General features: G+C 33.0%; 50 protein-coding genes and 2 tRNA genes (2 of these 52 cut by a window edge). 26 read left to right on the forward strand and 26 right to left on the reverse strand.

From position 1 onward, the window contains the following. The 5 genes from VOI25_RS07405 to VOI25_RS07425 all read right to left on the reverse strand — a co-directional run. Window positions 1–88 carry the beginning of a GLPGLI family protein gene (locus tag VOI25_RS07405; protein ID WP_323788420.1) on the reverse strand. Its footprint begins 746 nt before the window's first position, so the window shows 88 of its 834 coding nt (coding positions 1–88); its start codon is at window positions 86–88; the stop codon falls past the left edge of the window. A 290-nt stretch (window positions 89–378) separates the two neighbouring features. Then, window positions 379–3147, reverse strand: a complete 2769-nt coding sequence (locus VOI25_RS07410) for a carboxypeptidase regulatory-like domain-containing protein (protein ID WP_323788421.1) — start codon at window positions 3145–3147, stop codon at window positions 379–381. 68 nt (window positions 3148–3215) lie between these two features. Then, window positions 3216–4115, reverse strand: coding sequence for a GLPGLI family protein (locus VOI25_RS07415; RefSeq protein ID WP_323788422.1), 900 nt, complete (start codon window positions 4113–4115; stop codon window positions 3216–3218). A 117-nt stretch (window positions 4116–4232) separates the two neighbouring features. Further along, on the reverse strand, window positions 4233–5084 hold the full coding sequence (locus VOI25_RS07420; RefSeq protein WP_323788423.1) for a GLPGLI family protein: 852 nt from the start codon (window positions 5082–5084) through the stop codon (window positions 4233–4235). Between the two features lie 2 nt (window positions 5085–5086). Then, window positions 5087–5458: a hypothetical protein gene (locus VOI25_RS07425; RefSeq protein ID WP_323788424.1), complete on the reverse strand. Its 372-nt coding sequence runs from the start codon at window positions 5456–5458 to the stop codon at window positions 5087–5089. 122 nt (window positions 5459–5580) lie between these two features. Here VOI25_RS07425 and VOI25_RS07430 point away from each other — a divergent pair, with 122 nt between their 5' ends. The 4 genes from VOI25_RS07430 to VOI25_RS07445 are packed head-to-tail and all read left to right on the forward strand — an operon-like array spanning window position 5581 to window position 9222. Then, window positions 5581–7116 carry a sensor histidine kinase gene (locus VOI25_RS07430; RefSeq protein ID WP_323788425.1) on the forward strand — a complete coding sequence of 512 codons (1536 nt, stop codon included), beginning with the start codon at window positions 5581–5583 and terminating at the stop codon, window positions 7114–7116. Continuing rightward, window positions 7109–7789, forward strand: a complete 681-nt coding sequence (locus VOI25_RS07435) for a response regulator transcription factor (protein WP_323788426.1) — start codon at window positions 7109–7111, stop codon at window positions 7787–7789. The genes VOI25_RS07430 and VOI25_RS07435 overlap by 8 nt, the downstream gene beginning before the upstream one ends. 33 nt (window positions 7790–7822) lie before the next feature. Beyond that, window positions 7823–8605, forward strand: a complete 783-nt coding sequence (locus VOI25_RS07440; RefSeq protein WP_323788427.1) for a hypothetical protein — start codon at window positions 7823–7825, stop codon at window positions 8603–8605. 2 nt (window positions 8606–8607) lie between these two features. Next, the gene (locus VOI25_RS07445) at window positions 8608–9222 is read left to right on the forward strand and encodes a deoxynucleoside kinase (RefSeq protein ID WP_323788428.1); all 615 of its coding nucleotides are present in this window, start codon (window positions 8608–8610) and stop codon (window positions 9220–9222) included. A gap of 185 nt (window positions 9223–9407) precedes the next feature. Here VOI25_RS07445 and VOI25_RS07450 read toward each other — a convergent pair whose 3' ends face one another. From VOI25_RS07450 to VOI25_RS07460, 3 genes are all read right to left on the reverse strand, one after another. After that, entirely contained in the window at window positions 9408–10409 is a 1002-nt protein-coding gene (locus VOI25_RS07450; protein ID WP_323788429.1) for an App1 family protein, read from the reverse strand. Window positions 10410–10489: 80 nt separating this feature from the next. Then, window positions 10490–12916: a sodium-translocating pyrophosphatase gene (locus tag VOI25_RS07455; RefSeq protein WP_323788430.1), complete on the reverse strand. Its 2427-nt coding sequence runs from the start codon at window positions 12914–12916 to the stop codon at window positions 10490–10492. Window positions 12917–13031: 115 nt separating this feature from the next. Next, window positions 13032–13559, reverse strand: coding sequence for an inorganic diphosphatase (locus tag VOI25_RS07460; protein ID WP_323788431.1), 528 nt, complete (start codon window positions 13557–13559; stop codon window positions 13032–13034). Window positions 13560–13796: 237 nt separating this feature from the next. Here VOI25_RS07460 and VOI25_RS07465 point away from each other — a divergent pair, with 237 nt between their 5' ends. After that, on the forward strand, window positions 13797–14321 hold the full coding sequence (locus VOI25_RS07465; protein ID WP_323788432.1) for a GNAT family protein: 525 nt from the start codon (window positions 13797–13799) through the stop codon (window positions 14319–14321). A gap of 25 nt (window positions 14322–14346) precedes the next feature. Here VOI25_RS07465 and VOI25_RS07470 read toward each other — a convergent pair whose 3' ends face one another. Together VOI25_RS07470 and VOI25_RS07475 are read right to left on the reverse strand one after the other, a co-directional pair. Next, the gene (locus tag VOI25_RS07470; RefSeq protein WP_323788433.1) at window positions 14347–16857 is read right to left on the reverse strand and encodes a DUF5686 and carboxypeptidase-like regulatory domain-containing protein; all 2511 of its coding nucleotides are present in this window, start codon (window positions 16855–16857) and stop codon (window positions 14347–14349) included. Window positions 16858–16949: 92 nt separating this feature from the next. After that, window positions 16950–17933: a pyruvate dehydrogenase complex E1 component subunit beta gene (locus tag VOI25_RS07475; RefSeq protein ID WP_323788434.1), complete on the reverse strand. Its 984-nt coding sequence runs from the start codon at window positions 17931–17933 to the stop codon at window positions 16950–16952. Window positions 17934–18266: 333 nt separating this feature from the next. Here VOI25_RS07475 and VOI25_RS07480 point away from each other — a divergent pair, with 333 nt between their 5' ends. From VOI25_RS07480 to VOI25_RS07505, 6 genes are all read left to right on the forward strand, one after another. Next, window positions 18267–19013, forward strand: coding sequence for an electron transfer flavoprotein subunit beta/FixA family protein (locus VOI25_RS07480; protein ID WP_323788435.1), 747 nt, complete (start codon window positions 18267–18269; stop codon window positions 19011–19013). A gap of 103 nt (window positions 19014–19116) precedes the next feature. Then, window positions 19117–20079 (forward strand): electron transfer flavoprotein subunit alpha/FixB family protein, encoded by a 963-nt coding sequence (locus tag VOI25_RS07485; protein ID WP_323788436.1) that lies wholly within the window; start codon window positions 19117–19119, stop codon window positions 20077–20079. 116 nt (window positions 20080–20195) lie between these two features. After that, a complete protein-coding gene (locus tag VOI25_RS07490; protein ID WP_323788437.1) occupies window positions 20196–20804 on the forward strand; it encodes a bifunctional nuclease family protein in 609 nt (202 codons plus the stop codon). 11 nt (window positions 20805–20815) lie between these two features. Then, window positions 20816–22522 (forward strand): NupC/NupG family nucleoside CNT transporter, encoded by a 1707-nt coding sequence (locus VOI25_RS07495; protein ID WP_323788438.1) that lies wholly within the window; start codon window positions 20816–20818, stop codon window positions 22520–22522. Window positions 22523–22691: 169 nt separating this feature from the next. Continuing rightward, complete coding sequence (locus VOI25_RS07500; protein WP_323788486.1) at window positions 22692–23516, forward strand: thymidylate synthase; 825 nt, start codon at window positions 22692–22694, stop codon at window positions 23514–23516. An 8-nt stretch (window positions 23517–23524) separates the two neighbouring features. After that, a complete protein-coding gene (locus VOI25_RS07505; RefSeq protein WP_323788439.1) occupies window positions 23525–24352 on the forward strand; it encodes an energy transducer TonB in 828 nt (275 codons plus the stop codon). A 69-nt stretch (window positions 24353–24421) separates the two neighbouring features. Here VOI25_RS07505 and VOI25_RS07510 read toward each other — a convergent pair whose 3' ends face one another. After that, window positions 24422–24721 carry an isoamylase early set domain-containing protein gene (locus VOI25_RS07510; protein ID WP_323788440.1) on the reverse strand — a complete coding sequence of 100 codons (300 nt, stop codon included), beginning with the start codon at window positions 24719–24721 and terminating at the stop codon, window positions 24422–24424. Between the two features lie 298 nt (window positions 24722–25019). On the opposite strand from VOI25_RS07510, the gene VOI25_RS07515 reads away from it, so the two are divergent. The 3 genes from VOI25_RS07515 to VOI25_RS07525 all read left to right on the forward strand — a co-directional run bounded on the left by VOI25_RS07515 (window position 25020) and on the right by VOI25_RS07525 (window position 30630). After that, window positions 25020–25949: a dihydrofolate reductase gene (locus VOI25_RS07515; protein ID WP_323788441.1), complete on the forward strand. Its 930-nt coding sequence runs from the start codon at window positions 25020–25022 to the stop codon at window positions 25947–25949. A 193-nt stretch (window positions 25950–26142) separates the two neighbouring features. Further along, a complete protein-coding gene (locus VOI25_RS07520) occupies window positions 26143–27027 on the forward strand; it encodes an ABC transporter ATP-binding protein (protein ID WP_323788442.1) in 885 nt (294 codons plus the stop codon). Window positions 27028–27048: 21 nt separating this feature from the next. Beyond that, a complete protein-coding gene (locus VOI25_RS07525) occupies window positions 27049–30630 on the forward strand; it encodes an ABC transporter permease/M1 family aminopeptidase (protein WP_323788443.1) in 3582 nt (1193 codons plus the stop codon). A gap of 74 nt (window positions 30631–30704) precedes the next feature. Here the strand turns inward: VOI25_RS07525 and VOI25_RS07530 are convergent, their stop codons facing one another. Continuing rightward, a complete protein-coding gene (locus tag VOI25_RS07530) occupies window positions 30705–31100 on the reverse strand; it encodes an SRPBCC domain-containing protein (RefSeq protein WP_323788444.1) in 396 nt (131 codons plus the stop codon). A 64-nt stretch (window positions 31101–31164) separates the two neighbouring features. Here VOI25_RS07530 and VOI25_RS07535 point away from each other — a divergent pair, with 64 nt between their 5' ends. The 3 genes from VOI25_RS07535 to lspA are packed head-to-tail and all read left to right on the forward strand — an operon-like array spanning window position 31165 to window position 34165. Further along, a complete protein-coding gene (locus VOI25_RS07535; protein WP_323788445.1) occupies window positions 31165–32724 on the forward strand; it encodes an NAD(P)/FAD-dependent oxidoreductase in 1560 nt (519 codons plus the stop codon). A gap of 43 nt (window positions 32725–32767) precedes the next feature. Further along, window positions 32768–33661, forward strand: coding sequence for an ACP S-malonyltransferase (fabD, locus tag VOI25_RS07540; protein WP_323788446.1), 894 nt, complete (start codon window positions 32768–32770; stop codon window positions 33659–33661). A 6-nt stretch (window positions 33662–33667) separates the two neighbouring features. Beyond that, the gene (lspA, locus tag VOI25_RS07545) at window positions 33668–34165 is read left to right on the forward strand and encodes a signal peptidase II (RefSeq protein WP_323788447.1); all 498 of its coding nucleotides are present in this window, start codon (window positions 33668–33670) and stop codon (window positions 34163–34165) included. A 57-nt stretch (window positions 34166–34222) separates the two neighbouring features. On the opposite strand, the gene galE is transcribed toward lspA, so the two are convergent. Then, window positions 34223–35251, reverse strand: a complete 1029-nt coding sequence (galE, locus tag VOI25_RS07550; RefSeq protein WP_323788448.1) for a UDP-glucose 4-epimerase GalE — start codon at window positions 35249–35251, stop codon at window positions 34223–34225. 5 nt (window positions 35252–35256) lie between these two features. Continuing rightward, entirely contained in the window at window positions 35257–36411 is a 1155-nt protein-coding gene (locus VOI25_RS07555) for a DegT/DnrJ/EryC1/StrS family aminotransferase (RefSeq protein ID WP_323788449.1), read from the reverse strand. A gap of 88 nt (window positions 36412–36499) precedes the next feature. On the opposite strand from VOI25_RS07555, the gene VOI25_RS07560 reads away from it, so the two are divergent. Both VOI25_RS07560 and VOI25_RS07565 read left to right on the forward strand, forming a co-directional pair. After that, window positions 36500–37726 carry a 3-deoxy-D-manno-octulosonic acid transferase gene (locus tag VOI25_RS07560; RefSeq protein ID WP_323788450.1) on the forward strand — a complete coding sequence of 409 codons (1227 nt, stop codon included), beginning with the start codon at window positions 36500–36502 and terminating at the stop codon, window positions 37724–37726. Between the two features lie 115 nt (window positions 37727–37841). Then, a complete protein-coding gene (locus VOI25_RS07565) occupies window positions 37842–38288 on the forward strand; it encodes a hypothetical protein (protein ID WP_323788451.1) in 447 nt (148 codons plus the stop codon). Window positions 38289–38372: 84 nt separating this feature from the next. Here VOI25_RS07565 and VOI25_RS07570 read toward each other — a convergent pair whose 3' ends face one another. From VOI25_RS07570 to mutS, 6 genes are all read right to left on the reverse strand, one after another. Beyond that, window positions 38373–39035 carry a phosphatase PAP2 family protein gene (locus tag VOI25_RS07570; RefSeq protein WP_323788452.1) on the reverse strand — a complete coding sequence of 221 codons (663 nt, stop codon included), beginning with the start codon at window positions 39033–39035 and terminating at the stop codon, window positions 38373–38375. Between the two features lie 125 nt (window positions 39036–39160). Beyond that, window positions 39161–40456 (reverse strand): alkaline phosphatase PhoX, encoded by a 1296-nt coding sequence (locus VOI25_RS07575; protein ID WP_323788453.1) that lies wholly within the window; start codon window positions 40454–40456, stop codon window positions 39161–39163. 186 nt (window positions 40457–40642) lie between these two features. After that, a complete protein-coding gene (locus VOI25_RS07580; protein WP_323788454.1) occupies window positions 40643–41362 on the reverse strand; it encodes a glycosyltransferase family 2 protein in 720 nt (239 codons plus the stop codon). Window positions 41363–41512: 150 nt separating this feature from the next. Further along, window positions 41513–41596: transfer RNA gene (locus VOI25_RS07585), tRNA-Leu, on the reverse strand. A gap of 43 nt (window positions 41597–41639) precedes the next feature. Continuing rightward, window positions 41640–41711 (reverse strand) — tRNA-Gly (locus VOI25_RS07590). A 97-nt stretch (window positions 41712–41808) separates the two neighbouring features. Next, entirely contained in the window at window positions 41809–44421 is a 2613-nt protein-coding gene (mutS, locus tag VOI25_RS07595; RefSeq protein ID WP_323788455.1) for a DNA mismatch repair protein MutS, read from the reverse strand. 110 nt (window positions 44422–44531) lie between these two features. Here mutS and VOI25_RS07600 point away from each other — a divergent pair, with 110 nt between their 5' ends. Then, the gene (locus VOI25_RS07600; RefSeq protein ID WP_323788456.1) at window positions 44532–45071 is read left to right on the forward strand and encodes an RNA methyltransferase; all 540 of its coding nucleotides are present in this window, start codon (window positions 44532–44534) and stop codon (window positions 45069–45071) included. Here VOI25_RS07600 and VOI25_RS07605 read toward each other — a convergent pair. Next, complete coding sequence (locus VOI25_RS07605) at window positions 45061–45540, reverse strand: GyrI-like domain-containing protein (RefSeq protein ID WP_323788457.1); 480 nt, start codon at window positions 45538–45540, stop codon at window positions 45061–45063. The two genes, VOI25_RS07600 and VOI25_RS07605, sit on opposite strands and share 11 nt — an antisense overlap. Continuing rightward, on the reverse strand, window positions 45540–46670 hold the full coding sequence (gene folK, locus VOI25_RS07610) for a 2-amino-4-hydroxy-6-hydroxymethyldihydropteridine diphosphokinase (protein WP_323788458.1): 1131 nt from the start codon (window positions 46668–46670) through the stop codon (window positions 45540–45542). Before folK ends, VOI25_RS07605 begins: the two co-directional genes overlap by 1 nt. A 70-nt stretch (window positions 46671–46740) precedes the next feature. Between folK and VOI25_RS07615 the strand changes: the two genes are divergently transcribed. From VOI25_RS07615 to rpsU, 4 genes are all read left to right on the forward strand, one after another. Next, a complete protein-coding gene (locus tag VOI25_RS07615; protein WP_323788487.1) occupies window positions 46741–47445 on the forward strand; it encodes a queuosine precursor transporter in 705 nt (234 codons plus the stop codon). Between the two features lie 115 nt (window positions 47446–47560). Continuing rightward, window positions 47561–50197 (forward strand): AsmA-like C-terminal region-containing protein, encoded by a 2637-nt coding sequence (locus VOI25_RS07620; protein ID WP_323788459.1) that lies wholly within the window; start codon window positions 47561–47563, stop codon window positions 50195–50197. 143 nt (window positions 50198–50340) lie between these two features. Further along, window positions 50341–51204: an RNA polymerase sigma factor RpoD/SigA gene (locus tag VOI25_RS07625; RefSeq protein ID WP_323788460.1), complete on the forward strand. Its 864-nt coding sequence runs from the start codon at window positions 50341–50343 to the stop codon at window positions 51202–51204. Window positions 51205–51227: 23 nt separating this feature from the next. Further along, the gene (rpsU, locus tag VOI25_RS07630; protein ID WP_040281277.1) at window positions 51228–51422 is read left to right on the forward strand and encodes a 30S ribosomal protein S21; all 195 of its coding nucleotides are present in this window, start codon (window positions 51228–51230) and stop codon (window positions 51420–51422) included. Between the two features lie 127 nt (window positions 51423–51549). Here rpsU and VOI25_RS07635 read toward each other — a convergent pair whose 3' ends face one another. Next, the gene (locus VOI25_RS07635) at window positions 51550–52344 is read right to left on the reverse strand and encodes a DUF2797 domain-containing protein (RefSeq protein WP_323788461.1); all 795 of its coding nucleotides are present in this window, start codon (window positions 52342–52344) and stop codon (window positions 51550–51552) included. Between the two features lie 42 nt (window positions 52345–52386). Here VOI25_RS07635 and VOI25_RS07640 point away from each other — a divergent pair, with 42 nt between their 5' ends. Both VOI25_RS07640 and VOI25_RS07645 read left to right on the forward strand, forming a co-directional pair. Further along, entirely contained in the window at window positions 52387–53922 is a 1536-nt protein-coding gene (locus VOI25_RS07640; RefSeq protein WP_323788462.1) for a GH3 auxin-responsive promoter family protein, read from the forward strand. Between the two features lie 122 nt (window positions 53923–54044). Further along, complete coding sequence (locus VOI25_RS07645; RefSeq protein ID WP_323788463.1) at window positions 54045–55274, forward strand: hypothetical protein; 1230 nt, start codon at window positions 54045–54047, stop codon at window positions 55272–55274. A 284-nt stretch (window positions 55275–55558) separates the two neighbouring features. On the opposite strand, the gene clpX is transcribed toward VOI25_RS07645, so the two are convergent. The 3 genes from clpX to tig all read right to left on the reverse strand — a co-directional run. After that, window positions 55559–56791 (reverse strand): ATP-dependent Clp protease ATP-binding subunit ClpX, encoded by a 1233-nt coding sequence (gene clpX, locus VOI25_RS07650; protein ID WP_323788464.1) that lies wholly within the window; start codon window positions 56789–56791, stop codon window positions 55559–55561. Window positions 56792–56865: 74 nt separating this feature from the next. Next, the gene (gene clpP / locus VOI25_RS07655) at window positions 56866–57540 is read right to left on the reverse strand and encodes an ATP-dependent Clp endopeptidase proteolytic subunit ClpP (protein WP_323788465.1); all 675 of its coding nucleotides are present in this window, start codon (window positions 57538–57540) and stop codon (window positions 56866–56868) included. A gap of 88 nt (window positions 57541–57628) precedes the next feature. After that, on the reverse strand, window positions 57629–57671 hold the final stretch of the coding sequence (tig, locus tag VOI25_RS07660) for a trigger factor (protein ID WP_323788466.1). 1280 nt of this gene lie beyond the right edge of the window; 43 of the gene's 1323 nt are visible here — the last part of the coding sequence; its start codon lies beyond the right edge, outside the window; its stop codon occupies window positions 57629–57631.

Genomic DNA, 57671 nt, shown 5'->3' on the forward strand with positions numbered 1-57671 from the left:
CTTGTCCTTGAAAGTCTTGTGCATTAAGATTTATACTCATCAAAAGCACCAATGTTAAAAGACCCAATTTTATGGTTAGTGTTCTCATAATATGATAATTGTCTATTTTTTGTTTAACAAATTTAATAAATAGTTAAACAATACTTGTGTCTTTATCATAAAATTAACACGAACGATAATCTAAGGGTTGGTTAGAAAGCGAAAAATCTTCATTATGAGAAGACTTTTTGTAATGCGTTAAGGATGGAGGCTTTGTTGGAGCTCTTTATATTTTAGATAAGATTCCGCATCGCAGTGCGTAATCTTATCTAAAATATACAAGCGACTGCCGAGAGCCTGCAGTTTTGACTTTTTCGGTTAAAACTGAACGCCCAAATTCTACAAGGTATAAATCACTCTAAAGGTGACAAATCTTGGCTGAATAAAGGTTGCAGAATTAAATACTGAAATATTTCCAGCACTATTGTTTACTCTAGAATCGATATCTAATAAGTTAGTGGCTTTCACTTCATATTCCCATTTTGCATCTTTATCTTTCCTGTACGCTAAACTCGCATCCCAAGTTTGAAATGATTGTGAAGGTCTAATACCATCATCTTGCGTAGTATAGGCATAATCTGTTCTAAAGGTGAACGATTTCGCGATGTAAGCATCTATCTCTATGGATGGCGAATTTGTAATAAACTTAGTTGACGTTGATCCTTGATCATTATTAGTAATAGAATAGTCATATTTAAGTCGCACATTTGGTGCTTCTCTAAAGTTGGTACGCAACTCAGGTGAATAGGTTTGGGAAAAACTTTCACTTACGGTTTGACGGCCTTGCACAAATTGATTTCGTTTAGAATAAGAGAAACGTGCTCCCATTCGTGCTCTAATCTTTTTAAAAGTACGCTCAAATCGACCAAATACATTGGCAGATTCGTCTGCAAAGTTTGAGTTAAAATATGAGTTCGTTCTAATCACGTTGTCAAAATCTGTTGTACTTCTAATTTGATCAATATTCTTACTGTAATTAGCAAATGCAAATACATTGGTATAGTTAAATAAATTAAAACTGAAATATCTCAAACTCAAATTATGTGACAGTGAATTTTGCAGTTCAGGATTACCATAACTAATATTACTAAAGCTGTTTAAAACCAATCCTTCGGCCAGACTTGTGACATCTGTAAATGAATTGCTCATCGTATAACTAAACGTTAAACTTTCACTCTTTTTAAATTGAATGAGTGTTTCAAATTCTGGTAATACTCTAAAGAAATTATCTTTGTATTCTGTACCAAATTGTGTGTTTTTGTTCCCATAAGAATGTACAGAAAATCCTGGAGTAATGGTGAATTTTCCAGTTTTCACTCTATAACGAAACCCTAAATACACATCACTAAAATTGTATTCTGTTTCATTTTCGTTTCTCAATAGATTGCCTTCATCATCTGTTAAAGTAGCAACTGGATTAAAAGGCGAACCGTTATCTAAAAATTGAAAAATATTAGAATTGAATTTTTGATTGCTTAAAATTGTCCCTAACGTTAGATTGATATTACTCTTGTTATTTAAGATATAATAATAATCTAACTTCGCATCTAGCTGATTAGATTTGATACGTCTTTCTTGGTTTAAGTTATATCCAAATTGATCTCTATTAAATCCTAAGGCCTCCGCAGTACTATCAAAAGCATCTTCGTCTGGCAACATATCTTGTGGATCAAAACCATTGTCATTATTGGTTGGATCATTTACCAACATAGCATTGTAAAACGGATCTTCGTCTTTAATTAAATGCTGTGCTTCGAGCGCAAATATATTCTTCTCGTCTAATGTGTAGTAATAATTTAAATTTTGATTGATACTAAATGGAGTTACGTCTTCTAACTGATTTGTAGAACCAATTACAGATGAAAATTGATTTTGTCGTTCTGAGTCACTAGAAAGTCGTCCTAAAAGATCATAATCTAATTGATTATTAAAATTAGGCTTGTACGATGCACTTAACTTTGCAATACCTTGATTAGATGCTTCTCTTCCGGTTTGAACTGTTTCTTCGTTTGGAATTCCTAAATCAGCATCTATATATCTCACAAAACTTTCTTCACGAGTTCGTAAACGACTGCTATTGTAGATTAAAAATCCGCTCAGGTCTAAGGCTTTATTTGGAGAGTAACTAAAATTTCCTGCTCCTAATTTTGTTTCAATCTCTTGCGCGTTACCAAGATTAGTTAATCCTCCAAGTCCGTTATCTCCTAAATTAATACTTGTTCCACTACTTTGACTAGGACGTCTAAATCCGCCACCAAAATTTCTTATGTCGCGATTAGTAAGAGCAACTTCGCCAATATTATTCATATCACCTATGACATTGACACTGTATTTCGGACTATAATAAAAGAGTTTGGGTTGCACTAAATATAATTCTTTATCTGGAGCAGTTCCAACTCCAACGGTCACATCACCAAACCAGAAATTTTCCTTTCCTTCTTTAAGTTTGATGTTTATAGCAACATTATCTTGGTTATTTTGAACACCTCTCAATTGACCAACTTCTGAATAATTACGTAAGACCTGAATTTTATCGACTGCATTTGACGGAATATTTTTAGTTGCTAATTTTGAATCACCATCAAAAAAATCTTTTCCATTAACCATTAATTTATTGACGACTTTACCTTCAACTTCTATTTGTCCGTCGTCATTAATCTCAACACCAGGTAATTTCTTGAGAACGTCTTCAAGTTTTCGTTCGGAACCATCTTTAAAAGAATCGGCGTTATAGACCAAGGTATCTCCTTTTATAGTGACTGGCATTTCGTAAGTTAATTCTACTGCATCAAGAGCGTTATCAAATTCAAGTATATAATCTTTAGTAATGTTATCTTCTTTAGTCGAAATCTCTTCAGAAAGTGACTTCATACCAATATAACTCACTTGTACAGTGTACGTTGTGTTCTTTTCTAGATCAAGCTTAAATCGTCCTTTATCATTTGAAATGGCATATGAAGCCATCGCTTTAGTTTCTTTATTAATAGCTATGATATTTGCTAATTCAAGAGGTGTTCCAATACTATCTTTAACGACACCTTGAATTGTAATTTGTGCACTAGTTATGCTCGTCACAAAAAGTAACGTTAGAAGGAAAACATTTTTCATTTGATTGATTTTTGTTTCATTAGTGTTTTTCATTTTGAAAAACTGAAACTTTAATTATTGATTATTTTTTAATTTCGACGACCTCTTCCTCGTCCGCCATACATTTGCCTCATCTCTTCAATCTTCTTTTTCATAATCGCATTGTAAGCTTCACGCGTTACAATCTCGCCTTTATCAGGTCTACTGATAGCTTCTTTTTCTTGAGGATTCATGACAATTTTAGTACACAACATAACGGTTCTATCTGCTTGAACTTCTAAAATCAAACCTGGAAGTCCATGATATTCTCCTGGACCATTACTTACAGGAATTTGTGGTGTATACCAAGCTGTTACTATGACAAACTTAGGTACTTCAAGTTCATCTAAAGGATTGTCTAATTCCGTTTTCGTGGTATCTGCTGTTTCTTCGCCTTCTTTCTTTTCATCATCCTTTTTGTCATCATTATTTCTACCACGTCTTCGCATGCTCATAAAATCCATCTCATCAACAGATTTGGTTGTAGTTGCTTTAAAGCAGGTATATTGACCTATTTTTTTTGTTTCGCTACCTAATTTCCATTCTAATTTTGGCAGAGAATCTTGAACTAAAAACTGCTTCCCAAAAAATTCTTGCTCTTGCAAAATAACATCCTCTTTTATGCTTTTAAATTGAGGACCTCCAGTAAAACTACTCATCATACCTCTCCAAGGACTACTTCCAGAGCCAGGAGCATCTAATTTTTCTTCTTCTTTGTAGGTAGACTCACTGCGATTAAAATTGAGTACGTACGTTTTTTCTAACATACTTTTCATACGTTCAGCAATTTGTTTTTTTTGCTGATCACTCATTTGACCACCACCAAAACTACTCATATCTACTGTAGTTTTTGTTTGATAAATGGCTTGTCCTTGAAAGTCTTGTGCTGATCCTTTTAGGCTTAATAAAAGTATAAATGCGATGCAAAATGTAATGGTTAACTGTTTCATTATTTTGTAGTCTTTGTCTTAAAAAAGTAAAATTAACTCTTTCTATTCTAAGTTAGACTTCAAAAACAATAAATAGTTGTATTCCAAAAGGTTAAACTTTTATTAAATTAAAACAGATTAACCTCCAATTCTAATTTCTACGCTTTCACCATCTCTGCCTCTATTGTTAGATCTAAAACGTTCTTCCATTTCTTTCATCTTTTTTTCCATGATTTTGTCATAAGCCTCTTGAGATATTTCTTTCCCATTATCTGGCTCTACAATTTTAGAAGCACTTTTAGGATTGAGCACAATTTTACTACAAATCACGGTTTCTGTACCATCGTTAACTTCTAAAATTAATCCAGGCAATCCATGATAATTTCCTGGCCCAACACTTACTGGAATTTGAGGTGTATACCAGGCAGTAATTGTAATTTCCTTCATTTTTGGTTCCTGATCAGCAGTGCTTAAATCTTTATCGTCATTAAAACTAATTGCACTTTCAACATCTTCTACTTCGCGAGTTGTTGTTGCTTTAAAGCAGGTATAATCTCCTATGTTTTTGGTTTCCGATCCTAAGGTCCATTCGATGTCATTTAAATCATCTTTTATTAAAAATAGCTTACTAAACGATTCATTTTGGTTGACGAACCGTTTCTCTTTTATGTTTTTATAAAGCACATCCGAACCACCAGACATTACCATGACCACATTCATTCCTTGTGGCTGTGGTGCTGCCAAAGCTTCTTCTTCTTTATAAATTGATTCCTCCTTATTGAAATTTAAAATATAGGTTTTCTCAAATTGCTTTTTAAGCATTTCCATCATTTGGTCTGCCATTCCAGAAGCCATTTGGGTACTATCTAATTTAATATCGATTTTACGTTTTGATTTGTAAGTTGCTTCACCTTGAAAATCTTGTGAAGAAACTTGCATCGCAATTAATAAGGTAATACTTACGGCTATAATTTTTATTAGTGAATTCATAGTTATTGATTGTTTTTATAATATTTAATTGCTGCTTTTCTCATTTTCTTAATATGTTTTAAAAACCCATTGACATCCTTAGAGTTACCATTAACTTTATATGACAATTTGCTTTTTTCTCCATTAGACATTAAATCACCATTACATATAATTTCAAAAGACATATTTTCGACATTTATAGATTCGTTTAACAACGCTTTAATGTCCTTAATTTTAAATGTAGATTCAAGGTCTTGAGCTGAATCGACCGTTACAGAAACACTAAGATCACTTACTTTTAAATTGCTCTCTGTGGTTTTTGACTCATTAATTTCAGTTTGACCAAAACTAATTGTTACTAAAAGTAGCATTACGATTTTAAATCCTGTTTTCATATAAATTGGTTTTTAATTATTACATCACAAATATAAAACTCTCCATAAGCACATTTAGTTAACCAGTGTTAACGTGTGTTAACCGATTAGCTTTTATGTGTTTTAACATTTACATTTGAATTATGAATGATTCTAAATTCAGATACATATTATATATAATCATCATTGTAATTTTATCTACAATAGCAATTCAAGCGTATTGGAATTATAAAAATTACCTATCTCACAAGCAACAACTTATTAATGAAGTACAAATAAGTTTAGACAAAGCTGTTGACGATTATTATGCTAATTTGGCAGAACGTACAACCCTAGGTATATTTCTTGAAGGTGATCAACGAAAGGATGCTTTTTCGGAAGGCAGCGAACTTGATAAGTTATTAAAAAGTATAGATGAATCTGAACAAGAATTTAAGAATCTTGATTCTTTAGAGATCAGTTCAATTGAAGGTGTAACGATATTAAAAGGTTTTAAAGCAGATTCTATGATGGAGATTCAAAATGAATTAATCCATAAATCGATGAGTTCAGATTCTTTTAAAATTAAGGCGGAACACCTAAAACAAAAGCATGATAGCATTAAATTTACCGATTTAAAACTATTAACCTCAAAAGTAGTTATCTCAATAAGCAATGATTCGCTAAATTTAAAAGAAGTAGATCGCTTATTACATATTGAATTAGAACGTAAAAACATTGCCCTAGAAAGTCAACTTAAATTTTATGATTCCGAAATGAATATTGAGTTGTCTAATAGATTAGATACTGTGCTTATTCAAGATAAAGATGCACAACCCGATCTCATTTTAAGCACCACCTCTAAATCTACATTTTTGCCTAAAGGAAGTGTTTTACAATTAAATTTCTCGGATAACACATCACTCGTTTTAAAACGTATCTTAGGAGGCATCCTCATTTCTACACTTTTAGTATTAGCTGTTATTAGTTGCTTATTTTATTTATTAAAAATCATAAAACATCAAAAGCAATTATCTGAAGTTAAAAATGATTTAATCAGCAATATAACACACGAGTTTAAAACACCAATAGCAACCATTGGCGTGGCTTTAGAAAGCATTAAGAATTTTAATGCCATTGATGACAAAGAGAAAACCAAATCTTATTTAGATATGTCTAGTACACAATTATCAAAACTAAATATGATGGTTGAAAAACTCCTAGAAACCGCAACCTTAGACAGTGAAAATTTAGAATTGAATAGAGATCGTTACAATATTTCAGAAATTATTACCACTGTTGTTGAAAAACACAAGATGCAAAATGATAAAACTGTCCATTATGATATCGACGACAACGTTTTTGTAAATCTCGATGTGTTTCATTTTGAAAATGCCATCAATAATATTATTGATAATGCCTTCAAATATGGAGGCGATCAAATTGAAGTTCAACTCAAAAGCAAATCAGCTCAGGTAGAAATCGATATTTCTGATAATGGCACTTCAATTTCAAAAGGGAATAAAGAGCGTGTATTCGAAAAATTTTACCGTATTCCAAAAGGCAACACGCATGATATAAAAGGGTTTGGAATAGGATTGTATTACACTAAAAAGATTATTGAAAAGCACAACGGAACAATTCAAATTCTATTAGACAAACATAAAACCACATTTAAAATCGTCTTACCTTATGCATAAAACAACCATTTTATTGGCTGAAGACGAGCCAGCGTTAGGACAAATAATTAAAGAAAGTTTAGAAACCAGAGACTTTCATGTGTTGTTATGTGATGATGGCGAAAAAGCATTAGAGACCTATCAAACTAAACATCCTGAGTTACTTGTTTTAGATGTCATGATGCCTAAAAAAGATGGTTTCACATTAGCTAAAGACATTAGAGCCATTGACGACACGATTCCTATAATTTTTTTAACTGCAAAATCACAAACTCAAGATGTTGTAGAAGGATTTACAATTGGAGGCAACGATTACCTGAAGAAGCCTTTTAGTATGGAAGAACTCATTGTAAGAATTAACAATTTACTCAATAGAACTAAAGTTCAAAAAAATTCTGAAATACTCCAATTAGGCGATTATTCGTTTGATTTCCCAAAGCAGACCTTACAATTTCAAAATGATGAGCACAAACAACTCACACACCGAGAAGCTCATTTATTATTTCATTTAGTAAAAAATAAAAATACGGTTTTAGATCGTTCATTAATACTAAATAAACTTTGGGGAAGTGATGATTTTTTTAACGCAAGAAGTATGGATGTCTTTATCACCAAACTTCGTAAAAAGCTAAGTCAAGACAATTCTATTCAAATTTTAAACGTTAGAGGTTTTGGGTATAAATTAATCTGCTAAAAGTGGTTTGATTTTTGTACTTTTCAAATCACAATGCGAAACCTATTATACATCTGCCTTTTTATTTCAGCAACAATACATAGTCAAGAATCTGTTGATGTTGCTCTTATAAATTCTACTGATCTAAACGTAGACCAAATTGTTTCCATTGATAATTTTGAAACCTTTTACTACCTAAAAGATAATACCATTTACAAGCAAAATAAAAATGGTACTTCTATAAATTATAGTAATTACCAGTTAGGAGAAATTACAACCGCAAACACATTCAATCCCTTAAAGATTAATGTGTTTTACCAAGATTTCAATATGGTAGTCATTCTAGATAATCGCTTAGCAGAAATTTTCAAAATTGATTTCAATACCATTCAGCCTTATAAAAACATTTCACATGTTTCTACTGGATTTGACAATACACTTTGGATGTTTAATGTTGATTTTCAGCAATTAGAACTCTACGATTACAAAACCAATAAAACACGGTTTTCAGCAGTTCCAGTGCAATCTTTGGTCTTAGATTTAGAAAGTGATTTTAACTATTGCTGGTTACTTACCGAAAACTATTTGTATCAATATAATTATTTTGGAAGTATGATTTCTAAAATTGAAAATACTGGTTTTACTGAAATATCTAAAAGCAATGGTCATTTAATTTTAAAGAAAGAAAACACATTATACTTTAAACACAAGAAAAAAGAAGACATTACACCTATCAATCTTCCAAAATTGTTAATAAATCAGTTTTTATTGACCAATGAAACCTTGTATATTTACGATCTTGAAAAACTCCATAAATACCAACTAAAAATCAATTAAATATGCATGTTGCAGTCGCAGGAAATATAGGTGCTGGTAAAACGACACTCACAAAATTACTCGCTAAACATTACAAATGGGAACCTCAACTGGAAGATGTTGTGGATAATCCGTATCTCGATGATTTTTACAACCAGATGGAACGTTGGAGTTTTAATCTACAAGTATATTTCTTGAATAGTAGATTTCGTCAAGTGGCTCAAATTCGTAAAAGTGGTAAAGACATCATACAAGATCGAACCATTTATGAAGATGCACATATTTTCGCACCAAATTTGCACGCTATGGGTTTAATGACCAATCGCGATTATGAAAATTACCGTTCGCTTTTTGACCTGATGGAATCCTTTGTTGAAGGTCCAGATTTATTAATTTATTTACGTAGTTCTATTCAAAACTTGGTCGCTCAAATTCACAAAAGAGGTCGTGATTATGAAAACACAATCAGCATTGATTATTTAAGCAGATTGAACGAACGTTATGAAGCTTGGATTCATGGTTATGACAAAGGCAATTTATTAATTATTGATGTTGATCCACTTGATTTTGTTGCTAACCCTGAAGATTTAGGAGGTATTATCAATAAAATTGATGCACAAATTAACGGATTGTTTTAGGGTGTTACCAACCTACGCTTGTCTTCCTCATAGCATTGGATACGAATGCTAAAATAGCTTCGGTCGGTCAGGCTTTACTCATGGATTCTATTGTGTGTATTTTGAATTCGTGAATATAAATATTTAAGCAGTCGCTCTCTTTGAGGAGCTCCAACAAAGCTTCAATCCTTAACACAAAGCATATCCTATTTAATAAAGTTGTTTTCTCTAGCGTGTTCTATCGCTTCAGAACTACTATTTACAAGCAAAACAGGAATTTGAACATAATCTTTAAATAACGATTTAACACGTTGCATTTTCTTTTTATGTTTTACACTACGCAAATAAATTGCTGCAACTTGAGAAGGAAACGCATTAGCAACATCGATATAAATATCGGCATCATGCTCACCACTATCACCAATTAATATAAACTGTAACTTTGGATAGGTTTTTAGGATATTTACAATTTCGATATGCTTTTGAGGTTGATCTCCAGATTTTTTTCTGAAAATATCCTTAAAACTTCTAAGTAATATTGGACCTTTAGGAAAGGTGTTCTGTTTTAAAAAGAATTCGAGGTATCGATACAAGTTCCAAGGACTATGACTCACATAAAAAATAGGATTAGCATTGTCTCCTGAAACACCTCGATGTAATTTATGGTAAAATTCCGCAGCACCTTCTAAGGGAATTCGGCTAGTAGCACTTTTAAAAATACTATTCAGCAATACTTTCCACTTTAAAGTAGAGACCACTCCAGTATGAATTATAGTATCATCTATATCACTTATCACTCCGTAATCAGCATTCGTACATGGAATCAATAATTCTCCTGGAAAACGATTATCATTTTGAATGCTTCGTTTAATATTGACATCATCAAAGGCAGCTTCAAAATTAAGCCAGCCTTCGGCATTAGCCAACGCCATTAATTCATCAACCTGTTCATCAATCTTAAAGTAACCATGATCATCTGTCGTTGTTTTTAAAATGGTTTGATTTGGCAAGGTAATTTTGAGTTCAGTATGTTTGATCTCATCGGTTTCAAAACGTTTCCATGAATTGATTAATAATCCGAACAAGCCTTTTTGCTCTAAGTTTATAGTTTCATCCTCTAATGCACGTCCACGCATATAAAAATGTGTATCAGTACCATAACTTTGAAAGATTACAATTTGTAAAGGATCTTTTTTGAACCAGTTCATTTAAAGCAATTAGAATTTAAAAACTAAAAATAATAAAAAAGCCACGATTAACGTGGCTTTTCCTATTTATGTATGGTGAACTATTGTTTAGTTACTTCCATTTTTTTAATCACTTTTTCAACTTCAACTTTCACATTATCAGTTTTAGCTGTTGTTTTTTCAAATGCATCTAATTGCGCATCAACTTCAGCTTGTGTCCCTTCAAAAGTTTCTTTTTTAGTAACTTCCACTCCATTTTCAACAGTTGTGTAAGTAATGGTTGCTTGCGCTAAATCTTTAGAAGAATCAATAGTTTGTTCTATTTCCATTTCGTTTCCAGTTAGAACCGTTTCGGTAGAATGTCCACCTAAAATTGGTGCAATCACTAAACCGATCAAACACGTTAATTTAATTAAGATGTTCATTGAAGGTCCAGAGGTATCTTTAAATGGATCACCAACAGTATCACCAGTTACAGCAGCTTTGTGAGCTTCAGAACCTTTAAAAGTCATTTCACCATTAATCTCAACTCCAGCTTCAAAAGATTTCTTAGCGTTATCCCAAGCACCTCCAGCATTGTTTTGGAAGATAGCCCATAAAACACCTGATACTGTAACACCAGCCATATAACCACCTAACATTTCAGCTATAGCTAAATTATCCATACCAAATAACATTGGTACAAACGCAATAACTAAAGGAAAACCAATAGTTAATAAACCTGGTAACATCATTTCTTTTAAAGACGCTTTAGTAGAAATAGCAACACATTTATCATATTCTGGTTTCCCAGTTCCTTCCATAATTCCAGGAATATCTCTAAACTGACGACGTACTTCTTCTACCATTTCCATGGCAGCTTTACCAACAGCGTTCATTGCTAATGCAGAGAACACTACAGGCACCATTCCTCCAACAAATAGCATTGCTAAAACAGGTGCTTTAAAGATGTTAATTCCGTCAATACCAGTAAAGGTTACATACGCAGCAAATAATGCTAAAGACGTTAATGCCGCAGAAGCAATAGCAAATCCTTTTCCTGTTGCAGCTGTTGTATTACCAACTGAATCTAATATATCTGTACGCTCTCTAACGATTGGTTCTTGCTCGCTCATTTCGGCAATACCACCAGCATTATCAGAAATTGGTCCGAAAGCATCAATCGCTAACTGCATTGCAGTAGTTGCCATCATAGCAGAAGCTGCTAAAGCAACACCATAAAATCCAGCAAAGGCATACGATGCCCAAATTGCACCAGCAAATAATAGTACTGAAGGGAAAGTAGAAATCATACCAGTAGCTAAACCAGCAATAATGTTAGTTCCTGCTCCAGTAGAAGATTGTTGCACAATATTTAAAATTGGTTTTTTACCTAATCCTGTATAGTATTCAGTAACTGAAGAAATAACTGCACCTACGAATAAACCAACTAAGGTTGCGTAAAATACACGCATTGAAGAAATTTCTTGTAAACCTTCTCCGAAGAAATTCATTTTCATTGTTTCAGGTAACATCCAAGTTACTAATCCAAAACAAGATACAGCTACTAAAATAATAGAAGTCCAGTTTCCTATGTTTAAAGCTCCCATAACTTGGGCTTCTTTAGCATCGTTACTTTTTATTTTAACCAACATCGTTCCAATGATAGAAATAATAATTCCTGCACCAGCAATTGCCATTGGTAATAAGATTGGACCAATACCTCCAAAAAGATCATCAATTGATCCACCCATATCTTTAATCACATAGTTACCAAGAACCATGGCCGCTAATACAGTTGCAACATAAGATCCAAATAAATCGGCTCCCATACCAGCAACATCACCTACATTATCACCAACATTATCTGCAATTGTAGCAGGATTACGAGGATCATCTTCAGGAATTCCTGCTTCAACTTTACCAACTAAATCGGCTCCAACATCTGCAGCTTTAGTATAAATACCTCCACCTACTCTTGCGAATAATGCGATAGATTCAGCTCCAAGTGAGAAACCTGCTAAGGTTTCTAAAACGATGGTCATGTCTCCTGTTGAAGTCCAAACCCCATCCATAAAAAAGTTAAAGAATATAATAAAAAAGGCTGTTAAACCTAAGACTGCTAAACCAGCAACTCCAAGACCCATAACTGTTCCACCACCAAAAGAGATTTTAAGTGCGTTTGGTAAACTTGTTCTAGCAGCTTGTGTTGTTCTCACATTAGTTTTTGTTGCTATTTTCATTCCTATATTTCCAGCGTAAGCAGAAAACACAGCTCCAAAAACAAAAGCAATTACAATTAACCAGTGTGTTGTTGGTACTATAAAAGATACAGCTGTTAATGCAACTGCTACGATTACTACAAAAACAGCTAGCAATCGATATTCGGCATTTAAGAATGCAAGAGCTCCTTCGTAGATGTGATCTGAAATTTCTTTCATTTTACCATCTCCAGCGTCTTGTTTCATTACCCAAGATTTCTTTACAAGCATGTAAATTAATCCTAAAAGCGCCAAAGCAATTGGCATGTAAATCATTAGTGATTCCATATTTTAATTTTATTTGATTTATTAATTAGCTGGGCAAAAGTAGTGAAAACCATTAAAACTAAAAAACCCTTTTGTTTAATTACAAAAGGGCCTTCTCTTTATAGTTACTTATGAGCTATATAGTAAAGTCACCATTTGTTTTATGGATGCTGTTTTCGTATCTATCAATACATTTATTAAGAATATCATAAGCTTCTTCAGCATTTCCCCAACCACCTACATCAACTTTCTTCTTTTCTAAGTCCTTATATACTTGAAAAAAGTGTGTTATTTCTTTTATTCTATGCGGATTCAAATCTTCAATATCAGTGTATGTATTCCAAATAGGATCGGTTACTGGAACACAAATTAATTTTTCATCTGGTCCTTTTTCGTCTGCCATATGAAAAACACCAATAGGCTTTACTTCCATCACACACATTGGAAATGTAGGCTCTGTTCCCATGACTAACACATCTAAAGGATCACCATCTAAAGCTAAAGTTTCTGGAATAAACCCATAATCTCCCGGATACATCATTGAGGAGAACAACATACGATCGAAACGTATTTTATTCAATTCAAAATCGTACTCATATTTATTACGACTTCCTTTTGGGATTTCTATTAATACATCAAAGGTTAATTTTCCTGCTGGTGTCATATCTTTTTAATTCTAATTTCGGGCTGCAAAGATAATGTATTGTTTGGGTTGGGCAATTAAATACCAAATCATTTGAATATTTATACAAGACAATATAATTCTGTCAATTCATTTTATAGTTTAAAACTTTATATTGGTAATGAAATTTTGTAATGTAGGTCAATTTATTAGCCAATTAAATTATAACTACTCCCTCAAGTTTATATTTTTTTACTAATTATATTTTAATTTGAAATCATGGACATTCAAACCAGAAAACTTCTTCCAAACGAATCGAATGCTTATCGAGAAATAAGACTCGAATGCTTAAAAAAATATCCAAATAATTTCACTTCAAATTATCAGGAGGAGAAAGCAAAAACCAAACTATTTTTTCAACCTTTTATTGAAGAATCTAACAACAATAATTTTGTAATTGGGGCTTTTCACAACAGCAGTTTAGTTGGAATTTCAGGTTTTAAAAGGCATGACAACAAAAAAACTGAACACAGAGGACTAATCATTCAAGTTTATGTCCAGCCAGAATATCACGGAAAACATATAGGTTTACTTCTTATAAAGTCTACTTTAAAGGAAGCTTTCAAAATAAATGGAATTGAACAAATAGAAATTGATGTTATAGCGTCCAACCACAACGCTGAAAGCATTTATAAAAAAGCAGGTTTTGAAGCCTATGGTATCCAAAAGAATTTTTTAAAAATTGAGAACAGTTACTACGACCATAAAATGATGATGATTTTCAAGACTTCTTTCAATGAATGAAAGTGAAAGTTGATATAACAAAGTATTAGAAATAAAAACCAAAACTTCCTGTAACACCAAAACGTCTAGCATCAGGAGTATCTAGATAGTTTCCTCTAAAATTGAAATCGATTCTGAGCACTTTAAAAATATTAGCAACACCAAAACTGTACTCATAATAAATACGATTATTTGGAGCTATTAAAGGAAATTCAATTGCACTTCCAGTTGTGCTTAACGCAATATTTTCATCTGATAAATCTCCCCAGACACCTCTGAGTCCAAGTACAAACCTTAAGTTATATTGCTTTAAAAACGGAATTCTCGAAAATAAGCGTCCATTGAAATTATGTTCAATATGCATTGATGAATACGTGTCGGTCACGAACTCATAAAAATCAAGTTGTGGGAAGGTATTGTAAATCGAAAAATACGTTTGGTTTCCCGGCACAACACTCAATAACCCTAAAGGTACTTCACCAAATGTTTTACCAGCTTCTAAGGAAGTTGTTAAGCGACCAAAACCTCCAACTTGCCAAGGTTGTATGTATGAAAACTGAACTTTAGTATAATCAAAGTCACTATTAAACCATTCACGATCACCTCGACTAATTTGAGCAAACAATCGCGCAAAATTGTCGTTTTTAAACTTACGTTCTACTCCGTAACCTGTCATTTGGCGTTTTGGATAATAGCCTAATGATAATCGGCTTTCAAATTGCTTTATTTCGGATGAAATTCCTGTAGTAGATTCTGCATCATTATAGTCTAAACTAAAGGTTGGTGATGCCGAACGTAAGGTTCTAAAACTGCCATCTAAACGTACTTCAAAATTACGAGATGGCTCGATAGACATTCCTAAATTGGTTAAGCTAATATTTGTTAATTTATCATTCGCACCTGTTCCTATTACAGAAGACGATGCTAAGCTGCGGCCTAATACATCAGTAGAACTCGTTAAACTCGCTCCAATTTGTTCTACATCTCTTCTATTACCACCAAATACAGTTAACCTACTTCGTTTGTCTAATAACCATTTACCAGAAATGCCATATTTGAATTTATCATCTCTAAAGCCATACGCTATAAAACCTTCCAATCGCCATAAATCATTAGGCCCAAAATAGGTTCGTCCACCAGTTCTTAAACGTAATCCTTCAACATCATTAAATCCAAATGTGGAAAAAATTGGTCCGTAATCAAAATTAATACTAGGAAATTCGACATAACCAGAAGCAAGGATACTTCCAATATTATAAAGGCGCTTAAATTTCTTTACCGTTTTAAGCGTATCTAACATTTTGTAAACCCCTTTTTCGTCTTTATTAAGCGACTCTAAACGATTCTGTTCCCAAAAATCATCATTACGATTGTAAATGTCTTCATCGAAAAAATACACTTTTTCATCATAAAACGGCTCGCCTTTAGGTTCGTCAAATACATAATTTTCGTAAAGTGTTGTACGTTTTCCGTAAACACCACGTGATTTTTCCTTTTTGTTTAAAGCGAAATCAGACAACATATAATCGCGCTTAATTAAGAATACAGAGTCATTTAAAACTTCAAACTCTTGCTCGATATATATTTCTTTTACCCAGTTAATATTTGCGCTTTTAGAAGCTTGCAAATTGATATCTTTAATAGCATAGGTAGAATCGTTTACCCAAAAATCACCTTTAAATGTCAATTCGTTTTTACGACGTGGATAGTAGATAATGTTGTAACACCATTTATTATCAATAAATGCACTATCTGAAAGCACATAATTATAGGTTTGAATCCCAGTACGTGATAAGGGACTCACAAAACTTTTATCGAAGAACTTTAGATAATTATCATACACATTGAAATCGGCATATAAGTCATCAATAAAATCAATAATCACTTGATTATTACTAAAACCAGAGTTTTTATTTCCTTTAAGATCTTCTTTTTCTTTATTTAATTCATTATCACCATAAACAGTACTTACTGCTTCATTTAGAAAAATTGGCAAATAGGTTTTACCTGTAACACTAGATGTATCAACTTCTTCAAAAACAAACTCCATTCCTCTAAATAGCTTACTTTTTATTAATGCGCTATCGATGGTATTGAGATCAAATTCTACTTTTTCGTATTTATCGTATTGGTATTGTTTAAACCGATTTAATCCATTTTGACGTTTGCGTTCCCATATTTTCTTCAAGATTCTAATGGCAGGATTTTCAGACGCTTTTTTGGATTGTTTTCCTGATACAATAACAACTTCATCAAGTGCAGCAGCTTCTTCTTTTAAAACAAACCTTAAATCGTAGTTTACTTTTTTATCTAGTAGTATCTCTTTGATTTCGTAACCCAAGAATGAAATTACAACGGTATTCCAGGTGTTCTCAGATTCTAAATAAAAGCGTCCATCTTCATTGGTAATAGTGCCTTCTGTAGAACCTTTAAAAAGGACATTTGCAAACGCTACAGGTTGATCATTTTCATCAAAAACATAACCACTAACTTTGGTTTGTGAGAATCCGAAAAGTATTCCGAAGAAAAAAAATAAAAGAAGTAGTTTAAAGTTCATAGGCAAAAACTTCATCAACAATCATGCAAAGATGTGTTAATGAAGCTTATTAACGTAAAAAATTACGATTTATTAGATGGATATAAAAACCATTACGCATTTAAATACATAACTTTTTTGACAGCTTTAATAACCTCGTCTTTATTTGGCAACCATTGCTCAAGTAAAACTGGAGAGTATGGAGCAGGTGTATCTGCCGTATTTATTTTTACAACCGGAGCATCTAGGTAATCAAATGCTTCGGATTGGACAAGATATGTGATTTCTGTTGAAACGTTTCCGAATGGCCAAGCTTCTTCTAAAATTACTAAACGATTGGTTTTCTTAACTGAAGTTAAAATGGCATCTCTATCTAAAGGACGGACTGTTCTCAAATCAATAATTTCACAAGAAATTCCTTCTTTTTCCAATTCGTCTGCTGCTTTGTAAGCTTCTTTTATAATTTTACCAAAAGACACGATAGTCACATCTGTTCCTTCACGTTTGATATCTGCAACACCCAACGGAATTGTATATTCACCTTCAGGAACTTCACCTTTATCACCATACATTTGCTCACTTTCCATAAAAATTACAGGATCGTCATCGCGAATTGCCGATTTCAATAAACCTTTAGCATCATAAACATTTGAAGGCACAACTACTTTTAAACCAGGTGTATTTGCAAACCAGCTTTCAAAAGCCTGAGAGTGTGTTGCAGCCAACTGACCAGCAGAAGCTGTTGGACCACGAAACACTATTGGACATTTAAATTGTCCACCAGACATTTGTCTGATTTTAGCCGCATTATTTATAATTTGATCAATTCCAACCAAAGAGAAGTTAAAGGTCATGTATTCTACAATTGGACGATTTCCCGTCATTGTTGAACCAATAGCGATTCCTGCAAAGCCAAGTTCAGCAATTGGTGTATCAATTACACGCTTTGCACCAAACTCATCTAACATACCTTTTGAAGCTTTATAAGCGCCATTATATTCTGCAACTTCTTCACCCATTAAATAAACGCTTTCATCTCTGCGCATTTCTTCACTCATGGCTTCACAAATGGCTTCTCTAAATTGAATTGTCTTCATGTATCAGTTTTTTAATCGAATAGCAAAAGTAATAATTATTGATAATAAATCTATATAAATTTATAGCTGAAAACGTATTCAAAACTTAACTACGCCTCATATAAATATAATTTTAAGTGATTCAATTCAAAAAAAGAGGCCTTTAGAATTTATTTTCAACACAAAAGTTTGAATAATTGATGATATTCAATAGTATATCTGAGAAATCCGTAAACAAATAGCACAAACTTCAAATTTTATTGAATTTTACTATGCATGCATAGTAAAATTCAAATTATTATAATTATCTTCGTGCTCTAGAAAAAATATACACTCAAAATAAATAATTTCGATATGAAAATATTAGTATGTATTAGTCATGTTCCTGATACGACTTCAAAGATTAATTTCACTGAAAACGACACGAAATTTGACACAAATGGTGTTCAATTTGTGATTAATCCAAATGACGAGTTTGGTTTAACTCGTGCCATGTGGTTTAAAGAAAAACAAGGCGCTAACGTTACTGTTGTTAATGTTGGTGGACCAGAAACTGAGCCTACACTTCGTAAGGCTTTAGCTATTGGTGCAGATGCAGCAATTAGAGTAAATACAGAAGCAAAAGATGGTTTCCAAGTCGCTAAAGAATTAGCAAATGTTGTCAATGAAGGTGGATACGATTTAGTCATTGCTGGTCGTGAATCTATTGATTACAATGGCGGCATGGTTCCAGGAATGCTAGCTGCACTTACCAATGCAAATTTTGTAACTAACTGCATTAGTTTAGAAGTTGATGGTACAAATGCCACAGCAATACGTGAAATTGATGGTGGAAAAGAAACGGTCTCTACAAGTTTACCTTTAGTGGTTGGAGGACAAAAAGGGTTGGTTGAAGAAAGTGACCTTCGTATTCCAAACATGAGAGGAATTATGATGGCTCGTCAAAAACCATTGTCTGTTGTTGAGCCGACAAATGCTGCAGCAGAAACATCAACTGTAAAGTTTGAGAAACCTGCTCCAAAAGGGGCTGTAACCCTAGTTGCTGCAGACAATATTGATGAGTTAATCAATTTACTTCACAACGAAGCTAAAGCGATTTAAGGATTGACTAAATCATCCCAAAATTGATTTGGGATCTTTTAGAAATTAACAAAATTAATAATGAGATCCTGAATCCAATTCAGGATGACAAAACAAAAAAAACATGTCAGTTTTAGTATATACAGAATCAGAACAAGGAAAATTAAAGAAAACCGCTTTCGAAGCAGCTTCTTACGCCAAAGCTGTAGCAAATCAATTGGGCACGACCGTTACTGCTGTAACCATAAATGCCAATGACGCTACAGAATTAGGAAATTATGGCGTTGATAAAATATTAAACATAACTAATAGTGAATTAAACGCATTCAATGCTAATGCTTACGCCAGTTCTATAGAGCAAGCTGCTAAGCAAGAAGACTCAAATGTTGTTATTGTTAGTTCTAGTGCAGACAGCAAATACTTAGCGCCAATTTTAGCAATTGGTTTAAATGCAGGATTTGCATCTAATGTTGTTGAAGCACCTTCAAGCACATCACCATTTACAGTAAAACGTACTGCATTTACAAACAAAGCGTTTAATATGACTACCATAGATACAGCTGTTAAAGTTGTTGCAGTCTCAAAAAACGCATTTGGATTAGTTGAATCTAACGGAAGTGCAACTGTTGAAGATTTCTCACCTGCTATTCCAGCAGTTGGAGTAACAGTTGAATCCGTCGATAGAGCAACAGATAAAGTCACTATTGCAGATGCAGAAATTGTAGTGTCAGCAGGTAGAGGATTAAAAGGTCCAGAAAATTGGGGAATGATTGAAGAATTAGCTGACGTTTTAGGCGCAGCAACTGCATGTTCTAAACCGGTTTCAGATTTAGGTTGGAGACCTCACAGTGAACACGTTGGACAAACAGGAAAACCTGTCGCATCAAACTTATATATAGCTATTGGTATTTCGGGAGCTATTCAGCATTTAGCTGGAATAAATGCTTCAAAAGTAAAAGTTGTCATCAATACAGATCCAGAAGCACCTTTCTTTAAAGCTGCAGATTATGGTATCGTAGGTGATGCTTTTGAAGTTGTGCCTGCACTCATCGAAAAATTAAAAGCATTTAAAGCACAAAACGCCTAATTTTTTTTTAAATTGTGTTTTGAAAAGGGCTGTTTAGATTTGGTTCTTTAATCTTAAATCTGCATTTTGTAGTTGGTAAAGTCCGAATTTAAACAGTTCTTTACGTTTTATATATTATGAGCTTAGTAAAATTAAACATAAAAGGAATTTCATACAGCCAGACTCAAAATGGTGCATATGCTCTAATTCTGAATGAAGTTGATGGTGATCGTAAACTCCCTATAGTTATTGGAGCATTTGAGGCGCAATCTATTGCAATTGCCTTAGAAAAAGAAATCAGACCACCAAGACCTCTGACTCACGATTTATTTAAAAATTTCGCAGACCGTTTCGATATTGTTGTCAAACAAGTTATCATCCATAAACTAGTAGATGGTGTCTTTTACTCAAGTTTAATTTGCGAACGTGATAAAATTGAAGAGATTATTGATGCAAGAACGAGCGATGCTATTGCCTTAGCTTTGCGTTTTCAAGCACCAATTTTCACCTATAAAAATATTCTAGATAAAGCTGGTATTTATTTAAAAGTGAACCCTAAAAAAGGAGAAGAAGAACAAGACAGCATTTTAGTTGATGATTTTGTTGCTGAAGAAATTGAAGCTAGTGTTCAAGAAAACTACAAAAACAAAAGCCTTAAAGAACTTAATACGCTTTTAGATGAGGCTGTTAATAATGAAGATTACGAAAAAGCAGCTAAAATACGAGACGAAATTTCTAAACGTTAAACACTTTTAAGATGAAACATTTTCTACTAGCTGTTGCAGCTATTTTTTTTGGACTAACAACAGTATTTAGTCAAGACTTAGAAAAGAAATGGCAATTTGAAGCAATACAAGATGAAAATGGATTATCACTATTAGACATCTCTGACGCTGATGCAATACATCTTAAAGCTGGAGAATTTGAGTATTCACTTCAAACCAATAACCTTAAGGCTTCAGGCGATTATATTCATCAAAACAACTTATTGGTATTTTATTATTCGAAACCTAATGATACTATAAGACGTTATAAAATTAAAGAACTCACTGATTCAACTTTAGTTGTTTCAGAGAACAAAACCATATACAAATTTATTACGCCAAAAACAGCTGAAACAATCGTAGTTGTAACAAGTAATGTTTCAACTATAATTCCCAGCCAAGGATTTTCTTTAAATAGCCTCTGGCGAGGTGTTTTAGGAATGATCACGCTAATTTTTATTGCCTTTTTGTTTAGTAGTAACCGAAGAGCTGTTAATTGGAAGACCGTAGGAATTGGTTTAGCCTTCCAACTAATTATAGCTATAGGTGTTTTAAAAGTTGGTTTTATAAAATCCGTATTTGAATTTGTAGGAAAGATTTTTATAAAAATATTAGGATTCACCCAAGCAGGAAGTGAATTTCTTTTTGGCGGATTCATGGATGTCACATCTTATGGTTTCATATTTGCATTTCAAGTATTACCAACTATTTTATTCTTTTCAGCCTTAACTTCGGTTCTATTCTATTTAGGTATTATTCAAAAAGTTGTACAAGCTATGGGATGGTTGTTATCCAAACTATTAGGCATTTCTGGTGCCGAAAGTTTAAGTGTTGCTGGTAATATCTTTTTAGGGCAAACCGAAGCACCTCTATTGATTAAAGCTTACTTAGAAAAGATGAACAAGTCTGAAATATTACTTGTCATGATTGGAGGCATGGCAACTGTTGCAGGAGCAGTCCTAGCAGCTTATATTGGCTTTCTTGGAGGTGATGATGAAGCTTTAAAACTTGTATACGCTAAGCACTTACTAGCAGCTTCTGTAATGGCAGCACCTGGAGCTATCGTGATTTCTAAAATTTTATACCCTCAAACTGAAAAAGTTAATACTGATGTTGCTGTATCCCAAGAAAAAATAGGCTCTAACTTTTTAGATGCTATTGCAAATGGTACGACTGAAGGATTAAAACTTGCCGTAAATGTTGGCGCAATGCTTTTGGTCTTCGTTGCTTTTATTTCAATGATTAATTATGGTTTATTAAAAATGGGTACTATTGGTGGTTTAAATGATTGGGTAAGTGCAAATTCACCTTATGACGCACTTTCATTAGAAGCCATGCTAGGTACAGTATTTGCCCCTTTAATGTGGTTAATAGGTGTCGCAAAAGAAGATGTCATGTTGATGGGACAACTTCTAGGCATCAAACTCGCAGCTAGTGAATTTGTAGGCTATATTCAATTAGCAGACCTTAAGAATGTTGCTAATTCAACACATTTAACCTACGAAAAATCAATTATAATGGCAACTTATATGCTATGTGGTTTTGCGAATTTCGCATCTATAGGTATTCAAATTGGTGGCATCGGATCCTTAGCACCTGGTCAACGTACACAGTTATCAAAATTTGGTATGAAAGCTCTAATTGGAGGTACAATTGCATCATTAATCTCTGCGACAATAGCAGGAATGATAATAGGCTAATAGCGAATCACCACAGATAAGTTAGCTTTCTTCAATGCAAAAAAACGTTAATAACTTTTAATATATAAAAGGCTTGAAGTTAAATAATTTCAAGCCTTATTTTTATTTTTATTTCCTGAATAATTAGAAGTACAACTTAAAGAGATTTCCACACTATCGGAAAATGAATATGAAGCAATATCACGACTTAGTTAAACACATTTTAGAACAAGGGAACGAAAAAGGAGATCGCACAGGAACAGGAACGAAAAGCGTTTTTGGTTATCAAATGCGTTTTGATTTAAACGAAGGTTTTCCAATGGTCACTACCAAAAAATTACATTTAAAATCCATTATTTACGAATTGCTTTGGTTCTTAAAAGGTGATACTAATATTAATTACCTTACTGAAAATGGTGTAAAAATATGGAATGCTTGGGCTGATAAAAATGGAAACCTTGGACCTGTATATGGGCATCAATGGCGCAACTGGAATAGTGACGATATTGATCAAATAAAAGATGTTATTGCAACATTAAAGACTAATCCTGATAGTCGTCGTATGATGGTGTCTGCATGGAATCCTTCAGTGCTTCCAGATACGTCTAAATCATTTGACGAAAATGTAGCTAATGGTAAAGCTGCTCTTCCTCCTTGTCATGCTTTTTTTCAGTTTTATGTGGCAGATGGTAAGTTATCTTGCCAATTATACCAACGCAGTGCAGATACCTTTTTAGGTGTTCCTTTTAATATTGCGTCATACGCGTTATTCACTATGATGATAGCCCAAGTTTGCGGCTATGAACCTGGTGAATTCATTCATACTTTTGGCGATGCACATATTTATAGTAACCATGTTGAACAATTAGAATTACAACTCTCAAGAGATATTAGACCATTGCCAAAAATGATTTTAAATCCTGAAGTCAAAGACATTTTTGATTTCACCTTCGAGGACTTCACCTTAGTGGATTACAATCCGCATCCACATATTAAAGGTGTAGTTGCCGTTTAACCAATCCTATGAAAAACATACTTTTATTTCTAATCATCTTTTGTGGAACTTTTCTTTTTGCACAAGAAAAAACACTCAGTTCATCTGAATTAGATTCGTTAAATCCCATAAATGAACCAAAGGTTTTAGAAGTTATCGAAAATGTTCCATTATATAAAGGTTGTAAAAAAAACGTCTCAAATGGAGAGAAGAAAAAATGCATGTCACAAAACATTGCATTGCATTTTCAAAAGCATTTCAATACAGAAATGCATGAAGAATCAGAGCTTATCCCAGGGTTAAAACGAGTTCTACTGACTTTTAAAGTGGATAAAGAAGGAAAGGTAACTGGCATACAAGCTAGAGCAGAAGATGAATACTTAGAAGCTGAAGCGATTAGAGTAGCGAAACTAATTCCACCATTAACGCCAGGATTTCAGAGAGGTAAACCAGTTATTGTTCCTTATACCTTGCCACTTATGGTAAATATTGAACCTAATAAAAATGAAGGCTTGACCAAATACCCAGTGTATAGAGGCTGTAACAAAACATCTAGTAATGCTGATTTAGAAGCCTGTTCAAAACGAAAAATCGCCAATTTCATTAAAATGAGTTTTGACATTGAATTGGCTAGTCGTGCTTTACCGACTGAAAAATCAACCCAGTTTCTTCTAGAATTTACGATAAACAAAAAAGGTAAAATAGAAAACGTCAATACCAAAGCCAATCATAAAGCTATAGCTATTGAAGCGATAAAAGTGGCTAAACGGCTTCCAAAATTTAAGGAACCAGGATATTGGGAAGGTGTTGCTGTAGAAACTCCCTATAGTTTATTGATGACTTTATATTTCAATTAAATAAACCTAAAAACAAAAAGAGCTTTCATAATTTGAAAGCTCTTTTTTAATGTTGTAAAACGAAATCTATTACAGATTTAAAACACCATTTTCAGCTGCTGCATAATCATTCCATGCGTATGCATCTGCTTGTTCATCATTGATGTAAGTACCATCAACTAGATATCTAAACTCATAAGAGTTGTCTTTTTCTAAATCTACAGTCCCTTTAAAGCTTCCGTTTTTTAATTTCTTAAGTTGAACCGCTTTTTTAGCATTCCACTCGTTAAAAGTTCCTACAACTGCTACTTTTTTCGCTTCTTCAGCTGGAACAGTAAAAGTTACTTTACACACTGGTTTGCTCTTTAAGTATTGTTTTGTAATTGCCATAATAATATGAATTAAATTTTGAACAAATGTATAAAAGAAAGGTACACACTCATACGAATAATTTACTCTAAACTAAAGAATTATCAATTTGATAAAATTAAGTGCTTTTTAATTTAAAGTACAAATAAAAAGCACCTTAAAATTATCATATCATCAAGTATTAATTTAAGTATTAAGCGCTGATTATCAATTGTTTTTACACGAAAACGTTTGCGTATTTCCATTGTGAATTTTAATTAATATAATTACATCGTTTGCGTTAAAAATCATAACTTTATATTTGTAAATATTTACAATTATGTTCGGAAAAAAGAAAACCACTCCAAGTATAGATCAAGAGCAATTAGCACTCATTAAAGCTGCAGAAAAACGCATCAAACAAAAGAAGCGTTTATATATTCATTTTGTAGTTTTTCTAATTGGAGCTGTCTTTTTAATTTTAGCTAACACTGTTCTAGGTATAGGCAAAAATTTGACAATTGCTGGATTAGAGTGGTTTGTAATTGCCATTGTTTTATGGCTCTTCTTATTTATATATCACTTTATAACAGTCTTCATCACTCATAAATTTATGGGCAAACAATGGGAAGATCAACAACGTGAAGCTTTAGTTGCCAAACAGCAAGAGCGTATTGAGCAACTCAAACAAGGCTATTTAAAAGAAGAAAAAGAGATTGCAAAATCTCAAGCCTATAATGCCGTAATTGAAAGTAAATCGACTTTAGAAAAAAAAACATCTGAGCTCACTATTATAGTTGCTGCAGGAGAGAATAATGCAATTGGTAAAGACAACGACCTTATTTGGCATTTAAGTGATGACTTAAAGCGGTTTAAACTACTTACTAATGGTCATCATATCATCATGGGACGAAAAACATTTGAAAGCTTTCCTAAGCCTTTACCAAACAGAATTCATATTGTTATTACAAGGCAAAAAGACTATAAAGCACCAGATGGTGTCATAATTGTAAATAATTTAGAGGATGCCATCGATGCTGCAAAAAATGACAATCAACCCTTCATAATTGGAGGTGGAGAAATCTATAAACAATCGATGGATTTAGCTTATAAAATAGAATTAACTCGTGTACATTCTAATTTTGAAAATGCTGACACCTATTTCCCTGAAATTGATGCGTCGCAATGGAAAGAAATAAATCGTAAGACTCATGATGCTGACGACAAACATGCACATGCATTTTCTTTTATTACGTATTTGAAAAAGTAATACTACTTTAATTTCTTGTTATTTAGTTTATACAATTCAAAATCTGAAATCTCATTCTTCAGAACAGGCAACCATTTGTCAAAAATTCACGTCTTAATAATAAATAGTATCTTGTAAAGATGATCTACTAAAATGTAACGCTTTTCAATTTAGGTCGTCATAATTACAATAACCAATCAAATATCACCTTCGAATGAGTACATTAAAAATCAGTAATTTATCAAAAACATACGCTAATGGAGTAAAAGCATTAGACAATGTTAGTTTAGAACTAGAAAACGGTATGTTTGGCCTTTTAGGACCCAATGGAGCTGGGAAATCTTCTTTAATGAGAACACTTGCCACACTTCAAGAAGCAGATTCTGGTAGTGCCACTCTAGATGATATTGATATTCTAAATCAACCAGCAGAACTTAGAAAAGTTTTAGGTTACCTGCCTCAGGAATTTGGTGTATATCCCAGAATTACTGCCGAACAATTATTGACTCATTTAGCAGTATTAAAAGGAATTACAAATAGTTCTGAAAGAAAAGAACTAGTGAAATATTTACTGGATAAAGTCAATCTTTACGATAAGAGAAACAAATCTGTGAAAGGGTTTTCTGGAGGCATGAAGCAACGTGTAGGTATTGCTCAAGCACTAATTGGCAACCCAAAATTGATTATCGTTGATGAACCAACAGCAGGTTTAGATCCTGGAGAACGTAACCGTTTCTATAACTTACTTGCCGATGTTGGTAAAGATGTTATTGTTATTTTATCAACTCACATCGTTGACGATGTAAGAGAATTATGTACAAAAATGGCCATAATGAATTTAGGTGAAATCGTTTTTCACGGTTCTCCTCAAACTGCCATTGATGACTTAAGAAGTAAAGTCTACCAAAAAATTGTAAATAGAGATGAACTTGAAACTTATGCAACCAATTATAAAATAATATCTAACAAAATGGTTGGTGGACAACCACTAATTCACATCTATAGTGAAGACAATCCACAAAACGGATTTGAGCAAGTAACCCCTAATTTAGAGGATGTATTCTTTTCTAAAATCAACACATCAAACGTACTTGTTTAACCTCATCTAATCATTTTAGTTATGTTCAAAACATTTTTTCTTTCAGAGTTAAAATATACGCTCAAGCAACCCATGGTGTATATCTTTATGTTTATTTTGGGACTAATGGAGTTCTTTGCAACGGTTAGTGATAACGTTCAAGTTGGAGGAGCCATTGGTAATGTATATCGTAATTCGCCTTATACACTTACACTTCATGTGACTATATTTTGCATTTTCAGTTTGTTAATGGCTGTTGCTTTTTTTAATAATGCCGCCTTAAGAGATCACAATAACGAATTTAATGAAATTCTATTTACAACACCTCTAAGCAAGCCAGGTTACTTTTTTGGCCGTTTTCTTGGTGCATTATTTGTATCAACCTTGCCCCTTGTAGGTGTTTTTATTGGAATGCTTTTGGGAACGTATTTAAATTCCATTTTTGAATGGATAGACCCAAGTCGTTTTGGTCCCTTCTATTTTGAAACCTTTTTGAATAACTACCTTCTCTTTATACTTCCAAATATGTTTCTTGCTGGAACAGTCATTTTTGCAATGGCAAATAAATGGAAAAGTACAGTAATTTCATTTGTTGGAGGCTTAGTCATTATCGTAGCTTATATCGTTTCTGGATCGTTAATGTCTGATGTTGATAATGAAACCATTGCAGGTCTATCAGATATTTTTGGAATAAACACCTACTCGATTGAAACTAAATATTTCACTCCAGTTGAAAAAAATACAATTAGTCCAAGTTTTTCAGGACTGTTATTATATAACCGATTAATTTGGATTGCTGTTGGACTAGTAATTTTATCAATATCCTATTTTAGTTTTTCTTTCAAGAAGAAAAATAAAAAGATCAAAAAAGAAAAAATTAGTACCTCAAAACAAGAGACTGTTTTCGCCCTTCCTGAGTTAAACCCTTCATTTAATCGCGCTACAAATTGGTTACAGTTTAAAAGTTTTTTCTACACCAATTTTTTAAGCATTATTAAGAGTGTCACTTTTAAAATTCTTTTCCTCTTCTGTATTATCATTTTGTTTGCCGACTTGAGTGGTGGTTTTGAGTATTTCGGTTTACAATCGTATCCTGTAACTTATAAATTGATAGACTCTATAAAAGATAATACCGATATTTTTATCATCATTATCGTTGTCTTTTTTAGTGGAGAATTAATCTGGAGAGATCGAGATTATAAAATCAACGAAGTTGTCGATGCTACTGCACACACATCTTTCATTTCTATGGCTGCAAAAGCCTTATCGCTAGTCAGTATCGCAACTATTTTAAACTTGTTTTTTATTGTAATTGGTATACTTTATCAACTACTAAATGGTTTTACTCGTATAGAAGTTGATGTTTATCTTTTAGATTTTTTCTATGATAACTTACCACTTTTTATTGCTTTTGGAGGCATTACCATATTGGTTCAAGTACTCTCGAGTAATAAGTACATTGGCTATTTTATTGCTATTCTTATCCTTTTAGTTTGGGAAATTGTATTGAGCATCATGGATGTTAGTTCAAACATGTTAGATATTGGTGGTGGCGTTTCAACATTTTACTCAGACATGAATCGCTTTGGACCTGGCGTCAAAGGAGCATTATGGTTTAATCTCTATTGGATTTTGTTTTCCGTATTAGGCTTGCTTGTTGCTGGTGCTTTATGGAATCGTGGTTCTAATAGCTCATTATTAAGCCGTATAAAAATAGCCAGAAAAGAAGTGCCAAAAAGCTATAGAAGTGTAATTGCTTTTGCGGCAATTGCATGGATAGGTGTGGCAAGCTTCGTCTACTATAATACGCAAGTACTAAATCCGTATTTCTCTGGTGATACTTTAGAGCAATTATCTGCAGATTATGAAAAAACATATGGGAAATTTAGAGATGTGGTCACTCCAAAAGTTACTGATGCAAAATATTACATCGATATTTTCCCTAATAAAAGAGATATTCATGTTAAGGCTGATCTGGAATTAACAAATGCTTCAGAAAAGCCTATTGATTCACTACATTTTTATAGCAGTCAAGGTTGGGACACCAAGCTTATAATTCCAAATTCAAAAGCTGTTTTTAAAGACACTACCTATCTATATACCATTTACAAATTAAGTCCAGCTTTGCAACCTGGAGAAAAAATAACAATGACGGTAGATAACAAGTATATCACCAAAGGATTTGCTAATAATAGAGGAAGTACAATGGTTGTTAAGAATGGTAGCTTCATTAATAATGGTGATATTTTACCAGTTATGGGTTATAATTCAGATTATGAAATAAGTGATAAAAACACGCGTAAAAAATATGATCTTCCAGAAAAGGAACGTATGCCTGAACTTACACAAGGTGTAACCCAACTACATATGGGCAATTATATCTTTAATGGACAATCTGATTTTATTAATGTAGAAACGGTTATTTCAACTATAGGAGACCAAACTGCAATTGCACCTGGATCTCTAATTAAGAAATGGGAAGAAAACGGACGTAATTACTACCATTATAAAGGCGACACACCTTCATTAAACTTTTATTCATTTATGTCTGCTAGATTTGAAATAGCAAAACGTAAATGGAATGGTATTGATCTTGAAATTTATTACGACAAAAAACATGACGTAAATATTGAAATGATGTTAGATGCAGTAGAACGTTCATTACAATATCTAACCGAAAATTTCGGTCCTTACTATCATAAACAAGCGCGTATCATTGAATTTCCTAGGTATTCAAATTTTGCACAAGCATTTCCAGGAACCATGCCTTATGCAGAGTCCTTCGGGTTCATAATTGACCTTGAAGATGAAACTGAAAACAATGTTATTGATGCTGTAATTGCCCATGAAATGGCTCATCAATATTGGGCGCACCAGGTTATTGGTGCCTATATGCAAGGTAGCACCATGTTAAGCGAAGGATTTTCTGAATATTCATCCTTAATGACTTTAAAAAGTATTTCTGACAATCCAATGAAAATGCGTGAATTCTTAAAGTATAATCACGATCGTTATTTAAGAGGACGAAGTGGAGAGCGACTTAAAGAATTGCCGTTGTATCAAGTAGAAAATCAAGGTTATATTCATTATGGAAAAGGAAGTGCCATCTTATTTGCACTCCAAGATTATATTGGCGAAGACAAAGTAAACACTGCAATGAAAGGGTTTTTAGAGGAATACCGTTATAAAGGACCTCCTTATCCAAGTTCGCACGATTTCTTGCGCTATTTAGAACCACAAGTTCCAGATTCACTAAATTATTTAATTAAAGATTGGTTCAAAGAAATCACACTTTATGATAATAGATTAACTGAAGCTTCATACAAAACATTAGACAATGGTAAGTATGAAGTCACAATGGAAATTGAAAGTTCAAAGATTAAATCTGATAGTCTAGGTAACGAAACAAAAGTCAAAATAAATGATTGGATTGATATTGGTTTCTTTATGGATGATGATGAAGAAAACTTATACGAACAAAAGCGAGTGAAATTTAATAGAGATAAAACTTCAATTACAGTTCAACTAGATTCGCTACCTGTAAAAGCTGCTATAGATCCAAGACACATTTTAATTGATCGTGTGTTTAAGGATAATATTAAAAGTATCAGTCAAGAAGAATAAAATATGTACTCTACCCCAAAAAAACACCTTTTCCATGAATAGAAAAGGTGTTTTTTTGATTTTTAATTACGACATTAATTTTTATTTAGAATTTCAAAATACTGCTTCATTGGCGTAAAGTAATGTTCTTCCCAACCTTTTTTATAATGTTCTCCAGATTCAGGCACATTAGTATGCTTCAAAGTTAAAATTGTGTATTCATGGTCTTCAGATAAAGAAATCTCAATTTGAGAATCACTTTCTGAATCATGAAAATTACTACTTCTCCACGATTGAACAATCTTGTTATAAGGTTCTAATTCTATATTGCTTCCAATAATATAACCATCCCAAGCCGAAAAAGTCTCTCCTACTTTATCTGAAACAAAAGCCGCACCTCCTGTCATTTTAGTATGTCTTTGTGTACTCAACCAAGATTTATAAATCTGTTTTGAAGTTGCCTTGATCTTAGTTGTTAATGTAAATTCCATAGCTCTTATTTTTTATTTTCTAGGTTACTCTTTTGTTCCTAATAAATATAACTAATTTCGCAGTATGATAAAAACGTTGCAAATACGCATTAATTTACATCAAGAAGGAAAATCAGACGGATTGCTCAATAAAGCTGCTTATGATTTGGCTATTGAACCTTCTCAAATTTCTGGAATTAAAATTCTAAGAAAATCGATTGATGCGCGTAAACCTCGTATCATGTTCAATTATAAAGTTGAAGTTTACATTAACGAACCGGTTCCAGAATCTTCAGATTACACCTTTGATTATAAAGATGTTTCCTCAGCAAAACCTATTCATATTATTGGTTTTGGTCCTGCAGGAATGTGGGCAGCATTGCGTTGTATTGAGTTAGGATTTAAGCCAATTGTATTAGAACGTGGTAAAAATGTACAAGATCGTCGTCGTGATTTAAAAGCTATAAATCAAGATCATTTTGTTAATGAAGATTCTAATTACTGTTTTGGTGAAGGTGGAGCAGGAACTTATAGTGACGGTAAACTCTATACACGTAGTTTAAAACGTGGCGATGTTCGTAAAATTTTTGAAAACTTAGTATTCCATGGTGCTCCAGATCAAATTTTAATCGATGCACATCCTCATATTGGCACAAATAAATTGCCAAAGGTTGTTCAGAATATTAGAGAAACAATTCTAAAATTTGGTGGTGAAATACATTTTGAAACTAGAGTTACAGACTTCACCATAATAGACAAAAAGATTGTTGCTATTCAGCTTAAAAATGGAAACGAAATCGCTGTTGAAAAAGTCATTCTAGCAACAGGTCATTCAGCTCGAGATATATTTTATTTGTTGAATGAAAAAAACATTCAGCTAAAAGCAAAATCATTTGCTATGGGAGTTCGTGTTGAGCATCCACAAGACATTATTGATGGGATTCAATATCATTGTAAAGGCGAACCACGTGATGAATTACTTCCAGCTGCTGCATACAGTTTAGTGCAACAAGTAAATGACAGAGGTGTGTATTCCTTTTGTATGTGTCCAGGCGGATTTATAGTTCCAGCTGCAACGGCTAATGGTGAAGTTGTTGTGAATGGCATGTCACCTTCAAAACGAAATAATAAGTTCGCAAACTCAGGAATTGTTACCGAAATTAATGTCGATAAAGATTTATATAAATATGAACGTTTTGGTCCTCTAAAAGCTTTAGAATACCAAAAAGATTTAGAGCGTTTGGCTTTTACTTCTGGTGGAAGACGTCAATCTGCTCCAGGACAACGATTAACCGATTTTGTTGAAGGTAAATTGTCTTCAAGTTTAAATGAAACATCCTATCAACCAGGTTTAAAATCGGCACCATTGCATTCCTTATTGCCAAAGTTAATTGGTGGTTCTTTGCGGAAAGGGTTTAAAGCATTTGGAGAAAAAATGCATGGATATTATACTGAAGAAGCCAATATCATAGGTGTAGAATCTAGAACTTCTTCACCTGTAAACATTCCGAGAAATGAGAACTTAGCCCATCCGGAAATCACAAATTTATTTCCATGTGGAGAAGGTGGTGGATATGCTGGTGGAATTATTTCTGCAGCTATGGATGGAGAACGTTGTGCAGAAGCTGCGACTTCTAACTTATAAGTTCAATATTATTCCTATTTTTGCAGCATAAATTATGATTACAATGAATGCATTTATATTTCCTGGTCAAGGTGCTCAATTCTCAGGAATGGGACTAGACCTTTATGAAAACTCGCCTTTAGCACAAGAGTTATTTGAAAAAGCAAATGATATTTTAGGCTTTCCTATTACAGACATTATGTTTGAAGGTTCTGCTGAAGATTTAAAAGAAACAAAAGTGACTCAGCCGGCTATCTTTTTACATTCTGTAATTTTAGCAAAAACTTTAGGAGACACCTTTAAACCAGATATGGTAGCAGGTCATTCGCTTGGTGAATTTTCTGCATTAGTAGCTGCAGGTGCTTTAACTTTTGAAGATGGACTTAAATTAGTTTCACAGCGTGCTCAAGCGATGCAAAAAGCTTGTGAATTACAACCAAGTACAATGGCTGCAGTTTTAGGATTGGATGATAATATTGTAGAAGACGTCTGTTCAAATACAGAAGGCGTAGTTGTAGCCGCTAATTATAATTGTCCTGGACAATTAGTAATCTCAGGAGATATTGAAGCTATTAATAAAGCATGTGAAGCTCTAAAAGAAGCAGGTGCACGTCGAGCTTTAGTTTTACCTGTTGGTGGTGCATTTCACTCTCCTTTGATGGAACCAGCCCGTGAAGAACTAGCTGCCGCAATTGAAAACACAACATTTAGTAAACCTAATTGTCCGATTTATCAGAATGTCACAGCTTCTGCCATTACAGATGAAAATGAAATCAAAGCAAATTTAATTTCTCAATTAACTGCTCCTGTGCGATGGACGCAATCTGTACAACAGATGATTGAAGATGGCGCAACTCATTTTACTGAAGTTGGACCTGGTAAAGTTTTACAAGGACTCGTTAAAAAAATCAATAGAGAAGCAGAAACAGCTTCAGCTACAATCGAAACTAACGCATAAGACTTTATGAAGCTATCAAGAAACGTAGGCATATTTTTGCTTATCATCTTCAATATTACAATTGACCAAATTTCAAAAGTACTAGTTCGTGCTAATTTTGAATATGGTGAAATCAAAGAACTTATTGGTAAAAAGTTCATTATGCAATATGTAGAAAACAAAGGCGCTTTTCTTGGTATGGGAAGTGATATGAATGACACCTTAAGACTTATTCTATTATTAATTCTACCAACACTAGTTTTGGGTTATCTCATCTATTACATTACTGTAAATAAAACCTTAGATAAATTAAGCACAATTGCTTTAAGTTGTATTGCAGGAGGAGGAATTGCAAATGTTTTTGATCGCATAGCTTTTGGCAAAGTCACCGATTTTTTCTTTATAGACTTAGGCGGTATTTTTAAAACTGGTATTTTTAATATCGCAGATATGTCTGTTACTTTTGGAATGATTGTGCTTGTATACACATGGTTTTTATCATCTAAAAAAATCCCTAAAACTTAAAGGAATTAAAAAAGCCAGTTCAATTTGAACTGGCTTTTTTAATATATAATTAGAGGATTATTCATTAAGATTTCGGATGTTTTTTTCCCATTTCCAAGCAGATAGCATCGCATCATCAAGCGTAGATTCTGCTTTCCAACCTAAAACCGTATTTGCTTTTTTAGTATTTGCATAAGCTTTTACCACATCGCCTTCTCGTCTTGGTGCAATTTTGTAATTAAGGGATTGTTCTGATACTTTTTCAAAAGATTTAATCACTTCTAATACCGAACTTCCAACGCCAGTACCAACATTAAAGGTTTCAAAATTAGATTGATTTTTGTTTTCTAGAAGGCGTTCTAGAGCTATTACATGAGCTTTAGCTAAATCAACAACATGAATATAATCTCTTATACAAGTACCATCTGGTGTGGGATATTCATTACCAAAAACAGACAAACACTCACGAAGTCCAGCTGCAGTTTGTGTAATAAAAGGCACTAAATTTTGAGGTACACCAATTGGTAATTCGCCAATTTTTGCTGATGGATGTGCTCCAATCGGATTGAAATAACGCAATGCAATTGCATTTAGATTATCATTTACTTTACATGTATCCTTTATAATTTCTTCTCCAATCTGTTTTGTGTTTCCATAGGGCGATTCGGCAGGTTTAACAGGAGCTTCTTCAGTAATAGGCATTTCATCTGCTTGACCATAAACTGTGCATGAAGAACTGAAAATGAAATTAGAAGTTTTTAAATTAAGCACCTCTTTAAGCATGTAAATGAGCGTATTAAGGTTATTTTCATAATACAATAAAGGTTTTTCAACACTTTCACCAACAGCTTTACTGGCAGCAAAATGAATAACACCTGAAATGTCATTATGCTTTAGAAAAAAACGTTCAACCGAAACTTTTTCCTTTAAATCTATTTTTTCAAAAATTGGTGGTATTCCCGTAATAGCTGTTATGCCTTCAATAACCTCTATTGAGGCATTAGACAGATCATCAATAACGACAACTGTATAACCTTCGTTTTGTAATTCTACAACAGTATGGGAACCAATGAAACCAAGTCCACCAGTAACAAGTATTTTTTTCATTTCGTTTAAGAATTTACAAAATTGATAACTGTAGATGTAATGAATTTTATTTGTTCATCATCTAATTCAGTATGCATTGGCAATGAAATTACTTCTTTTACCAATTGATTTGTAACCGTAAAATCAGCTTCGTTATATCTCGAATCTTGATACGCTTTTTGTAAATGCAAAGGAATTGGATAATACACTCCACAAGGAATCCCTTGTTCATTTAAGTGATTTACTAAAGCATCTCTATCAGTATTTAAAATCCTAAGCGTATATTGATGAAAAACATGACAATCACAATTCTCACAAATGCCTTGACATAATTCTTTACCGCTTGGAGTAATTATATTATCAATATCTTTAAAAGCATTGTTGTAAGCTCTAGCTGCTTTTCGTCTTTCATAATTATAAGTATCCAGTCGCTTTAATTTTATATCTAAAATAGCTGCTTGTATTGAATCTAATCGAGAATTGACACCAACAACATCGTGATGATATCGAACATACATTCCATGATTTACAATACCTCTAATAATATGTGCTAAATCATCATCATTAGTAAAAATCGCTCCACCATCTCCATAACATCCTAAGTTCTTTGATGGGAAAAATGACGTAGACGCAACATGACCAATAGTTCCAGCTTTTGCTTTTCTGCCATCACTATAAGTATATGTTGAACCAATACCTTGAGCATTATCCTCGATAACGTAAAGGTTGTGTTCTTTTGCAATGTCCATAATGGCTTCCATATTTGCACACATACCAAATAAGTGCACAGGAACTATTGCTTTCGTTTTTGGTGTGATGGCCTTTTTAATGGCATCAATATCTATATTGAATGTTACAGGATCTACATCAACTAATACTGGAGTTAATTGTAATAAGGCAATAACCTCAACAGTTGCTGCAAATGTAAAATCTGCAGTAATTACTTCATCTCCTGGCTTCAATCCTAATCCCATCATGGCAATCTGCAAGGCATCAGTACCATTTGCACAAGGAATTACATGTTCAACACCTAAATAATCTTCCAGATTTTTCTGAAACTCATGAACCTTTGGTCCATTAATATATGCTGTAGAATCTAACACCTCTAAAACAGAGCTATCAACCTCAGCTTTTATTTTGCTATATTGACCTTTAAGGTCAACCATTTGAATTTTTTTCATACAAGACGAAATTACGAAATTCATGAGCATTAAGCAATGAATTTATTTCAAAGAACAGTATTTTAGCAGGAACGTAAATGTTTACATATTGTATAATTTAGGAATACATATACTTTCATTCATTTTAAAAATCCTAGCTTTTTTTAATTTAAAAATTAAAAAAGGGATTAAAGGTCGTAGTGAAACGTTTAACTTATTAAATGAAAAAATAGATGCCAACGATAGGACCATTTGGTTTCATTGTGCTTCCCTAGGTGAATATGAACAAGGTTTGCCTGTGTTTGAGTCCATTAGAAATAAATATCCATCCCATAAAATTGTATTAACTTTTTTTTCACCTTCAGGATATGACATTAGGAAGAATACGCCAATTGCGGATGTTGTTACCTATTTACCATTAGACACTAAAGCAAATGCTAAGCAATTTTTAGACATTGTCAATCCAATCTTTACAGTATTTGTGAAATACGATATCTGGCCAAATTTTTTAAACGAGTTGAAAAGTAGACAAGGTCGCGCGATTTTGATTTCGGCTTTAATTAGAAATAATCATGCTTATTTTAAATGGTATGGTCGTCATCTTCGGAATGCTCTTCGAGCGTTTGAACATATATTCGTTCAAAATGAAAACTCAAAAATACTTCTTCAAAATATTGAAATTTCAAATGTCACCATTTCTGGGGACACAAGGTATGACAGGGTTTCGAATCAATTACTGCAAAACAATAGTCTAGATTTTATTTCAGAATTTAAAAATGATAGCCTATGCATTGTTATTGGTAGTTCATGGCCAGAAGATGAAGCCATTCTTATACCATATATTAATGAGCATGCTTCAAAGCAAGTGAAATTTATAATAGCGCCTCACAATATTAATAAAGTTCAGATTGATGGTATTACCAAAAAATTAAATGTTGAATATGTACTATTTTCTGAAATGGAAAACAAAACACTTGTTAATTACTCCGTATTTATAGTAGATACAATCGGGTTGTTAACTAAAATTTATAGTTATGCAGATATTGCTTATGTAGGTGGAGCCATAGGTACGACAGGACTTCACAATATATTAGAACCAGCAGTATTTGGAATTCCAATTATTATAGGAAATAACTATGAGAAATTTCCAGAAGCAAAAACAATGATTAAAAAGGGTGGTGTGATTTCTGTAAATGGTAGTAATACTCTAAATATTGAATTAGAACAATTGGTAAATTCTGAAGAGGATAGAATACAATTAGGTTCAATTAACGAAATTTTCATTAAAAAAAATAAAGGAGCTGTAAACCAAATCATGGATTACATACGTATATAAGACTGAAAATTGTAAGTAAAGCCTTAGCCTGTTAACAAAAAGTTAATTTTTTTAAGGTCTTTTCAATTTAACTTATTAATTTCGTGTATTATTAATTAACACTAAAACTATTACAATGAAAAAATTATTATTAAACATCGCATTGGTATTGGCACTTGTTGTATCTGTATCATGTAGAGAAACTAAAGAAGGTGCTGAAGGAGCTGCTGATGCTGTTGAGAATGCTGCTGAAGAAGCTGGAGATGCTATTGAAGATGCTGCTGATGCTGCTGGTGATGCGGTAAACGATGCTGCTGATGCAGTAAAAGATGGCGCTGAAGATGCTGTTGATGCTGCTGGCGATGCAGTTGATGCTGCTGGTGATGCTGCTGGTGATGCAGTTGACGCTGTTAAAGATGGTGCAGGAAATTTAGTAAATGATGCTAAAGATGCTGTGAACGATGCTGCTGCTAAAGCTAAAGATGACGCTAAAGACGCAGTTAACAATGCCGTTGACAAAGCTAAAAAAGATGGTAAAGATGCAGTAAATAGTGCTGTAGACAAAGTGAAAAAAAACAACTAAATTTTTAAAAGTTGTTTGCATAAAAAAAGGGTCTGATAAAATCAGATCCTTTTTTTATACAAGTATTTTACCTTTTCAATTAATTCATAATTGAATTATTCCTATCAGACCAACAGTTTCATTATTAATTGTTGGAGCAATCATTACGTTTTCTTTGCCTTTAAACGGATTCCAGTCAAATAGATAATCGAAATGATAGACTATTTTGGTAATTAGTATTCCCAGTCCTGCTCCTATCAACACATCTGAAACATAATGCGCATTATTAGCTATTCTTAAAACGGCGGTTGATGACGCAAAAATATACCCACTGTAAGCAAGTAAAGGACTTGTGTCTTTAAATTCTTCATAAAGAACAGTCGCTGACGTAAACGCCTTTGACGTATGACCCGAAGGAAAAGAGTTTTTATTATAACCGTTTGGTCTTGTTTTCACTATCAATCCCTTAAAAGCATTGGTTGTATATTTGTTTACTAAGTGGGAAATGAATGCATTTTTTGATTGATCAAACCAATGATGTTTTGCTTCAATTCCAATTATGTCAGCTGCATACATTTCTACTAGAGGGACATACCAAAGGTAATCGTCTAAATTCGTATGAAAATCATTTCCAACTTCATTTCTAATATCGATTTGAAATTGTTTTTCAAAATTGCTATTCGTAATTAATAAAGAAGATCCAATTAAAACTGCAGGTACAATTGACTTCTGTAACAATGTTTTATCAGTCCTTTTAATGGATGGCACTAAACTATCATTTTGAGCATATAAATTACAAACACTAATAAACAATAAGATTGCACTAAGTATTGTTGATTTTCTTAGAAAAAAATAAAATCGTTTTTGTGTTTTAGTTTGCAAATGCATAATTTTTAAAGAATATTTTCCCAAGGACCAGTAATAGCAATGGTATCGTCATTCTGCTGCAAGTTAACAAACAAGGTTTTTCCTGATGGTGAAAACACAATTCCTGCAAATTCAGAATCGGAGCTTTCGTTACATCCAAAAACTACAATCTCTCCATCTTTTTTAATTCGAAGTATTTTATTGCGTTCACCATTATCCTCACACACTAATAAGTCACCAGAAGGAGTAATTGTTAGATTATCACACATGTTTAATACGCCTCTATCATTTGACTCTATAAAAAGTTCAAGGATACCAGGTGTTGAATTTTCAGTTTCAGAACCTTCATCTGGCGAGAGATTGTATTTGAAAATTTGTCCGCCTTGTCCTTTTCCTCCATTGGTACAAGTGAAATACAATTCATCCACACCAAACCAAATCCCTTCTCCTCTGGCAAAGCAAGCTGCACCTTTATTAAAACCTCTATACCTTAAGTCATCTTCAGGCGCTAACACATTATCAATATCTAACCATTCTACTTGCTCTTGACCTCCAACTTTCATTGTCTGAACATCCCAATTTCTAGTATCTAAACTTTTCTTTCCTTTTATGGCTAATACTTGCAGCTTTCCTCCACGATGTAGTTGTTCTTTAATATTTGGAATAAACCTATAGATTAAACTATCAGGTCGATCTTCTGTTAAATAAACTATACTCGTCTTAGGATCTACAGCTACTGCCTCGTGTCTAAACCTTCCCATGTCGGTAATTGGTTTTGGATCAGTTATCGTATCACTATAGGCAGAAACTTCAAACACGAATCCATGATCTTTTTCTGCTTCTTCTCCAACTTTAGTAACATCTTCTTCACAAGTTAACCAAGTTCCCCAAGGTGTTACACCTCCAGCACAGTTTTGGTACGTCCCAATAAGACTTAAGTGCTGCTTTGTAACTTGCTGAGTTTTTTCGTTATAAACAAGTGTTGTAGTTCCTCCAAGACCTGGATTAGACATTCCACCAGCATCATATAACTGATTAGGTTCTAATCGACCTAATAACCTGTTAAATGTACCAAAAGGTCCTCTAGATATTGGTGAAGGATCGTTTTCATGATTTCTCACAATGATGACCTCATTCGGACTTAACCCTTCAAATGTACCCATTCCATCAGGCCTTCCTGGAACAAAAAAGCCATCATCCATTTTATCTCCAGACTGAGAAATAATTTTATAGGTAAATCCCTCAGGAAGACTTAAATATCCTTCAGGATCTGGACTTAAATTGAGTGCTGAATGGCAAGTTGAATCTTTTAAATCATTCATCTTACAACGAGAAAACACCATAAAACCCAAAGTTGTTAAGCTGATATTTTTAATAAAATTTCTTCTCCCTGAATTGGAAATTAAAGAATGATCTTTTAACATATAAATTGAAATTGCTGGAGTAAATATAAATGTTTTAAAATTTCTTAGTTCAAATTAAATGCTAATTAAAACATCTAGTTTCCTTCATTCTTTATTTTCAATTTTATAATTGATGTATTTTCTCTTCATCCATAAATAAGCAAAACAGTCCAATAATGGTCCTAAGAGACGATTCCATAAACCAAAATTAGCTTTACCTGCAATTCGCTCAAAATGCTGAACAGGAACTTGTTTAACTTTCCCATTCTGAAGTAAAATCATAGCAGGTAAAAAACGATGAAGTCCTTTAAACATTGGTATGCGTTGAGCATACTCCGTTTTTATTAATTTAAGCGGACAACCAGTATCGTCCATGCCATCTTTAGTAAATGCACGACGAATAGCATTTGCTATTTTTGAAGTTGCGTTTTTTACGAATGAATCTTTACGAGAAGCTCTTACACCTGTTACCAAATCGTATTCGTCAATATGGTCTAACAACAAATTAAAATCCATAGGTGTCGTTTGTAAATCTGCATCGATATAACCAACAATACTTGACTTTACTGTATCAAATCCTGCTTTGATAGCTGCACTTAATCCATAATTTCTATCGAATAGGATGTAGTTAAAAGCTGTAGTTTCATTACATAATTTTTCAATTATTACTTGGCTTTTATCCTTGGATCCATCATTTACAAAAAGGACATCAGTTTCAATTTTTGATTGATTTACAAAGGACTGCAATTCCTTATGCAGACGTTCTAAATTATCTTGCTCGTTATAAACAGGTACGATGATTGTTAATGATTTATAGGCAGTCAATAGTTCTTAATTTTACAACTAAATATAGTCTAATTCTAAAAAAATATTAAGATTTACGCTAGTTAAAATTAACTATAAAGTTTATGTATTTAAATGAACTTTATACTTAAAACCAAAAAAGCCAGAACTTTCGTTCTGGCTTTTCATCTGTACTGAAGACGGGACTTGAACCCGTACGTCCTAATGGACATTGGATTTTAAGTCCAACGTGTCTACCAATTCCACCACTTCAGCGTTTTAGTCTCGACTGACTAAATTGGTATGTTTTTAAGCGTAGAGCGAAAGACGGGATTTGAACCCGCGACCCTCACCTTGGCAAGGTGATGCTCTACCCCTGAGCTACTTTCGCATTAGCAATGTATAAGAACGTTCTTTGTTATTGCGAGGGCAAATTTAAGACTTTTATCAGAAAAGCAAAGCCTTTTTAAAAAAAAACTCAGATATTTTTATGCATGTTTCTTTTTCAGTAACATACGCTTTATTTCATTCAGCTTCATTAAGGCTTCAACTGGTGTTAATGTATCAATATCTATATTGACAATTTCCTCTTTAATCTGTTCTAAAAGAGGGTCATCCAAATTGAAAAAACTCAATTGCATCTCATTATTTAGTGTTTTAACCTTGTCTGTTAATTCTTCACTAGAATGCGATTTTTCTAATTGTTTTAAAATTTTATTTGCTCGATGAATCACTTGCTGAGGCATTCCTGCCATTTTAGCTACATGAATCCCAAAGCTATGTTCACTTCCACCTTCAACGAGTTTTCTTAAGAATAGCACGTTATCTTTAAGCTCTTTTACTGAGACATTGAAATTCTTAATACGATCAAACGTTTCGGTCATTTCATTCAACTCATGGTAATGGGTTGCAAATAATGTTTTCGCACGACTAGGATGCTCATGTAAATATTCACTTATAGCCCATGCAATAGATATTCCATCATAGGTACTTGTTCCACGACCTATTTCATCGAGCAACACCAAACTCCTATCTGAAATATTATTCAAAATTGAAGCCGTTTCATTCATTTCAACCATAAAGGTCGATTCGCCCATTGAGATGTTATCACTCGCACCTACTCTCGTAAATATTTTATCGGTTAATCCAATCGTTGCGCTTTCAGCGGGAACAAAACTTCCCATTTGTGCCAATAAAACGATTAATGCTGTTTGACGTAAAATTGCAGATTTACCAGACATATTTGGTCCAGTTATCATTATAATTTGTTGCTTTTCGCGATCTAAATAGACATCATTTGCGATATAAGGTACACCATGTGGCAATTGCTTTTCAATCACTGGATGCCTTCCGTTTTTTATATCTAACTCATAAGTTTCAGTTAGTGTTGGCCTTGAATAATTATGTTCAATGGCTAGTTTTGAAAATCCACAAAGACAATCTAACTGTGCAATAAGTGCTGAATTTTTTTGGACTGGCTGAATAAAATCAATCATCCAATGGATTAACTCAGCAAACAATTGTTGCTCAATTGCTAAAATACGTTCTTCAGCACCAAGTATTTTAGTTTCGTATTCTTTTAATTCTTCAGTAATATAGCGCTCTGCACTCACTAAAGTTTGCTTTCTAACCCATTCTTCAGGAACCTTATCTTTATGTGTGTGTCTAACTTCAATATAGTAACCAAATACATTATTAGACGCAATTTTCAACGAGGTAATTCCTGTGCGCTCACTTTCACGCTCTAACATTTTATCTAGATAGTCTTTTCCCGAAGTAGAAAGAGCTCTAAGTTCTTTCAATTCTGATGAAAAGTCTGAAGAAATCGTATTCCCTTTTAGTATATTGACTGGAGCTTCTTCATTTAAAGTCGCTTTTATGTGCTCGCGAAGTGTTTCACAGGCATCCATCTGTTCTCCTAAAAGCTGTAATGCTCTATTTTTAGATTGACTTGCCAAAGCTTTTACAGGTACAATGGCTTCTAATGCATTTTTAAGCTGAACGACTTCTCTCGGACTAATTTTAGCTGTTGCAACTTTTGAAATTAATCGTTCAATATCTCCAATCTGTTTCAGTTGATGCTGAAACTTATTCAATAAGGTTGCATCTTTATTAAGAAACTCGACGACATCATGACGTTTTTGAATATCTTCAATATTCACCAAAGGAAAAGCCAACCATCGTTTAAGTAATCGTCCACCCATTGGAGAAATGGTTTTATCAATTACATCAACAAGCGTTACTGCATTTTGATTCGTTGAGTTATATAACTCTAAATTTTTAATCGTAAAGCGATCCATCCAAACATGTTCGCCTTTTGTTAAGCGTTGAATAGACGTGATATGCTGTAATTTATGATGTTGTGTTTCGCTTAAATAATGTAAAACCGAACCAGAAGCGACAATCCCTTCATACAAATCTTCAATACCAAAACCTTTCAGCGATTTGGTATTAAAATGCTTGAGTAAGGTCTCGTTGGCATAATCATCTTGAAATACCCAATCTTCTAAATAAAAGGCATGAAAATCGGTTCCAAAGGCGCCATTAAATTTTATCTTACTCGGTTTTGGCACCAATATTTCACTTGGCTTAAAATTTTGAAGAAGTTTATCAATATACTCTTCATTGCCTTGAGATATAAAAAACTCACCTGTAGACACATCCAAAAAAGACACACCTACTGCATACGAACCAAAATAAACAGCCGCTAAAAAATTATTGGTTTTAGAATGTAAAATATCATCATTTAATGCTACACCAGGAGTAACCAATTCGGTAACACCACGTTTTACTATAGTCTTGGTTTGCTTTGGATCCTCAAGCTGATCACAAATGGCAACACGACAACCTGCTTTGACTAATTTTGGCAAATAGGTATTTAAAGAATGATGTGGGAAACCAGCTAATTCAGTTTCGGTTGGACTACCTGCTCCTCTTTTAGTTAAAATAATATCTAATATTTTAGACGCTTTAACGGCATCACTTCCAAAGGTTTCATAAAAATCTCCAACTCTAAACAACAACAATGCATCAGGATACTTTGCCTTAATGGCATTGTACTGTTTCATTAATGGTGTTTCCTTTTTTACTTTTTTAGCCAATGGTTTTACGTATTTTTGTGAAAATTGTAAGACTGCTAAAGTACTTATAATTTGAAGTTTTATAAAGCTCAAATACCATAAGTTATCTACAAAACGTGTAAGATTTTAACATGAGAAAACTAAAAAACAGCGAACTTGACCGATTAAATGTAGACGAATTTAAGTCTGCAGAAAAAACAAAGCTCATTATTATTCTTGATAATATAAGAAGTCTTAACAATATTGGCTCGGTTTTTAGAACGAGTGATGCCTTTTTAATTGAAAAGGTTTATCTCTGCGGAATTACGGCCACACCTCCTCATAATGACATTAGAAAAACGGCCTTAGGAAGTACAGAATCGGTAGCGTGGGAATATGTTGAAAACACACTTGAATTAGTTGAAACCTTAAAAGCTGAAGGCACAACAATTATAAGTATAGAACAAGCTGAACGTGCAATCATGCTGAATGATTTTCAACCTGAATCTAAGCAGACCTATGCATTAGTCTTTGGAAATGAAGTAAAAGGTGTCGCTCAAGATGTGGTTGATGCTAGTAATCTGGTTATTGAAATCCCTCAATTTGGCACCAAACATTCTTTAAACATTTCTGTTAGTTGTGGTGTTGTGGTTTGGGACATGTTTAGTAAAATGAACGCTATTAACTCTTAATGGGAATCCAAATTTCTTCTTCAATATTTTGAAGATCTTTACTATAGTCTTCGCTTAAAATTTCGAAATGTGCTTTTTGATCCAATAGGTATCCTGAGTTTGGCAACCAGTCTTGAAAGATATAAGCTCGTTGTTTTGGAAATTCGGAAACTGAGCCTTTAAAACTAAACACAGCATAAGTACCAGATGCAATTATAAAGGATTGCATACCTTCTGGTATGGCACTATGATTTTCAACCTCAACACCAACCCATTTGTCAAATTCTGAATTTGGATTAGCTGGTGAATAGTCTTCACCATAATCTTGAATGGAAAATACATGAACTCCAATTCTAGATAGCACTTCTCTTCGTTTTGGCATAAACGATTGTGCTAATTGTTTTGTCTTTTCATGTATGGTTAAGACAGACGTTCTTGTTTTCATTCCAACAACCAATCGGTCTTCAATAATTTCAATGCGATGTACCATTAGGCATTACAAATTTCATTAAGCAACCATAAATAATCAGCTCGATTTTTCACGAAATCTTTTTCAGAAATATCGATGATTTTGACATTCAGTTCGCTCTGATTTTTCAAAAACTCAAGATAACCTGAGTTGATTTTTTCCAAGTATTCACTATCTATATTTTGTTCGTAATCTCGACCACGTTTTTTGATATTTTCTTGTAAACGCTCTGTGTTTTGATAGAGATATACATACAAATCTGGTTTAGCAATATCTTTATACATTAGATAAAACAACTTCCTGTAGAGTTTAAATTCATCTTCAGGCAAGGTGATTTTTGAAAAAATAAGCGATTTATAAATATCGTAATCACTTACCATAAAATCTTTAAACAAATCTAGTTGTGATAAATCATCACTAATTTGCTGATAACGATCAGCAAGAAAAGACATTTCTAAAGTAAACGCATAACGTTGTGGTTCTTCATAAAATTTGGGCAAAAACGGGTTGTCCGCAAAGCGCTCTAAAATGAGTTTCGCATTAAAATCTTGTGCTATTTTGTGAGCTAAACTTGTCTTACCTGCACCAATATTCCCTTCGATGGCAATATAATTCTGATTAGAAAAATTAAACTGCTTTGTCGGATTCTTAAGCCAAATTTTAATAGGCTCAATCTTACTTTTATCTTCACATTCTCCTAGCAACTCTGCAACGGTTTGTTCTAAAACAGGATGTTTCAGCTTTGAAGCAATATCGTGTAAAGGATGCAAAACAAACTTTCGCTTTTGTAATTCGGGATGCGGAACTTTTAGTGTTTTTGAATCTACAATGTCATCATTATAAAATAACACATCTAAATCTATTGTTCTTGCTTCATAGGTTTCAGAAGATGTTCTAGAACGTCCTAATTTGGTTTCAATTTCTAAAAGCTTGCTTAAAACGTCTTCCGAAGAAAAATCAGTTTCAGCATATAGGCACGTATTTAAAAAATCATCACCATCAAATCCAAAAGCTGGAGTATTGTACACTTTAGCAATGATATTCACCTTACCAATTTCCTTGAAAATCAAGTCCACAGCATCCTGCAGATGTTTTAATCTGTCGCCTTTATTACTTCCAAGAGCTATGTAAACGTGGTTAGGTGGATTCATAATGATTGCCAAAATAATGAAAAGAAATCCGTTTTATCTTATATTTACAGTAAGTATTTATTCACAATTTATGACCTTAAAAGATAAACTTGCTGCTCAGAAAATCTATTTGTTCTTGGCTGCTCTGTTTATTACGTCTTTAGTGGTTTCAAATCTTATATTTCAAAAGTTTTTTTATTGGTATCCATTTAATGTAGAAATTTTTGGAGCGAAGTTATTTGAAATCTCAGTTGGGATTTTACCGTATCCGATTACCTTTTTAATTACAGATTTAATAAGTGAAATCTACGGAAAGAAACGAGCAAACCAGGTGGTAGTGGCTGGGATTTTTGCTTCGGTGTTTTCACTACTTATTATTTTGGTGTCTGATAGCGTACCTGCTATACCTAAATCACCTGTTCAAGACGATTTGTTTTCAACCGTATTTGGAAATTCGGCAATAGCAGTTTTTGCGAGTATGACTGCTTATTTATTTGCACAGTTTATCGACATTCAAATTTATCACTTCTGGAAGCGCTTGACCAAAGGAAAACATTTGTGGCTACGTAATAATTTTTCTACTTGGTGCTCACAATTTGTTGACACATTTTCTATTGTATTTTTATTGTGTTCTTTTGAGATTTTACCTTGGAGTAGTTTCAAAGGTCTCCTCATTAGTGGCTTCCTTTTCAAAGTATTAGTTGCAGCGCTTGATACACCATTTTTGTATTTAGGAGTTTATCTCTTCAGAAAACGTTTCAATTTAACAATCAATGAAGAAATTGAATTAATCTAAAGTGCTAATCATCTTATCAATAGGGTTAAAATTTTACTAAACTTTAATCTAATTTGGTCTAAAGTGAGTAACACTTCGTATATATTTACACACGAATTAGAACAGACATCATTTTATGAAAAAAGCATTAAAAATTATAGGTATTTCTTTACTCATAATATTCTTTCTTTTATTAGCTATCCCTTTTGCATTTCAATCGCAAATTAAGGACATCGTTAAACGTTTTATAAATGAAAATATAAATGCACAGGTTGAATTTAGCGATGTAAGCTTAAGCTTTATTCGCAGTTTTCCGCAGGCACATGTGGAAGTTGAAGACTTGGTAATCACTAATTTTAAACCTTTTGAAGACGAAACTTTGGTAACAGCAAAAAATATTGCGTTTACCATGTCAGTCAAAGAACTTTTTAAAACCTCTAGTGAAGAACCAATTATTGTCAATTCAATTGCTATTGACCAAGCATTACTTACGTTAAAGACTGATGCCTTAGGTAATAACAATTACGATATTACTAAGGAAAAAGAAAATGCTTCGGCTAAATCTGTTGAATCAAATAGCTTCTCTTTTGACATTGAAGACTATAAGATTAACAATAGCGCAATCACCTATTTGGATGACATATCTAAAATTGAATTGTATTTAACCGAATTGAATCATTCTGGTCATGGAATATTTTCTGCTGAAGATTCTGAACTCGATACTGAAACTACTACCAATGTGAGTTTAAGTATGGATAGCACTAAATACCTGAACAATAATAGAATTAAGTTAGATGCCTTGATAGGCTTAGACCTAAACAATCAAAAATACACGTTCAAAGATAATAAAGGGTTTATTAATCAATTGCCATTAGAATTTAAAGGCTATGTGCAACTTATAGAAAATGGTCAAGATATTGATATCACATTTGAAAATCCAGAATCATCTTTCAAAGACTTTTTAGCTGTAATTCCAGAAGCGTATTCAAAAAATATTGAAGACGTAGAAACTACAGGAGATTTTAAGGTCAATGGAATAGTAAAAGGACAAATGACTGAAGAATCCATTCCTACTTTAGACATTCGAATTACATCTAACAATGCATCTTTCAAGTATCCAAATTTACCAAAACGGGTAAGTAATATTACCATTGATACAGCTATTAAAAATGAAACAGGACTAGCTGATGATACTTTTGTTGATATTAAAACGCTCAACTTCAAAATTGATGATGATGTTTTTAAATCGTCAGCTATCATAAAAAACATTACTGGCAACATGTTTGTAAATGCAGATGTTGATGGCACACTTAATCTAGGAAACCTTACTAAAGCTTATCCGATAGATTTTGACAAGGAATTAAGCGGCATTTTAAAAACAAAACTCAACACGCAGTTTGATATGAATGCCATTGAAACGAATGCTTATAATCGCATCAAAAACAATGGCACCATGAGCATTACCGAATTTGTATTTTCATCTCAAGATATTGTAAATCCAATACAAATTAGCAAGGCAGACATGACTTTTCATCCTGGTAATGTGACACTCAATAGCTTTGATGCTAAAACAGGAACCAGTGATTTTACGGCAACAGGCAGTATTAAAAACTTACTCGGTTTCTTATTAAGTGATAAAAAGTTACAGGGTAATTTTAATGTGAATTCTAATAATTTTGTGATAAGCGATTTTATGGTTGAAGATGAAAAAGCATCAAAATCATCAAACAAAACGACTTCAGAATCTGAATCCCTTAAAATTCCTGATTTCTTAGATTGTACAATTAATGCAAATGCTAAGACCGTAGTTTATGACAACCTTAATTTAAGTAATGTTAGAGGCACCTTATCCATAAAAGATCAAGAAGCAGATTTACAAAACATGACTAGTAATCTATTTGATGGCGTTTTGGCAATTAATGGAAAAGTATCAACAAAGACTGATACACCCGTTTTTAACTTAAATCTTGGCGCTGATGGATTTGATATTTCAAAATCATTTAAGGGTTTAGATCTACTCCAAAATTTAGCACCAATTGCAAAAGCATTGCAAGGAAAATTAAACACCACTTTGAGTTTACAAGGGACTTTAGACAACGAATTTTCTCCCAATCTTAATTCGGCAACAGGTAATGCGTTTGCAGAATTATTGACCACCAAAATTGATCCTAAAGAAGGTTCTGTATTGAGTAAATTAGAAGGCGCAATAAGTTTTGTGGATTTTAGTAAATTGGATTTAAAAGATTTAAAAGCAAATTTGAGTTTTGCCAATGGAAAAGTAACTGTAAAACCTTTCAAACTAAAATATGAAGATATTGACATTCAAGTTTCAGGTTCTCACGGATTTGATAAAACATTAGACTATAATGCGGTGTTTGATGTACCTGCAAAATATTTAGGAAGTGATGTAAATCGCTTGATTGGAAAAATAAATGATGCCGAAACAAATAAAATTAGTATTCCAGTGACTGCAAATATCACTGGTAGTTATACAAATCCGAATGTAAAGACAGATTTATCAAGTGGTATTTCTAATCTTACTAAGCAACTTATTGAAATTGAAAAAACAAAACTTATCAATAAAGGTAAAGACCAAGTTAAAGATTTATTAGATGGCCTTTTAGGAGGTAATAAAAATAATACAACAAAAGATTCTACATCTACAAAAACTGATAGTACGAAAACCAAAGATCCAATTGAAGAAGGCGTAAAAGGAATTCTTGGAAACCTTCTAGGAGGTAAAAAGAAAAAGAAAGATTCTACTAAAAACTAGGGATTTATACACTATAAAACCTAAAAAAAAGTTAAAATCGATAGTTTTTGAATTATTTTCATAAAGAAATACGTTTTTATTTGCTTTTCTCAAATTAAAAGTTACATTGAGGTCTTGCAAACTTTTAAAATACGACAGAATATATGAGGCAATTAAAAATTACCAAACAAGTTACCAACCGCGAATCTAAATCACTAGACAAATACCTACAAGACATCAGCAAATTACCTATGATTACTGCTGAGGAAGAAGTTGAACTCGCTCAGCGTATTAGAGAAGGAGATCAAGCTGCTTTAGATAAGTTGACAACGGCTAACTTACGTTTTGTGGTTTCTGTTGCTAAACAATATCAAAATCAAGGACTTACACTTCCAGATTTGATAAATGAAGGTAATGCTGGTTTAGTTAAAGCAGCAAAACGTTTTGATGAAACTAGAGGATTTAAGTTTATTTCTTATGCTGTATGGTGGATTAGACAAGCAATTTTACAAGCTTTAGCAGAACAATCTCGAATAGTTAGATTACCTTTGAACAAAATTGGTTCAATTAATAAGATCAATAAAGCGTTTTCATTTTTAGAGCAATCGCATCAAAGAGCACCTAGTGCTGAAGAAATTGCTCATGAATTGGATATGACAGTTTCAGAAGTGAAGCAGTCTCTGAAAAACTCAGGTCGCCATTTATCAATGGATGCACCTTTAAAAGAAGGAGAAACGTCAAGCTTATATGATGTTGTGAAATCTGGTGAATCACCAAATCCAGATCGCGATTTAATGAAAGAATCATTAAACGTTGAAATCAACAGAGCTTTAGATACGTTATCACAAAAAGAAAGTGATGTGATACGTTTAAACTTTGGCTTAAGCAATGAACCACCAATGACTCTTGATGAAATTGGAGTAACATTCGATTTGACAAGAGAGCGCGTTAGACAAATACGTGAAAAAGGAATCAGACGTTTACGTCAGGATTCAAAAAGTAAAATATTGAAAACATATTTAGGATAAATTATAAACATTAAAACAAGTAAATGATTAAGATATTAGTAAAAGAAGGAGAAAGTATCGAACGTGCTTTAAAGCGTTACAAAAGAAAACACCGTAACGTAAAAACGATGCAAAACATTCGTGAGAATCAGTTTTTCACTAAGCCTTCAGTAAAAAGAAGAAGGGAAATTCAAAAAGCTGGATATATTCAAGGTTTAAGAGATCAAGAAGATATTTAGTAGAATTTTTCCAATACAAAAAAAGCATACTTTTTACAAAGTGTGCTTTTTTTGTGTTCAGTTTGTACAACTGTTTCCAATAAGTAAAGATAAATAATTCCTTGTTTTTTACTGTGCCATCTTGAAGCTAAGCAATGGTAAACTTCACCACCAAGCCTTCGTTACTTCTTATATTAAACACTCTATCATCATCAAAAATCAAATATTGTCCTTTAACACCAACTAATTTACCAGTATAAGAATGTTCTTTTTCAATGTTTAGACTTTTTGGTTTCTCAGGATAACTTAACACAGGAAAATCAATATTAGTTTCAGAGTTTGAAGCGATATAATAATCTTGGGCTTCTTCTGGGATATAAGATTTTAGTCGTTCGCGCCATTCAACTAAATTTTCATCTTCTATATCATTTTTTAGCATTTTACGCCAATTGGTTTTATCGGCAACATGATCTTTTAGAGCGACTTCGGTAATTCCGGCGAGATATCGATTTGGCACTTCTACAATTTCAATGGCTTCGTGTGCACCTTGGTCTATCCACCGTGTTGGCACTTGACTCTTTCTAGTCACACCAACTTTTACATTACTAGAATTAGCTAGATATACAATATGAGGTTGGAGTTGCACTCGTTTTTCATAATCCAAATCACGATCTTCTTTTCCTAAATGAGCAGTACTTAATTCTGGTCTCATAATCCAATCTCCAGCTTGAGGAATATCAAAAAAATCTTCCCTACAAAAGCCTTGTCGGTAAATAGGTTTGTTTAATCCGCATTTTAAACATTGATGTTTTACAAATTGCATGGTGATGTTTTTTCCCAGTAACTGATTCATATTCAAGAAATCATTCTCAAGAATCAAATAATATTGAATGGGTTCAGCAAACTCAGTTTCCATTTTTGTTAAAACACCTTGATAAAACATAAAAAAAAAGTATTATTTTTAAAAAATAAAGATACTATAAAAATGCCGATTCCCTTAGTTAATTCAATTGCATCATGGTTCTTAAAAAAACGATTTCATCAAATTGAATTGTTTTTAAAGTATCCCAATGAAGTACAAAATGAATTACTTTTTCAGTTGATTTCTAAAGCAAAGGACACTGAAATTGGCAGGCAATATGATTTCGATTCTATAACCAATTACAACACCTTTTCTGAACGCATTCCTATTTCATCTTATGAAGACTACCAAAAGGTCATAGAACGTTCTCGTAGAGGTGAAAACAATATATTTTGGCCTACACCAATCAAATGGTTTGCTAAATCTAGTGGCACAACACATGCAAAAAGTAAATTTATTCCAGTTAGCCAAGAATCCTTAGAAGATTGTCACTATGCAGCAAGTAAAGATTTACTTTGTATGTATCTCAACAATAATGAAGATTCGCAATTGTTCAACGGAAAAGGTTTGCGACTAGGTGGCAGTAAAGAATTGTATAGTGAAAACGGAACTGTTTTTGGTGATTTGTCTGCAATCCTTATTGATAATATGCCGTTTTGGGCTGAATTTAGCAGCACACCTAGTAGTCGCGTGTCATTGATGAGTGATTGGGAAACTAAAATGCAAGCGATTGTTGAAGAAACCATAAATGAAAATGTTACCAGTTTGGCTGGAGTTCCTTCATGGATGCTAGTATTGCTTAACACAATTTTAGACGCAACAGGTAAAGACAACTTATTTGACATTTGGCCAAACCTCGAAGTCTATTTTCATGGAGGTGTGAGCTTTGTTCCTTATGTAGATCAGTATAAAGCTATTTTACCAAAATCTAGTTTTAAATATTACGAAATCTATAATGCTTCGGAAGGCTTTTTTGCCATTCAAGATCATAACAATAGTAGTGAGTTATTGCTAATGTTAGACTATGGTATTTTTTATGAATTCATCCCTATGTCAACTTATGGCACAGCCAACATAAAAGTGATTCCGTTAAGTGAGGTAGAAATTGATGTTAATTATGCTGTGATTATTACCACTAATGCTGGTCTTTGGCGCTATAAAATTGGTGACACTATTCGGTTTACCTCAACCAATCCTTACCGAATTAAAGTGTCTGGTAGAACAAAACATCATATTAATGTATTTGGAGAAGAGCTAATTATTGAAAATGCTGAAGATGCATTGCGGCAAGTTTGCAAAACTACAAATGCTGAAATTGTTGACTATACGGCAGCTCCAATTTTTATGGAAGGTAAAGAAAAAGGTTCTCACGAATGGCTTATAGAATTTAAAACACCTCCTAGTAATGTAAGTGATTTTAAAGAGCTTCTCGATAGTACGCTTCAATCTTTAAATTCTGATTATGAAGCTAAACGATATAATGATATGACCCTTAATATGCCCAAAGTTCATATTGCTAGAGAGCGATTGTTTTACGACTGGCTAAAACAACATAATAAGCTTGGCGGACAGCATAAAATTCCACGTTTATCTAATAATCGTGAGTATATGGATGAACTTCTACAACTAAATACCACCACCCAATCCTTTGGTCGATAAAATTCGCAAGGTTTCTTTTTTTATCGGAAAATCGCTCTGTTCAACTAATAAACTATCTCATTTTTAAGGTTTTAGCATTCTAGAGGTAACTTTACAATGCTATTAATCATAATTCCCCAAAAATGAAAACCTCAACCCTCATGGTATTTACCTTACTTTTTTGTTTGGTAGGCACTTCAATCTCCTCTAATTCTAATGTAGAAAAAAAATCCTCGAAACGCAGTGATGAACTCAACCAAAGCGGACTAGAATTTTTTGTACACAAAGAAGACATCAATACAAAGTATACTGAATATGCTTCTACTACTTTTAAGAACAAACTCATTGTAGTGTCTTCTAAAAAAATTGGTGGACTAGGAAATGGTATTGACAAACATACTAACGAACCATTTTCTGAACTCTTTTGTTTAGATATTGATGGTCATGGAAACGTTTCCAATCCGTTATTTTTCTCAAGAATAATAAATACCAAAGACAATGAAGGTCAAGTGTCATTCTCTCCTGATGAAAAAACAATGTATTTCACAAGGAGTTCTAGAGAAAATTCTAAGAATTATAAATTGTACAAAACTATTCTAGTTGATGATACATCTGGGAACTGGACTGATGAACTTGAACTTGCCATAAGCAATGACGATTACTCAATTGAAAATCCACATGTCACTTCAGACGGAAAGCAATTATATTTTTCATCTAATATGCCAGGTTCTATTGGTGGTTACGATATTTATGTGTCTAATATAAGAGAAGACGGTTCAATTGAACAACCAAAAAACTTAGGTCCATCTATAAACACAGAAAAAGATGAGAAGTTTCCTCACACATCTTCTGATGAAAAGAAATTATTTTTCTCGTCAAAAGGACATCAGACACTTGGTGGCTTTGATATTTTTGTTAGTTCGCTATCGAATAACACATTTAAAAGCCCAAGAAACCTAGGTGTAGATGTAAATTCACCGAAAGATGAAATTGCCTTCGTTTTTGTGAATAATGACGATGGATTTTTCTCTTCAAACAAAATTGATGGAGAAGGTAGTTTTGATATTTATCGTTTCAAAGCCAATCCTATTTTTCAACAATTACAAGGCATTGTTGTAAGCGATAAGAATCAACCATTATCAAATACAACAGTTTTACTTTTAGATGAAGAAGGTCAAGAAATAGAACGTCAAATCACAGGAATTGATGCACACTATAGTTTTAAAGTAAAAGCTTTTGAAACCTATTCTATAAAAGTATTAAAGAAAGGCTATGAGAATTTTGAATCAACCTTTTCATCATTCCAAATTGACGATGATATTTACAGAGAAATATTAAAATTATCGTCAAAAGTAACCGCAATTAGAAACTGATTTTTAATAACATCGACGAACTACACTAGTATTCTACCACATAACGAGTATTTAATAAGGTTCATCCAAAACAGTCAAAAGTAGTTTTTATCTCAATTAATTGCCATTATATTTACAAAGTAATAATCAGAAATACATATTTAATTTTTGATTTTCAACCCTTAAAAAACACTTTGTAAAAAGTTATAAATATTGTTTAGCAATGTTAGTTTTTAAATCCAAATAAATAAAAACCACTCCAAAAGAGTGGTTTTATTTTTTTTATAAAAAGTTGTATAACTAATTTAAGAAACTGCTTTCAATTTCTTTAACGTTGTTTTTTCTAGTTTACCTTCAGCATAAGATTTGGTTACATTTAGCTTTTTCTCATCACCACTTGGCAATTCAAACATAGCATCAGTTAAAATCTCTTCACACAACGAGCGTAAGCCTCTTGCTCCTAATTTATACTCGATAGCCTTTTCTACAATAAAATCTAATGCACCATCTGTAATTGAGAAATCAATATCATCCATCTCGAACAACTTCTTATATTGTTTGATAATGGCATTCTTTGGTTCAGTTAAAATTGCTCTTAAGGTTTTAGCATCCAAAGGATCCATATAGGTCAATACAGGAAGGCGACCAATAATTTCAGGAATTAAACCGAAATCTTTTAAATCTTTGGGATTTATATATTGTAATAAATTATCACTATCTAAAGATTCACCTTCATGTGCAGCCTTATAGCCTATTGCAGCTAAATTAAGACGCTTAGATATTTTCTTTTCAATACCATCAAAAGCACCACCAGCAATAAATAAGATATTTTCTGTATTCACTTCAATAAACTTTTGATCAGGATGTTTTCTTCCTCCTTTTGGTGGAACATTCACAACCGTTCCTTCTAATAATTTAAGTAACGCTTGTTGTACGCCTTCACCAGAAACATCTCTAGTAATAGATGGATTATCACTTTTACGAGCAATTTTATCAATTTCATCAATAAAGACAATTCCTTTTTCGGCCTTTTCTAAACTATAATCTGCAGCTTGTAATAAACGTGTCAAAATACTTTCAACATCTTCACCAACATAACCAGCTTCGGTTAGTACTGTCGCGTCGACAATTGCTAAAGGCACATTAAGCATTCTGGCAACTGTTTTCGCCATCAAGGTTTTACCTGTACCTGTTTGACCAACCATAATGATGTTACTCTTTTGTATTTCAATATCATCATCTGTAGAAGGTTGAAGTAAACGCTTGTAGTGATTATAAACTGCAACAGACATTACTTTCTTAGTATATTCCTGTCCAATAATATATTCGTCAAGAAATGCTTTAATTTGAAGTGGTTTTCTAAGCATCAACTCAGAAGACAACTCTGCATTATCTGATTGTTTCGATTCTTCTATAACAATACCATGTGCTTGCTCGATACAACGATCACAAATATGTGCATCTAATCCTGCAATTAACAAATTGGTTTCTGGCTTTTTCCTACCACAAAACGAACATTCTAAATCTTCCTTTGCCATTTTTTAAGTTATAATTAGAAAGTTAAAAAGAATTATTTCTGAATCTTTAAATCTCTTTTAACTCTCTAGTATATTTATCCTCTTGATAGCACTTCGTCTATCATTCCATATTCTTTAGCTTTATCAGCTTTCATCCAGTAATCACGATCACTGTCTTCATAGATTTTGTCGTAATCTTGTCCTGAATGCTTACTAATAATCTTATATAGTTCTTCTTTAAGTGTCAAAATTTCACGAGCTGTAATTTCAATATCGCTAGCTTGCCCTTGAGCTCCTCCTAGAGGTTGATGAATCATTACTCGAGAATGTGTTAAACCACTTCGCTTTCCTTTTTCACCAGCACAAAGTAAAACGGCTCCCATTGAAGCTGCCATACCTGTGCATATGGTTGCTACATCTGGTTTAATTAATTGCATAGTGTCATAAATACCTAAACCTGCATACACACTTCCTCCTGGAGAGTTGATGTAGATTTGAATATCTTTAGAAGCATCTGTACTTTCTAAAAATAGAAGTTGTGCTTGAATTATATTTGCGACCTGATCGTTAATGGCTGTTCCCATAAAAATAATACGATCCATCATCAAACGAGAAAACACATCAAAAATTGCGATATTCATTTGACGTTCTTCTATAATGTTAGGTGTTAAAGCATTTGGATACATACTACTAATAATTTTGTTGTAATATGTGCTGCTAATGCCTTGATCTTTTATTGCGAATTTTTCGAATTCTTTTCCGTAATCCATAGGTGTTTTTGAAATAATTTATTGTGAACAAAAAAGCGTAAAACCATTCAGTTTTACGCTCAAATATACTAATTTATAATGTAAACTTTTAACTGTAGAACTCTTTTACGAAATCATCGTAAGTTATTTCT

Source organism: Psychroserpens sp., assembly GCF_034670085.1.
Classification (GTDB): domain Bacteria; phylum Bacteroidota; class Bacteroidia; order Flavobacteriales; family Flavobacteriaceae; genus Psychroserpens.

Excerpts from the sequence above, each read along its gene's own strand:
- VOI25_RS07410 (WP_323788421.1), bottom strand. The coding sequence starts at position 3,147 with ATGAAAAATGTTTTCCTTCTAACGTTACTTTTTGTGACGAGCATAACT.
- VOI25_RS07415 (WP_323788422.1), bottom strand. The coding sequence starts at position 4,115 with ATGAAACAGTTAACCATTACATTTTGCATCGCATTTATACTTTTATTA.
- VOI25_RS07420 (WP_323788423.1), bottom strand. The coding sequence starts at position 5,084 with ATGAATTCACTAATAAAAATTATAGCCGTAAGTATTACCTTATTAATT.
- VOI25_RS07425 (WP_323788424.1), bottom strand. The coding sequence starts at position 5,458 with ATGAAAACAGGATTTAAAATCGTAATGCTACTTTTAGTAACAATTAGT.
- VOI25_RS07430 (WP_323788425.1), top strand. The coding sequence starts at position 5,581 with ATGAATGATTCTAAATTCAGATACATATTATATATAATCATCATTGTA.
- VOI25_RS07435 (WP_323788426.1), top strand. The coding sequence starts at position 7,109 with ATGCATAAAACAACCATTTTATTGGCTGAAGACGAGCCAGCGTTAGGA.
- VOI25_RS07440 (WP_323788427.1), top strand. The coding sequence starts at position 7,823 with ATGCGAAACCTATTATACATCTGCCTTTTTATTTCAGCAACAATACAT.
- VOI25_RS07445 (WP_323788428.1), top strand. The coding sequence starts at position 8,608 with ATGCATGTTGCAGTCGCAGGAAATATAGGTGCTGGTAAAACGACACTC.
- VOI25_RS07450 (WP_323788429.1), bottom strand. The coding sequence starts at position 10,409 with ATGAACTGGTTCAAAAAAGATCCTTTACAAATTGTAATCTTTCAAAGT.
- VOI25_RS07455 (WP_323788430.1), bottom strand. The coding sequence starts at position 12,916 with ATGGAATCACTAATGATTTACATGCCAATTGCTTTGGCGCTTTTAGGA.
- VOI25_RS07460 (WP_323788431.1), bottom strand. The coding sequence starts at position 13,559 with ATGACACCAGCAGGAAAATTAACCTTTGATGTATTAATAGAAATCCCA.
- VOI25_RS07465 (WP_323788432.1), top strand. The coding sequence starts at position 13,797 with ATGGACATTCAAACCAGAAAACTTCTTCCAAACGAATCGAATGCTTAT.
- VOI25_RS07470 (WP_323788433.1), bottom strand. The coding sequence starts at position 16,857 with ATGAACTTTAAACTACTTCTTTTATTTTTTTTCTTCGGAATACTTTTC.
- VOI25_RS07475 (WP_323788434.1), bottom strand. The coding sequence starts at position 17,933 with ATGAAGACAATTCAATTTAGAGAAGCCATTTGTGAAGCCATGAGTGAA.
- VOI25_RS07480 (WP_323788435.1), top strand. The coding sequence starts at position 18,267 with ATGAAAATATTAGTATGTATTAGTCATGTTCCTGATACGACTTCAAAG.
- VOI25_RS07485 (WP_323788436.1), top strand. The coding sequence starts at position 19,117 with ATGTCAGTTTTAGTATATACAGAATCAGAACAAGGAAAATTAAAGAAA.
- VOI25_RS07490 (WP_323788437.1), top strand. The coding sequence starts at position 20,196 with ATGAGCTTAGTAAAATTAAACATAAAAGGAATTTCATACAGCCAGACT.
- VOI25_RS07495 (WP_323788438.1), top strand. The coding sequence starts at position 20,816 with ATGAAACATTTTCTACTAGCTGTTGCAGCTATTTTTTTTGGACTAACA.
- VOI25_RS07500 (WP_323788486.1), top strand. The coding sequence starts at position 22,692 with ATGAAGCAATATCACGACTTAGTTAAACACATTTTAGAACAAGGGAAC.
- VOI25_RS07505 (WP_323788439.1), top strand. The coding sequence starts at position 23,525 with ATGAAAAACATACTTTTATTTCTAATCATCTTTTGTGGAACTTTTCTT.
- VOI25_RS07510 (WP_323788440.1), bottom strand. The coding sequence starts at position 24,721 with ATGGCAATTACAAAACAATACTTAAAGAGCAAACCAGTGTGTAAAGTA.
- VOI25_RS07515 (WP_323788441.1), top strand. The coding sequence starts at position 25,020 with ATGTTCGGAAAAAAGAAAACCACTCCAAGTATAGATCAAGAGCAATTA.
- VOI25_RS07520 (WP_323788442.1), top strand. The coding sequence starts at position 26,143 with ATGAGTACATTAAAAATCAGTAATTTATCAAAAACATACGCTAATGGA.
- VOI25_RS07525 (WP_323788443.1), top strand. The coding sequence starts at position 27,049 with ATGTTCAAAACATTTTTTCTTTCAGAGTTAAAATATACGCTCAAGCAA.
- VOI25_RS07530 (WP_323788444.1), bottom strand. The coding sequence starts at position 31,100 with ATGGAATTTACATTAACAACTAAGATCAAGGCAACTTCAAAACAGATT.
- VOI25_RS07535 (WP_323788445.1), top strand. The coding sequence starts at position 31,165 with ATGATAAAAACGTTGCAAATACGCATTAATTTACATCAAGAAGGAAAA.
- fabD (WP_323788446.1), top strand. The coding sequence starts at position 32,768 with ATGAATGCATTTATATTTCCTGGTCAAGGTGCTCAATTCTCAGGAATG.
- lspA (WP_323788447.1), top strand. The coding sequence starts at position 33,668 with ATGAAGCTATCAAGAAACGTAGGCATATTTTTGCTTATCATCTTCAAT.
- galE (WP_323788448.1), bottom strand. The coding sequence starts at position 35,251 with ATGAAAAAAATACTTGTTACTGGTGGACTTGGTTTCATTGGTTCCCAT.
- VOI25_RS07555 (WP_323788449.1), bottom strand. The coding sequence starts at position 36,411 with ATGAAAAAAATTCAAATGGTTGACCTTAAAGGTCAATATAGCAAAATA.
- VOI25_RS07565 (WP_323788451.1), top strand. The coding sequence starts at position 37,842 with ATGAAAAAATTATTATTAAACATCGCATTGGTATTGGCACTTGTTGTA.
- VOI25_RS07575 (WP_323788453.1), bottom strand. The coding sequence starts at position 40,456 with ATGAATGATTTAAAAGATTCAACTTGCCATTCAGCACTCAATTTAAGT.
- VOI25_RS07600 (WP_323788456.1), top strand. The coding sequence starts at position 44,532 with ATGAGAAAACTAAAAAACAGCGAACTTGACCGATTAAATGTAGACGAA.
- VOI25_RS07605 (WP_323788457.1), bottom strand. The coding sequence starts at position 45,540 with ATGGTACATCGCATTGAAATTATTGAAGACCGATTGGTTGTTGGAATG.
- folK (WP_323788458.1), bottom strand. The coding sequence starts at position 46,670 with ATGAATCCACCTAACCACGTTTACATAGCTCTTGGAAGTAATAAAGGC.
- VOI25_RS07615 (WP_323788487.1), top strand. The coding sequence starts at position 46,741 with ATGACCTTAAAAGATAAACTTGCTGCTCAGAAAATCTATTTGTTCTTG.
- VOI25_RS07620 (WP_323788459.1), top strand. The coding sequence starts at position 47,561 with ATGAAAAAAGCATTAAAAATTATAGGTATTTCTTTACTCATAATATTC.
- VOI25_RS07625 (WP_323788460.1), top strand. The coding sequence starts at position 50,341 with ATGAGGCAATTAAAAATTACCAAACAAGTTACCAACCGCGAATCTAAA.
- rpsU (WP_040281277.1), top strand. The coding sequence starts at position 51,228 with ATGATTAAGATATTAGTAAAAGAAGGAGAAAGTATCGAACGTGCTTTA.
- VOI25_RS07635 (WP_323788461.1), bottom strand. The coding sequence starts at position 52,344 with ATGTTTTATCAAGGTGTTTTAACAAAAATGGAAACTGAGTTTGCTGAA.
- VOI25_RS07640 (WP_323788462.1), top strand. The coding sequence starts at position 52,387 with ATGCCGATTCCCTTAGTTAATTCAATTGCATCATGGTTCTTAAAAAAA.
- VOI25_RS07645 (WP_323788463.1), top strand. The coding sequence starts at position 54,045 with ATGAAAACCTCAACCCTCATGGTATTTACCTTACTTTTTTGTTTGGTA.
- clpX (WP_323788464.1), bottom strand. The coding sequence starts at position 56,791 with ATGGCAAAGGAAGATTTAGAATGTTCGTTTTGTGGTAGGAAAAAGCCA.
- clpP (WP_323788465.1), bottom strand. The coding sequence starts at position 57,540 with ATGGATTACGGAAAAGAATTCGAAAAATTCGCAATAAAAGATCAAGGC.